Genomic DNA, 50,816 nt, shown 5'->3' with positions numbered 1-50,816 from the left:
CACCCCTCCTCACATCCAGAGTGAACGATCATCACGTCCCGAGGACACGCCCAACATCATTTTGTTAGGGGCTCTTAGGAAGGGGCTAGCGCTTCCTCGGCTCCCGCTGTTCACTAGCTGCGCAAACGCCACCCGGTCGGTCGCCGCTGTCTGTGATCATTCCGCGCATAGTCCGGATCTTCTCGTGCCACGTGTCGGTGGTTGTTGAGCGGCGGGTGTTGTCTCTGCCGCTGCACGATTCCCTAGATCGACACGCTAGCCTCGCTGGCAATCGCCGAGCTGGAGGTAGCTAGTGACCAAGTGGAGCCCGCGCCGGCGCTGGGCTGTGGTCGTCGTAGTGACGGTAGTCGCGGTAGCCGCGGGTGTGGTCACGATCGCCTGGGTCCAGCGCATCGCGTCGCCGTGGCCGGCAATGGCCGGCACTCCGCATGAGATTCCGCTCGGATCGGATGGCTGCCCGGTCATCGAGGAGCGGCATCAGTTCGTCGACGCCCCTGGCCCGCTCGTGCCGCCCGGCGCTACGGAGGTGTTGCTGTGCACCACACCCACGGCGCTGCATGTCCAGCGTCCCGGGGTGGCGGACCCGCCGCATCAGCGGGTGCTGCGTGCCGGTGCCGCCGACTTCGCCGCGCTGCTCAACCAACTACCCAACCACAACGAGGCCTGGCGGCAGTGGCAGCGGCGACACAGCGGATGGTGGCCCGATGCCGCCCCAGAGCCGATCGGCGAGGCCTGCCTCCTAGTCGGATACAGCCACGAGCACTCGTTCGTGCTGCGCTACCCGGACCGGCCACCGGTGCCGCTGATCTACACGTGCGGCGGCCAGGCGGGCGGCCTCACGTCGGGTACTCGGACCCGAATGGACTACACCAAACCACACCTAGTGGACGAGTTCCTGACCCTCTTGCAGCAGCAGTAGCCCATCGGTCGGAACGTACCGCGACTGCTCAGCTCGTACTTCGGTGCTGTACGGCGACCAGGTCGAGACGAGCTCCGACCCCGCTGGGGGGATGCGGACCGGAGTTGTCGGCTGCTGCGGACCCGTATCGGATCATGTCGAAGAGCAGTTGAGCGCCGTCGTCGTTTGACGTTCGGCACCGACCCGAATCAGGTGTTGTGCTGCCTTCTCGCTGCCTCGCTGCTGCCCGATCCCTTGCCTACGTCCGCGCACGTCTGTCACCTCGGTCAAGCGTCCGCGGGCTGTCGTCCCGGTTGCTCACGACTGGTTCCGTTGCTGTCGAGCCCAGTGGCTGCCGTCTGGAGCGCAACTATGGTGGTCGGATGCCGCCGCCCATGGTCTACCTGCTCGTCGGCCTACCTGGTTCGGGGAAGTCAACGTATGCCCGCAAGCTTGAACACGATGGGGTGCTGCGGCTGTCCGTGGATGAGCAGATGATCACGCGCCACGGACGGCTCGGGAAGGACTACCCGATAGAGCAACACCTGGACCTGCTAGGTCCCGTTGTGGACGGGGTTCGGCGGCAGCTCATCACGGCGGTTAAGACCGGCCGTTCGGTCGTTCTCGATCACGGACTCGGGCGACGCAGTGAGCGTGACGAGTACAAGCAACTCGTAACAAGCCTCGGTGCGACGTGGCGCCTGTTGCACTTCCATGTCGATCGAGATGAGCTGCTACGGCGGCTGGCAGCCCGCAACGAAGACGCTGAGTACGGCGTGATCGACCCGGAAGTCCTGGACTGGATCGCCACGACGTCGGAGGAACCGCACGACGAGGGCGAGGAGATCTTCCGGCCCGCTGACCTCGATGATCCGGTACGACTGCCAGCCCAAGCCAGACGGAAAGCATGAGGGTGAGTTGAAGCGGAACTTAGACGGGCGCTCGCGTGACCTGCGGCGACCCGGTCGGCTGGCTGGTCGCGCCGTATCTTGGGCTTACGCTGTTAGTGGCTGGTTGCCGACGTTTCACGCTGTCTTGTGCCCCGTGTGTGCCCCGGAAGGCTTTTTGGCCCCCAATCGGCCGAGCCATCGACGCGCATTCTCCAAGCCCACTTCGTTGTCGGCTGCGCTCGTGATTCCGGTCAGATCGTCGTCAACAATGCGGCGGGCGAAGTAGTCAGCCTGCACCGCCCCGCGAAATCGCAGCATGGCCAGCAAGCCGTGTTTTACCTCGGCGCGCGTCATCGTCTTGCTCTCTAGGTATGCCTCTACCAGGTAGTCGGCGTTATCGATACCTCCGACATACATCACTGCCGACGCGAGGTCGTACAACAGCGGACCGCTCATCGCGATACTCCAGTCGATCAGTCCGCACTCTCCCGTCATGCGGTCGAGCCGGAATGCCTCTGGAGCCGGATCGGTGTGTAACAGACCCCACGACAAAGACCCGAGTTCAAGCGCCTCGTACTCCGCCAGGGCGGCCGCGACTGAGGGTTGGACCCAAGGACGGACTGCCAGATGTGGTGCCTGTGCATCGACCCAGTGAAACCGGTCGGCATCGTTGATCTGCACGCTTCTTAGTGCTGCGTGCACACGTGCCAGGGTTGCCCCGATCAGCCGTTGCTCGTCCGGGCTCCTGCCGAGCAGCCCGCTCCCTGGGACCCAGTTCAACAACCCGAGCGGCACTCCGTCGACATCGGCGAGGAGGCTTCCGTTCCTCGTCACTACCGGGGTGCCCGCCGGAACGCCTGCCATCTCGACATGAACCGCGACCTCAAGGCCGCCCATGAAGGACCGCCGCGATCCCGGCGCAACCGCCTTAGCTACCCACCGCTCGCCGCCCTCGGAGACGAACCACGTCGCCGAGTTCATTCCGCCGTTGTGCACCTGAACCGCCGCGTCCGCCAGTCCCCAATGGGCCGCGAGACACGCACGCAGCTTCCCGTTACCGATCAACAGCAAGAGTCAAACACCATCCACCGCAACTGGCTACGAACTTATGACCTCACCGCGTGCGCACCTCGCCATCCTCACTGCCTGCCATCGACCCGCCCTCCTGGGGAGCGGGCCGCCGCCCGGCCCGCCACGTCAAGCGGACCTTGACGCAGGTTCGGACGCTGGCGGGTCGGGCGGTGGTCTGCTCGGCTTGCCCGGGTCGATGGCAGGCGGGATGGCCTACCGCAACGACCCACGGACCGTGACCCGCCGGCGCAGCCCCGGTCATCCTGGAGCCGGAGCGCCCCCGCCGGAGGCGCCCTAACCGCAACCCCGCCACCGCCGCCAGCTCGCCGACGAGGCCGGCGTGCGCTTTCCTACGCCGGGCGGGCTCGTGGCCGCGCGGCCCGGCCGGCTGCCGGCCCACCACCACCCGGTCAATGCTGCTGTCGTTCTGCGGCGGCCCTCCGGGCTCTCCCGCTCTCCGCGCCAGCCGCCGGGCGTCAGGCGTGACGGCCGCAGAGCGACAGCGGCAGCGGCCGGCGCGCGCCCAGGCGGCGGCGCGTGCGGCCCGTTGCGGGCCGCCTTGAAGACGTACAGAAACTTTGAACAACTCCGCCGGCAAGCCGCCGGCAAGCCGCCTGTCCCGTGACGGGACAAATTGGTTGCCGGCGCGTTGGTGAGAACTTTCTGTACGTCTTCAAGGCGGCCCTTGACGGGCCGCACGCGCGCAACTCCGTTTGTTCCGGCAGCGTCCGACCGTGCGTCAAGGCCCGCTTGACGTGCGGGGCCGGGCCGGCTCGGCCCCGGCCTGCTGGCTACCTCCCGCCGGCATCGGCCGGGCCGGCCGCACCCTCGCGTGCGTGATTCAGCCGGAGGCAGCGACGGGATCGGACGATGCTCGACAGGGCAGATTCACTGAAGCTCGCAGCCACGGAGCGTCACGGAGGCCACGTAGGTTTCCGAAGCTCGATCGCCGGTTACCGGAAAGTCATATTCGGCGCGGTACGGCTTCGTCCTGCCAGCGGTAGAGGTCGCGCAGCAGGGAAATCTCGGCGCCGTGATGGATCAGCTCCCTGTTGACGTGCAGGACGATGCCCTCCATGGGAAACCGCTCGGGACCCACCGTGGGCGGATTCTCCAGGTCAGCGTCCGAGAGCTCGCGGACCCCCGCGTTCCATCTCCCATACATCTCATCGAGCTGTTTTAGCGCCTCGTCAGCGGTCCCCGCGTAGGCAAATGTCTGGGAGCCGACGTCCTGGCCGCCGAAGTGCCATCCGACCCGATAGCCTAGGCAGGAGACGATGATGTGCGCCAGCCGCCAGGCAATCGTGGTCACCGGCGCCGGCGCCGGCGCCGGCGCCGGGTCAGGGGACGCGGAGTCCATCGTCCATTCCCCCGAACCTGCCGACATCGGTGCGGCCGACGTGCCACGTGGGCGGATGCTCCAGCAGCCGCGCACCGGCTCCCAGAAGTACTCCTCATCGGCAAGACCGTGCAGCCGCGGCCGCAGGTTCTTGTGCCAGTGCCGGTCCAGCTGGTCCGCGAGTCGCTGGCTTCTTGTCATTTCCGCACACTACATACAACGGAGACCTGGCTGCGGCCCTCGCGGACGCCGTCGCCGGTCGTGGGCCGCGAGAGCGTACCGCACCGGGAGGTGACGCTGGGGGCTGATGTGCCCTTCGGGCCGCGCCGCCGCGAGCGGCTGTTTGACATTAACAACCCGTTCCTTCACACCGAAAGAGGTCAGCCCTTTCTATCGACGGTGACGAGTGCGTTACCACTTCCCTCGCCACCACACCGCTAGCATCCCCACGAGCCCTACGAGGACGACACATCCCAGCCCAGCGCAGAGTATGAGGGTCGCGCCGGCAAATGCTCCACTGTCCACGGCCGGACTCTAGCTTGCGGGCAGGATCATGCCCGATCCGTGCCCGATGCAGCGGTCAACAGGGGTACGACTCGATACGGCACAGGCCCGTCAACTGACGTTGCGTAGCCGTTGGCCGGGTCAGGTGGTCACCGGTGGTGTAGATCAACCTGACTTCCAAACTGGCGGTGCGATTGCGGCGCGCAGCACTTGGGTTCAGGCAAGGTCGCGTGCCGTCCCGGCCACTGCTGACCGGAACCCAGGCGGAAGGGTCGACGCGACGACGGCCGCCGCCTCCCGTGCGTTGACTCCTTCGGCCACTAAGGTCCCGCCAGGAGTGACTACCCGAAAGCGGTTTCCATAGGTGGGCTCGATATGCGGCACATCGGCAGAGTATGGGTAGCCGGTGCAACGGCTGAAGCGCAGCGTGTTGAGGCTCAGGAACGGGAACAACCCCCGCAGTACCGGTTGACCTGCGGCCGCTTGGACGGCCGGTCGCACCAGATCCGGCGCGCTGTCAAGAAGCAGACGCCATTTGACCTCGACCGCCGTCCCGCGTTCATGTGCGAGAGCAAGCTCCCCCACGTTCATGAACGGGTAACGCTCCCGAACCTCCGCCAGCATCGCGCCGCCACACCAGAAGGCCAGCAGCCCCGCTGTCACCCCCAGGTTCCCAGTTGCACCTCCGGACAGGCACACCCCCTTGCTCCACAGCTGGCTGCTGAACGCCCGTACCTCCGACGCCATGACAACACTGGCGATTCGATCAGCTCTTGCCACGCGCGCACCGACGTTGATCCAACCAGCCTGCTCCGTTGTTAGGCCGTCGAGATCCAAGCCGTCCCGCTCCGCCAGAGCGTGGAGAGCTGCGGCAAGGCTGCCGAACGCGGCGACGTCCGGATAGATCTGTTCGGGTACCGGTGCTGGCATGCGCAACATCTTCTCCCAGGGCTGGCTGTGCAGCCATTGGTACAGCCAAGCCGACCGACGCAGGCCGGGGGAGAGCCGCACCGGCCGACGAGCCGTGCAGGTCAGCGACGATGGCCGACGCGGGCCGACAGACCGCGCGATCTTTGCAAGGCAAGGGTTAGGGGTTCGAGTCCCCTGGGCTCCACCAGCACTTTTCCTTGGTTGATCTCGATTCCGAGTACAGCCATTCGTACAGCCAACCGGTCACGCCGTCTCCTCCTCGCCCAGCACTCGATCGATGGCCGAGGCTGCCTGACGAGCCCGCGCGGGCAGGACGTGGCCGTAGGTGTCGGCCGTCATCCGGATCGTGGAGTGCCCGAGCAGCTCCATCACCGTGCGCAGCTCCTCGCCCTGGTCGAGCAGGAACGTGGCGAAGGCGTGCTACGTGTTCGTGTGCCTGGTGGAGAAGGCCCCGAGCCCTTACCCGGGGTCCGAGGCGCTCGCTACGTGACGAACTTCTATGTCACCCCAGAGCAGCGCAACCGCGGCCTGGGCAAGGCCCTCCTTGATGAGGTGAACCGCTATGCGCGCGCTCACCACCTGGACACGTTGATCGTGTGGCCATCCGAGCTGAGTGCTCCCCTATACCGGCGCAGCGGCTTCGATGGACCGGGCGAGTTCCTCGAACAGCCCGTGGCGCCCGTGCCAGAACCCACCTCGCTTTTGGCCTCGGTGGACAGGGCGGAGCAGTAAGCGGCCCGCAGATCGTGCCGGGGTGCCAAGCGTCTGGTGGGCCGCCACTGGCAAGCATGTCCTGTGACGGGAAACCCGGCCGATCGGCCGATCGGTAGCAGTTGCCGAATTGGGCTCTATCAGATCAAGGCGCCGCGCAAGCGCGGCGCACCGGGCGGGCTGCGGTGCGCTGCTGGCGGCCTCCGGCCGGCATCGCGCGCCGCAGCCCGCCGCACCAAACGACGCTGTCCAAGTGCCCGAGGCCGGCAGCTGTGGCGCCGCTACCGTGAGGCCCATGACAACCTTTGAGGCGGGCGCAACGGCCATTGACATCCTGCTCGCTGGCGCCGCTGTCGCCTTGGTCGGGTGCGCTGCCTGGGTGGTTTTCCACAGCCGGCGCGCGTCTACGATTCGGCTGTTCGGGCGGACCTTGCATCACCCCCGGCTGTGGGCCGCAGGGGCAGCATGCATGGGCTTTTACGCTCTCCTGGGGCTAGGAAACCTCACGGAGGTCACGCCCAGCACTTGGCGTACTCCGAGCCGGTGGACCGGCGCCGTGCTGTTACTGGCCGCATTGACCCTCATGGTCACCTACTCGGTCCTTGAATACCGCGCCAGGCGTCGGAATGGTCGTGAGCAGCAAGTTGGGCCGTGACGAGCGCCAGCGGGGCCGCCGACGTCGATGTCAGGGCGCTCGGCTGCCGCGCCGCTCTAGTGGGCCGTGTACTCGGCGAGCACGGCCGCGAGGTGGCGCTCGCCGACGATGAGTATCCGGTCGGTGCACTCCCGGCGTACGGTGCCCACCCATCGTTCAGCGAAGGCGTTCGCCCGGGGTGCCTGCGGTGGGGTCTTGATCACGTCGATGCCTTCGGCGGTGAACACGGCATCGAAGACCGCGGTGAATTTCGTGTCGCGGTCGCGGAGCAGGAACCGCAGCCTTGCCGTGCGTTGGTCGAGGTCCATCAGTAGATTTCGTGCCTGCTGGGCCACCCAGGCGCCGGTCGGATGAGCGGTCACCCCGACGACGTGGACTTGGCGGGTGGCGATCTCGACGAGAAACAGCACGTAGATCCGCTTGAGCAACACTGTGTCGACAGTGAAGAAATCGCAGGCCAGGATCGTGTGGACCTGGGTGGTCAGGAACTGCCGCCAGGTCGGTCCGGACTGTCGCGGTGCCGGGTCGACCCCGGCCTGGTTGAGGATCTTCCACACCGTGCTGGCCGCCACCGGGTAGCCCAGGCCGACCAGTTCACCCTGGATGCGGCGGTGCCCCCACGACGGGTTCTCCGCCGCGAGTCGCAGCACCAGGTCGCGGACCTGCTTGTCGACCGGTGGCCGGCCCGGCCGGGCATGCGGGTACGTCCATCGTCGGGCAACCAGTTCACGGTGCCACCGCAACAGGGTCGCCGGGGTGACGAAGAACGCTGACCAGCGCGGGCGGGGCAGCAGCCGCGACAGCACCGCGAGCACCACCCGGTCGCCGGTTCGAGGTCGGGGTGGGTCACCTGTCGGCGCAGCACCGCCACCTGATGGCGGAGCACCAGGATCTCCACATCCTTGGCCCCATCGTCACGGGCGATCTGGGACAACATCCGCAGGACCTGGCGAAGCAGCAGGTACACCAACGACGCGCTCATGCCGACGAGCATGACGGCTGCGCAGGGCTCGAGCTCGCACAGAACCGCACTTCAGACGGCCGAACCGAGTATTCGAGCCCCACACGGCGGCGGCGTAGCCCTTGCGGACGTAACACCCGGTGTCGGCACCGGCCGGTCTCGACACTCAGCGCGGCGGTACGGGGCCGGTCGAGTCGCGTACCACCAGGGCGTGCCCGGTCGCCCGGCGCCGGGGGCGGGTCGAGGGGGGCTTGAGCGCGAGGGTGAGCGCCATCCGCCCCATGTCGGTCATCGGCAGCCGGACGGTGGTGAGGCTGGGTGCGAGGTCGGCGGCGACGGAGATGTCGTCGAAGCCGACGACCGACATCCGCTCGGGCACGGGGACGCGGTGCGCGCGGAGCGTCGACAGCACCCCGATCGCCATCGCGTCGTTGAGCGCGATGATCGCGGTCGTCTCCGGGTGGTCGCGCAGGATCTGCTCAGCGGCCACCCGACCGCCGTCCCGGGTGAAATCGGAGTGGACGACGGGGAGGCTGTCGAGGGAGAGCCCGCGCTGTCGCAGGGCGGACGAGACCCCGGCGAGCCGGTCGGCGACCGTGGTGAGTCCCGCCGTGCCGGCGGCGACCGCGATGCGCCGGTGCCCGAGCTCCAGCAGGTGCTCGGCGAGCGCCCGGCCGCCGGCCTCGTTGTCGGGCCGCACGGCGTCGACGCCGAGCGCGTGCCGGCCGATGACGGCGACCCGGCCGCCGAGGCTCTGGAACTCCGACAGCTCGGCCCGCGCCTCGGCCTCCACCCGGGGGTCGTCGTAGCCGGACCCGGCGATCAGGATGATCCCCACCCGCTGCGCGATGAGGTGGCGCAGCTGCCGCAGCTCGGCTTCGGGGTCGCGGCCGGAGTGGCAGATCTGCACCAGCAGCCCCTCCTCGGCGGCGACCTGGATGACCCCACCGGCGATCTCCGAGAAGTACGGGTCGTCGACCTGGTGGACCACCAACCCCACAGTGGAGCTGGCGCCGCCGGCAAGGGTGCGGGCGTACGGGTTGGCGACGTACCCGAGCTCCCGCGAGACCTGCCGGACGCGACTGGCTACCTCTTCGCTGACGCCGTCCCGGCCGGAGAGAGCGCGGGACGCGGTCGCCAGCGAGACCCCGGCGCGCTCGGCCACGTCGACGAGGCGCAGTCTCGGGCCAGGCTTGGGCATTCGGCAACTCCCCAGAAACATCCATGTCATCTGACTATTGCTAGTGACGCGTAACACAGCCTAGTCTACGAAAGCGCTTCCGTAAGCGCTTCCGTCCCGGCAAAGGAGCGTCACGGGATGACAACCCGTTTCAGGCGAATGCAGTGGATGACAGCCCTCGGCGCGACGATGACGCTTGCGCTGGGGGCCTGCAGTGGCGACGGCGGCGGCGGATCGGCCGCCCCCGATGAACCGATTGTGATCGGGATCTCCCTCCCGCTGACCGGAGACTTCTCCGAGCCGGGCAAGGGTGTCCAGCGCGGTTACGAGGCCTGGGCCAAGATCATCAACGACAAGGGCGGCCTGCTGGGCCGCAAGGTCGAGCTGAAGATTCTCGACGACCAGTCCAACGCGGACCGCGTGGTCGCCGACTACGAGCAGCTCATCGGCAAGGACCAGGTCGACTTGGTGGTGGGTCCGTTCTCGACCCGCCTCGTCGTGCCCGCAGGCCGCGTGGCCGAGGAGTACGGCATGCTCTTCGTCGAGCCCGCGGGCGCGGCGAAGCAGGTCTTCGAGCAGGGCTTCAAGAACCTGTTCTACGCCGCCCCGGCGGTGGCCAACGACCACTACAACCACCTGGCCGAGTACCTCCTCGCGTTGCCCGCGGACCAGCGGCCCAAGACCGCGGCGTACGCGGCCATGGACGACCCGTTCGCGCAGGGCACAGCGTACGGGCTGAAGGAGAAGCTCGAGGCGGCCGGCATCCGCACGGTCGTCAACGAGGTCTACCCGCCGAACACCACCGACTTCGGCAGCATCGCCGCGAAGATCGCGGCCTCGAAGGCCGACATCCTGGTGGGCGGCTCGCAGTACCAGGACGGCGTCAACCTGATCGTCGCCCTCCAGCAGCTCAAGTACCAGCCGAAGCTCGCCGCATTCTCCACCGCGCCGACGAACCCCGAGTTCGCCAAGGCCATCGGCAACAAGACCGAGGGGATCCTTTCCCCGACCGGCTACACCCAGAAGGCGCCGTACCCGAGCAACAAGGAGTTCGTCGAGAAGTACACGGCGCAGTTCGGCTCGCCGCCGGAGGAGGACGAGGCCAACGCGTACACGACCGGCCAGGTCGTTGCGGCGGCGGTCACCGCCGCCGGCTGCGCCGAGCAGGGGGACTGCCAAAAGAGGCTGGTCGACTGGGTACGCAAGAACACCGTGGAAACGGTGGTCGGCCCGCTCTCCTGGGACGAGACGGGCAAGCCCAAGGGCGCACACATGATCCAGCAGTGGGTGGGCGGCCAGATCCAGATCGTGCTGCCGGCCGACGCCAAGGAGACCGAGTTCGTCTACCCGAAGCCGGCCTGGTAGCCAGATGCCATCCGGTGCCCTGCTCTTCCAGAGCATCATCCTGGGTCTGCTGCTGGGAGGGCTCTACGCCCTCCTGGCGGCGGGCCTGACCCTCTACTTCGGAATTATGCGAGTCGTGATGATCGCCCACTCGGCGTTCCTCATCCTCGCCGCCTACCTCGCCTGGTGGTCCCACTCCCGGCTGGGCGTCGACCCGCTGCTGTCGATGATCGTCACCGTGCCGCTCTTCTTCGGCTTCGGGGTGACGCTGCAACGGCTGCTCCTGGCCCGACTGCGCCCGGTCACCCTGACCATGATGTCGGTGCTGTTGACGTTCGCGATAGCGGTTCTCATCGAGGGGCTGCTCGGGTACGTGTTCAGCGGCACCCAGCGGCGCATCCAGCTCGGCTACGGCGCGGCGAGTTTCGGGCTCTTCGGGGCCCGCATCGCGGTCGTCAAGCTGATCGCGTTCGGCCTCGCCGCCGTCGCCCTGCTCACCCTCTACCTGCTGATGAAGAAGACGACGTTCGGCTGGGCGCTGCGGGCGACCATCCAGCACCGCGACGCCGCCCGGCTCATCGGCATCGAGACCGAGCGGGTCGCCGGGTACGGCTTCGGGATCGGCCTCGCCACCGCCGCGGTGGGCGGCACCGCCCTGGCCCTCGACACCACCATCTACCCCTCGCTGCACTGGCACTGGATCGGCCCGCTGATGGCCATCATCGTGGTGGGCGGGCTCGGCAGCGTACCCGGGGCCGCCATGGCCGCCATGGTGCTCGGCCTGATGCAGAGCCTGCTGCAGATTCCACTGGGTACGACCTGGGCGCAGACGATCTTCTACCTCGCCCTGTTCGCGACCCTGGCGTTCCGGCCACAAGGATTCTTCGGAGGTCGCCTTGCCCAGCGCTTCTGAACCGACCACGGCGCCGGCGGCGAGAACAGCGGCAACAGCGACGGCGGCGGCGCGCCGGCCCATCGGCCGGATCGTCCAGGCGGTCGCGGTCCTCGTGCTCGCCGCCGCGGTGCTGTCCTTCCCGTCCCTGGCGCCCAACCCGTACATCCTGTCGGCGGGCATCGTGGTGCTCAACTACGCGGTGCTCTCCACGTCGTGGAACTTCGTCGGCGGGTTCACCGGCTACATCTCCCTCGGTCACGGGGCGCTGGCCGGGCTGGGCGGCTATTGCACCGCCCTGCTGGTCACGAAGGCCGGGCTGCCGAGCTTCGTGGCCCTGGTGGTCGCGGCACTGCTGGTGGCCGCGCTCGCCGTGCCGATCGCCTTCGCGGCGCTGCGGGTGCGTGGCGCCTCGTTCGTGATCGTGTCGATCGCGCTGGTGCTGATCCTGCTGCTGGTCTTCCAGAGCTGGGCTTCGGTCACCGGTGGGTCGCGCGGGCTGGTGGTCCCGCGGCCGTTCCCCGGGCTGCTGCGCCCGGAGCACCACCGGGTCTTCTACTTCCTCTTCGCCGGTCTGCTCGGACTCGCGCTGCTGGTCTGGTGGCTCATCGACCGCTCGCGGTTCGGCCTCGGGCTCAAGGCGATCCGGGAGGACGAGGACAAGGCGGAGGCGCTGGGCACGCCGACGTTCGCGTACAAGCTCGTGGTCTTCGTGGTCTCGGCGGGGTTCACCGCCCTGGCCGGTGGGCTCTACGCGCTCTGGTTCGGCGACCTCGACCCGGTCTTCCAGTTCTCCATCCTCACCGGCTCCTACATGGTGCTGATGGCGCTGCTCGGCGGCGTCCGGCACCTGTTCGGCCCGCTGGTCGGCGCACTCGTGGTCGGGACCGCGCTGGAGTACTTCAAGGTGGAGTTCGGCAACACGCCGCTGCACCTGGTCGCGACCGGCCTGCTGCTCGCCCTGGTCGTGCTCTTCATGCCCGACGGCGTCCTGCCGGCGATCGGCGGGCTGCTCAACCGGATGCTCCGGCCGGCGCAGAGCTCCATCCGCGAGGTCACGGCCGGGCAGCTCCGCGACCAGCGGGCGGCGGGTGCAGGTACGCCGGCGGGAGCGCGGGAGCCGGTCGACGCGGCGGCGGCCACCACGGGGGGTCGCCCGGAGCCCACCAAGGAGCGGGCATGAGCGAGCGCTGCGAGCGAATCATCAGGCACAGTGCGGTGGAGCCTCATGCCGTCGCCGACCGCAGGGAGGTGACGGCATGAGCGAGGTACGCAGCCTGGCGACCGCGGGCCTGACCAAGGCGTTCGGCGGTGTGGTGGCGCTCGACGGTGCCACCGTCGAGTTCCGGCACGGCCAGGTCAACGCGCTGATCGGGCCCAACGGGTCGGGCAAGACGACGTTCTTCAACTGCGTCACCGGGATGATCCGTCCGGACAGCGGGCAGACGACCTACCGGGGGCGGGACATCACCCGTAAGGCGCCGCACGCCATCGTCCGCGCCGGCGTGGGGCGTACCTTCCAGCTGTGCCGGGTGTTCCCCCGGATGTCGGCGCTGGACAACGTGCTCGCCGCGGTCCGCCCGGCCGGCCTGACCGGCCAGCTGCGCGGCGCTCGCGCCCGGGCGGAGGTCGACCGGGCCCGGGGCTGGCTCACCCGCCTCGGCATCGAGCACCTGGCCGACGTGGAGGCCCGCAACATGTCGTGGGGCCAGCAGAAGCTGCTGGAACTCGCCGGCGTGCTGATGAGCGACCCGGAGACCGTACTGCTCGACGAGCCGGCCGGCGGCGTCAACCCGGCGCTGCTGGACCGGATCGGCTCCCTGGTCCGCGAGCTCAACGCCGAGGGAAGGACCTTCGTGATCGTCGAGCACAACATGGACCTGGTGATGAGTGTCAGTGACCACATCGTGGTGTTCGACCGCGGCCGCCCGATCGCCGAGGGCCCGCCGTCGCTCATCCGCTCCGACGAACGCGTGCTGGGGGCCTACCTTGGCGTCTGAAATCGAACTCGTCGACATCCAGGCCGGCTACGGGCGCGCGGCGCCGGTGCTGCGCGGCCTGACCGTCTCGGTGCCGGCCGGCCAGATCGTCTGCCTCGTCGGGCCCAACGGCGCCGGCAAGTCGACCGTCCTCAAGGTCGCCAGCGGGCTGCTCAAGCCGCGTTCCGGGCGGATCCTCGTCGGGGGCGTGGACGTGACCGGTCAGGGCCCGCAGCGGATGCTCGCCTCGGGGGTCGCGCACGTCCTGCAGGGGCACAGCGTCTTCCGCGAGATGACGGTGGCCGAGAACGTGCTTCTGGGCGGTTACACCCTGAAAGACAAGGCGCTCATCGCCGAACGGACGGCCTTCGTCAAGGAGGTCTTCCCCGTCGTCGCGCAGCGCTGGAACTCCCTGGCCGGGCTGCTCTCCGGCGGCCAGCAGAAGCAGGTGGAGTTCGCCCGGTCGCTCATGGTCAACCCCAAGGTCGTGCTCCTCGACGAACCGTCCATGGGCCTGGACCCGAAGGCCACCACCACGGTCTTCGAACAGGTCGTGCGGATGCGCGACGCCGGCACGGCGGTGCTGCTGGTGGAGCAGAACGCCCGGCGGGCGCTCGAGACGGCAGACCTCGGCTGCGTGCTCGACCTCGGGCGCGTGCACATCTCCGGGCCGGCGGCACAGCTGCTGGCCGACCCCCAACTCGGCGAGCTCTACCTCGGCGGCCGGCCCGCCGAGCCACCGGTCTCGCCCAAGCGGTAACACCCTCAGGTACAGCGGCACAACCAGGCAGTTCGAATGCACGCACGTAAGCGCTTCCGAAAGCGGTTGCGTCCCCCCGCTCGCAACGCGAAATGAGGTGTACGCGATGACCACAGCCAGACGGGCCGTCGTCGCCACCGCCGCCCTGCTGGCGGCCGGTGTGCTGGCGGGCGCCGGGGCACCCCCGGCGCAGGCGGACCGGAACCACCCGCGCGACGTCCACCCGCACCTGCGATCGAACCTGGTCGCCTTCTACGACTTCGACCACCCTGTGGAGGGCGACGCCGCGCTCGAGCGCGACCAGGGCCGCTCCGGCACCGAGATCGAGCTCGTCAACGGCGGCCCCGACATGCGGGTGGCCGAGCACGCCTACCCGGGCAGCGGCAACGCGTTGCAGACCCGGCAGGTCAACCCAGCCGCGGCCGGCAACGACGACTGGAAGGCCGGCATCTGGTCGGCGAGCGGCGTACGTACCCTGCGCGCGTTCAGCGGGGTCGAGGGCACCACGGTGATGGGCTGGTTCAAGCGGGAGATGGACGGCCCGGCGCTGAACTCCACCACCGGCAACCCGGCTGACCGGTTCAACGCGATCGGGCTGGCCGGCGTGCTGACCGGCGACTCCGACGGCCACGGCGTCCGAGCGCTGCTCGAACTGATCGACGTCAACGGGGAACTGCGCCTGGTCGCGCTCGGCCGGCGCCTCGACGGCGGCAATTCGCAGACCTTCGCCGCGAGCGAGGACTGGCGCACCCTGCTGCCGAAGGGGGAGTGGGTGCACCTCGCCGCCACCTTCGACTTCACCACCGGCGCCATGGCCCTCTACCGCAACGGCCAGCCGGTGGACGGCTTCTACACCCGTACCGACGACCTGTGGCTCGTGTCGGGGCCCGGCCCGCACGTGACCACCGCCTCCGACCCCCGGGGCATCAAGATCGGCGGGAGCTTCCCGCAGGACACGCTGGAGCGGAACCCGTGCGACTGCCGCATGGACGCCCTGATGTTCCTCGACAGCGTCGCCTCGGCGACCGACGTCGAGAAGCAATACCGCTACATGGCTCGCTGACCACCCTCGGCACCGTCCCCACCGAGAAGGAGACCCGCGTGCGCAGTATCGGCAACATCCGCAGATCCGCGCTGACGGCCGGACTCACGGTCGCCACCCTCGTCCTGTCCACCCTGGTGTCCGGCCCCGCGCGGGCCGCCGACCCGGTCTTAGACCCGGTCCGCGAGATGCCCACCCAGTCCCGGCTCGGGCTGGTCCTCTCCGAGTACGTCAGCTTCCCCCAGTCGTTCCCCAACCCGGCCCCGGTCGACCAGCGGCTCATGCGGACCGCCCGGATCAACACCATCATGGAGTTGCCCGACGGCTCCGGCCGCCGCGCCGTACCCGACCTCAACGGCAACTTGTACCTCGTCAAGGATGGCGTGCCGCACGTTTACCTCGACGTGGCCGCGACCTTCGCGCCACAGTTCTTCTCCGGCCGCGGGCTCGGGCAGGGCTTCGGCTACGTGGCGTTCCACCCGGAGTTCGGCACCAACGGCCGGTTCTACACCATCCACACGGAACAGGCCTCGCTAACGACCAAGGTGCCGGACTACGCCCAGACGAACGTCCTCTTTCACGGTGTCATCACCGAGTGGACGGCCACCGACCCGGCCGCCGACACGTTCGGCGGCAGCCGGCGCGAGGTGCTGCGGATCGGCTTCGGCGGCCAGGTCCACGGCATTCAGGAGATCAACTTCAACCCCACGGCGAAGCCCGGCCAGAGCGACTACGGGCTGCTCCACCTCGCCGTCGGCGACGGCGGTCTCGGCGTCCGCAACACCGACCCGCAGAACCTGGCCATGCCGCACGGCAAGCTGCTGCGGATCGACCCGCACGGCACCAACTCCGCCAACGGGAAGTACGGCATCCCGGCCGACAACCCGTTCGTCGGCCAGGCCGGCGCGCTCGGCGAGATCTACGCGGTGGGCTTCCGCGACCCGCACCGGTTCAGCTGGGACCCGGCCACCGGCCGGATGTTCCTCGGCCACATCGGCGAGCACGCCATTGAGGCGATCTACGAGGTGCGCGCCGGCGACAACTTCGGTTGGAGCGAGCGGGAAGGGGCGTTCCGGTTCGACAAGACGGCCACGAACCCCTGCAACAAGCTCTACCCGCTGCCCGCCGACGACGCGCAGTACGGCTACACGTACCCGGTGGCCGCGTACGACCACAACCCGGCACCGGGGTGGAACTGCACCTCGGACGTGGGTGTCGCGGTGGCCGGCGGGTTCGTCTACCGCGGCAACGAGCTGCCCGCGCTGAAGGGCAAGTACGTCTTCGGTGACCTCGTCGACGGTCAGGTCCTCTACACCGAGGCGCACGAGATGCGCCGGGGTGCCGGCCTGGCGCCGATCCACCGGCTGGCCCTGTTCAACGCGGCCGGCAGCCCGGTGCGGATGCAGGACCTCTCCGGCCCGGGCGCGCCGGGCAACCCGGAGCGGGTCGACCTGCGCTTCGGCACCGACGCCGCGGGGGAGCTCTACATCCTCGCCAAGGCCAACGGGAAGATCTGGAAGGTCACCGACACCCAGGAGTTCGCCAGCGGCGACGTCGGCAAGACCAGGCTCCACAAGCCCTCGGGCCCGGACAGCTGGGCGCCGGTGACCCCGTCGAAGTGGCAGTTCGACAAGGACGAGGTGATCCTCGCCGAGGCGGGCGACAGCCGGCCGGGTCCGCGCCGTCCGTTCGAGTACGCGGTCGTGACCGACGGGCCGGAGTGGTCCTCGGCGGAGATCGAGGCGGACGTGCGGTTGGACACGCCGGTGGAGGTCAGCAACCGGGACGTGATCATCGTGTTCGGCTGGCGCTCGGACACGGAGTTCTACTACGCCCACGTCTCCACCGACAACACGATCCTGCCGCACAACGGCATCTTCAAGGTCAACAACGCCGACCGGCAGCGCATCGACTACCAGTGGAACGGGCGGTCCCGCGGCGCCAACCCGGCGGTCACCGACGCCGACTGGCACAAGGTGCGGGTCGTGCACCTGCCGGCCACCGGGGAGATCGCGGTGTACGTCGACGGCCGCAAGGACCCGCTGATGACCGCGAAGGACACCACGTTCGGCTCCGGGCGGGTCGGGTTCGGCTCGTTCGACAACGTCGGCCGGCTGCGTCACCTGACGGTGACCGGCGCGCCGGCCTGAGTCCAACCCGGCGGGGGCGGCGGCAACGTCGCCGTCCCCGCCGGCGGTCCCCGGGGAGACCGGGACGAGGTTTGCGGCACCCGGAGGAGTCGGGTGCCGGAGGAAGCGCCTACCTGGAGGGTGAGACGATGACGGCACGTGTCCCGATCGGGATCGTCATGAACGGCGTGACCGGGCGGATGGGCTACCGGCAGCACCTGGTCCGGTCCCTGCTGGCGATCCGTGCGCAGGGCGGCGTACCGTTGGGCGGCGGCGGCTGGCTCTGGCCGGAGCTCGTCCTGGTGGGGCGCAACGAGGCCAAGCTGCGCGACGTCGCGGCCCGGCACGGGCTGACCGACTGGACCACCGACCTCACCGCCGCGCTGGCCCGCCCGGACGTCTCGATCTACTTCGACGCCCAGGTCACCAGCGAGCGGGAGAAGGCGATCGGCCTGGCCATCGAGGCGGGCAAGCACATCTACACCGAGAAGCCGATCGCCACCACCCTCTCCGGCGCGGTCGATCTGGCCCGGGCCGCCGACGCGGCTGGCGTGCGGCACGGCGTCGTGCAGGACAAGCTCTTCCTGCCCGGCCTGCGCAAGCTCGACCGGCTGGTGCGGGGCGGGTTCTTCGGCCGCATCCTGTCGGTGCGCGGCGAGTTCGGCTACTGGGTCTTCGAGGGAGACTGGCAGGAGGCCCAGCGCCCGAGCTGGAACTACCGGGCCGCCGACGGCGGCGGCATCGTGGTCGACATGTTCCCGCACTGGCACTACGTGCTGGAGCAGATCTTCGCCCCGGTGCGGGCGGTCACCGCGCACGTCACGACCCACATCCCGCGACGCTGGGACGAGGACGGCCAGCCCTACGAGGCGACCGCCGACGACGCCGCGTACGGCATCTTCGAACTCGACGGCGGCATCGTGGCGCAGATCAACTCGTCCTGGGCCGTCCGGGTCAACCGGGACGAGCTGGTCGAGTTCCAGGTCGACGGCACCGAGGGCAGCGCGGTCGCCGGGCTGCGCGGCTGCCGCGTACAGCACCGGGCCACGACCCCGAAGCCGGTCTGGAACCCCGACCTGCCGTCCAGCGACGACTTCCGGGCCCAGTGGCAGGAGGTGCCGGACAACGAGGTGTACGACAACGGGTTCAAGGCGCAGTGGGAGATGTTCCTGCGGCACGTCGCCGAGGACGCCCCGTACACCTGGGACCTGTGGTCCGGCGCGCGCGGCGTGCAGCTGGCCGAGCTGGGCCTGCGGTCGGCGCGCGAGGGCCGGCGCCTCGAGGTGGCGGAGCTGTCCTCGTGAGCACCACCGTCACCCTGCCCGACGGGCCCCTCGCCCTCTCCGGCGCCGGGCGCGAGCACGCCGCGCCCGGCGCCCGCTTCACCAGCCGGATCGCGTACGCCGCCGCGCACGTCGTCGCCGACCCGGGGGCGGAGAACGTGCCGGGTGCGCCCGCCGCCGTGGACTGGGATGCGACGCTCGCGTTCCGCCGGCACCTCTGGTCGTACGGGTTCGGTGTGGCCGAGGCCATGGACACCGCCCAGCGGGGCATGGGTCTGGATTACCCGACCGCGCGCGAGCTGGTGCGACGTTCGGCGCGTGCGGCTCGGGCCGAGGGCGGCGCGATCTGCGCGGGCGTCGCCACCGACCAGCTGCCGGCGGGTCCGGCCACCCTCGACGAGATCCGCAAGGCGTACGCCGAACAACTCGCCGACGCGCAGGACGCCGGGGCCCGGCCGGTGCTCATGTGCAGCCGGCACCTGGCCGCGGCGGCCCGCTCGGCCGAGGAGTACCTCGACGTCTACGGCCGGCTGCTCGACGAGGCGGGCGGCCCGGTCGTGCTGCACTGGTTGGGCCCTGCGTTCGACCCGGCCCTCGCCAGCTACTGGGGCGACCCCGATCCCGCGCGGGCCGCCGACACGGTGGCCGCGCTGATCGGCGCGCACACCGGCAAGGTCGACGGCATCAAGCTGTCGCTGCTCGACGAGGACTTCGAGGTCGCGCTGCGCCGGCGGCTGCCGCCCGGGGTGCGGCTCTACACCGGCGACGACTTCAACTACCCGGCCCTGATCCGCGGCGACGGCGAGGGCCACTCCGACGCGCTGCTCGGCGTGCTGGCCGCCATCGCGCCGCCGGCCGCGGCGGCGCTGCGCGCGCTCGACGCCGGCGACCTGGCGACGTACGAGGAGATCCTCGCGCCCACGCTGCCGCTGGCCCGGCACCTGTTCGGCGCACCGACGTTCTACTACAAGACCGGCATCGTGTTCCTGGCCTGGCTCGCCGGCCACCAGGACCACTTCACCATGGTCGGCGGCCTCCAGTCCGGACGGTCGCCGGTGCACCTGGCCCGGCTGATCCGGCTCGCCGACGCGGCCGGGCTGCTGCCCGACGCCGAGCTGGCCGCGCACCGGGCGCGGTCGTTCATGACCACCGTGGGGGTGACGCAGTGAAGCGGTTCGCGCTGAACTCGGCCACCACGAAGCGGTGGCCGCTGCCGGAACTCGTCGCGGGCTGCGTCGACGCCGGGGTCTCCGGGGTGGGGCTGTGGCGCGAGGACCTGGCCGCGTACGGCATCGAGCAGGCCGCGGCGCGCGTGCGCGACGCCGGCCTCACCGTCACCTCGCTGTGCCGGGGCGGGTTCTTCGACGCCCCCGGGTGGTTCGACGAGAACCGGCGGGCGATCGACGAGGCGGCGGCGGTCGGCGCGCCGGTGCTGGTGCTGGTCTCCGGGGGGCTGCCGGCCGACAGCCGGGACCTCGACGTCGCCCGGGCGCACGTCGGCGAGGCGCTCGGGGCGCTCGTGCCGCACGCCCTCGCCGCGGGCGTACGACTCGCCGTCGAGCCGCTGCATCCGATGTTCTGCTCCGACCGGTGCGTGGTCGCGAGCCTCGGCCAGGCCCTCGACCTGGCCGACCCGTACCCGCCGGAGGCGGTCGGCGTCGTCGTCGACACCTACCACCTCTGGTGGGACGACCAGGTGTGGGCGCAGATCGCTCGGGCCGGGCGGGAGAACCGGATCGCCTGCTTCCAGGTGGCCGACTGGGTGACGCCGCTGCCGGCCGGGGTGTTGCTCGGCCGGGGGTTGCCCGGCACCGGCTGCGTCGAGCTGCGCCGCTTCCGGGAGGCCGTGGACGCCGCCGGGTACGCCGGCCCGATCGAGGTGGAGGTCTTCGCCGAGGAGGTGTGGTCGCGTCCGGGCCGCGAGGTGCTGGACGAGGCGGTCGCCGGCTACCTCGCCCACGTGGCCTGAGCGCCGCCGATCGGCGCGGCGCCGCCCCGGCCGTCACGCATCCATTGATACAGGGCTGCGGTGGCGGTACCGCCACCAGGGCACGCGCCTCGCACCTTTCAAACAACGCTAGGGCAGGTTGGCGGTGAGTTCTTCGCGCCACTGCGCGAAGCGTTTGCGCATCTCGCAGATGTGGGCGGGGTCGGCGTTGTAGGCGGCGAAACGCCGGTCCGGGTAGCGCTCCAACATTCCGAACAGGTCCGCCAGGACGCGCCGGTCGAACCCCGCGTCGGACTGTTCGGCCAGCTCGCACAGCCGCGTCCGGGTGTAGCGACCGGTAATGAGGGCCGCGTCGATGTCCAGGAAGTCCCGAGGCTCGGCTCGCGTGTACAGGGCGGACATCTTGCCCGCGACGACGTCGTCGGCGTGCAGCACTGGCCCGACGTCCATCATCACCGGCGGCAACGCGCGCCAGTTGGCCGCCAGCTCGACCTTGTACGGATGCTCAGGTTGAGCGGGATCGGTGACCGCGAGCCGGGCGAAGGTGTCGAACCGCTGCGTCACCTCGACGGATTACCCGCCGTCGCGGTAGCCGTAGACGACGGCGTCCACTGCTGCGGCGAACTCGCCACGTCGCTCCCACGCCGTGAACAGGTCGATGTCCTTGCTCGGCCGGTCCAGGATGCCGTGGGCCTGAACGGCGTAGCCGCTGGCCAACGCGAACCCGTAGCGGGCAGCGACCCGCAGTCCGATCTCCGCCAGGCGGAGGTGAACTTGATCCACTCCTACCCGGCCAGCGCCTGGGGCGGCGTGGTCAGCTCGGGAAAGCGTGCCTGCCACAACGCCCGCAGCCGGGCCGGGAGCCACAAGCTTGGCCACAAGCGGCGCACAGTCGGGCCGTGCAACCACCGGCACAGGTCCGCGACCGAATCAGCCTGAAGTTGGAGTGCGACGGTCCCGGCTGGCCCCGTGTCCTGCTGAGTGAGTTCGCTCCCGCGCTCGGGGAGCGGGGTATTGCGGAGGTGGAGCGACTGGTCGCCGAGCGGGCACTCACCGCCGACCGGCAGTCGTGGACCGGTGCGTTCGCGGTGCGTGACCTGCGCGAGCAGCTCGCCGAGGTGTCGGGCGACGTCGACCGGTATGTCACCGTGCTGGCCGAGCACCTGGCCAGTGCCGTGCAGTACCAACGGATCGCCGAGGCGCTACGTGCCGCTGGGCGCCGGGACGATGCGGTCGACTGGGCCCGGCGGGGCGTGGCCGCCAACGAGGGCTCGCCGTACATGGACCGGCTCCGTGACGTCCTGGTCGACATGCTCGTCGCCGCCGGTGACACGCAGGGTGCTGTGCGGGTCCGGCGGGAGGAGTTCGCCCGGCATCCCACCGCCATGGCGTACCGATCGCTGGTCGACACAGTGGCGGTGGTCGGTGGGGACGATCCAAAGGGGTGGGCCGTGGGGGTGCTGCGCGAGCGGGTCGCCCAGCAGCCGGCGTGCGCCTCGGAGCTGGTCGATGTGCTGTTGGCGGTGGGCCGTGACGACGAGGCCTGGCACGAAGCCCTGCACCATCGGCGGTCGATCGGTGGGGCGCAGTGGCAGACTCTGCTCGAGCGACGGGCCGTGACGTATCCGGCGGAGGTGATCCAGCCGTACCGGGACCTACGTCGAGCAGGCGATCCTCAACTCGGCCGACAAGCGGCGCTACCGGCGGGCCGTCGCCCTACTACCGGCGCTGGGGGCGGTGTACCAGGCGACCGGAGAACCCGCAGCGTTCCCGCGGTACCTGGCGGAACTGCGCATCGAGCACAAACGCCGACCGACGTTTCTCAAGACACTCGACGCCGCTGGGCTGTAGCTCCCGGCCTTCCGATCTCGTCCACGGAGCGGAATGCCACACCATTGCGGCGGTCCCGTACCCGTAGATAAACAAGCCGGCAGCTTCACGGCCTGTGGGGTACCAAACTGGGTCAAGGTCGCTGAACTGGGTGAACGCGATGCCTTGCATCGTGGGCGATGATCGTGATCGTAGGATTTCGTCCGCTGTATCTCGTGTTCTGCCGGGTCGCCGGTTGGCTGATCCTGTTCACCCGGACACCGTCGGCCAAGGAGGTGGAGATCCTTGTCCTGCGCCACGAGAACGCGGTCCTGCGACGGCAGCATCCGAGGCCACGACTGGACTGGGCGGACCGAGCTGTCCTCGCGGCCTTGATCCGGCACCTGCCCCGGGTGTTGCGGGCGCGCCGGCTCGTCACTCTGCGGTGAGGCGGCGGTGACGGAATGGTCGCATCGGCACTCCCATCGAGGGATGGAGGGAAATCAGTAAAAAGACTTTCCTGATTGATGAAGCTAAGCCGATCACCTTCTGCGGTCAAGAGCTGACTTGGCACGCTCGTCCGGGCGTGACCGTCACACTCCCGCGGTGTCGACGTCGCGGTCACCGGCGCCGCCCGGTGCGTACGGATCTACTGCACTCAGCGGGCGTTGACCCGGTACGGCTACGCCCTATTCGAGCTCGGCGTCTTCGGCCGCTGGCGGCCGTACCCAGCCACATGGGGGATTGTGAGGGCGTTACCGGGTGGTAACGATGTCATGTCATGGACTCAGCCTTGACCCTGATCGGACTGCCCATCGCCCTCGGCATCATCATGCTCGGCCTGGGTCTCGGACTGACCATCGAGGACTTTCGCCGGGTAGCTCAACACCCGAAGGCCGCCGCCATCGCGCTGGTGTGCCAGGTGCTGGTGCTGCCGGCGCTCTGCTTCGGCCTAGTTCTCGCCTTCAACCTACCGCCGGAACTGGCCGTCGGGATGATGCTGCTGGCCGCTTCCCCCGGCGGCACGACGGCCAACCTCTACAGCCACCTGTTCGGCGGGCACGTGGCCCTGAACATCACCCTGACCGCCATCAACTCAGTGCTCGCCCTGTTCTCCCTGCCGATCGTGGTCAACCTGTCGGCGGGGCACTTCCTGGCCGACGGGAGGAGCGTCGGCCTACAGTTCGACAAGGTGCTGCAGGTGTTCGCCATCGTGCTCATCCCGGTCGCGATCGGCATGCTGATCCGGGCCCGGGTGCCCCGCGTCGCCGAACGCCTGAACCGCCCGGTACGGACCTTGTCCATCGTCGTGCTCGTCGCGGTGATCGCCGGCGCCGTGCTTGGCGAACGCGAGAACATTGCCGACTATTTCGTCTCGGTCGGCCTGGCCGTGCTCGCGTTCAACCTGCTGAGCCTCGCGATCGGATACGGATTGCCTCGGTTGGCCGGGGTCGATCGGAGCGCCGCGACGGCGGCCGGGTTCGAGATCGGCATCCACAACAGCACCCTGGCCATCACGATCGCGCTCAACCCGGCACTGCTCAACAGCACCCAGATGGCGATCCCGGGGGCCGTCTACGGCATCGTCATGTTCTTCACCGCGGCGGCCTTCGGCTACCTCGTGACCCGCGTCGGCACCCGGTCCGCCACCACCTGAGGCGGGTCCGCCACAACCTGAGGCACTGACTGACCGGTGTCCGCTCGTGGCGACCTCTTCGGCGAGCCCGAAGAGGTCACCAAACAGCTAGAGTTGTGTGAGCTTCAAGGTCTGGCCGATCGTCATCGGTGGTGGGGCACTGGTCCGTGTGGCCCCTCGGACACAAACCATTACCAGCGGATCGCGACGACGATCACCTCGGGCGGGAAACGGAACCCAGCGAACGCCGACTTCGGCGGCGACCAGGAACCACGACGCGATAGCTTCACCGGTCAAGCCTGCCTCGCCCCCTGTCCGCAGGCAACGCAACACCCCCATCGAGATCGGTCAGGTCGGCGACGTCGCCGCGACCCAGTGGCTTCGCCAATTGCCGGCCAGCATCGACGGGTGGGCGGGCGGGAAGCCCGCCGCTGAGAGGAAACTCGGATCACGCAGGAACGGGCCGATCGCGGCGAGCGCGGCACCGATCGACTCGTACTCGATGCGCTTCTGAATCTCGCTCACCACCCAGGCCTGCTCGTCGGCGGTCGTGTCGTCCGCGTTCCACCAGTCCTCGAGCAGTGATGCGAACCGCTGCGCGTCGACCAAGGCGAGTTGGGCGAGGGCATGGGCTCGCGACCACTCGAACCTGTCCGCCGTCACGATCGCAGCCAGATCGTCGGCGTTCAGGTACTGCTGCACGAAGTCGCGATCCCGGGCCATCGCCGAAACCCAGGCACAGCGCAGCCCAAACGGCTTGTAGATGCTCTTGACGTACCGGTTGGACCATCCGCCCTCGCACACATCCTCGCCGTTCAGGTCGCAGTGTGTCGGTCGCAGCCGGCAGAGGAGCCATCCGATGGCGGGCTTCCGCTCGGTCCACGGATAGGTCGCCGACTCACGTTTGTAGAGCGTCAGGTACTCGCTCTTGTCGCTTTCGGGCGTCGGCATGATGACCGAACCGGTTGGTGCGAATGTGTCCTCGACGCCGACACCACCGCTCACCCGGCCGGTGCGCCGGACTCTGAGCCACAACTTGAGCTCGTTCGCCGCGGCGACCCGGGCTTCGGGATGGTCAGAACCGCCGATGCGGCTCAGGAGCGCCGTCACATGCTCGTCGAACCTGTCTCCGGTCAACGGAGCCTCGGCCGGTATGCGGCATGCCTCGAGGAGTTGGCGGGCGTCGGCCCAGTAGTGCTTCCAGGTGGCCAGATGCCGGACGGCGAACTCTGGGCGTGCGGCGCAGATGGCGTATGTGTCGTTCCGGAGTGACCCCCACTTCGGGTCGTCGATGTCGAAGTCGTCGACGTTCGCCACCGCGGCCGTCAGTTCCGCGCCCCGATCGAAGGCCGGTCCCTGCTCGTCGGCGACGATCGCCACTGCACCAAGCAACGCGGCCCGTTCGTTGGAGATGATCGAGACGTCGTGCAAGAGGTACTTCGTGTCGTGCTCCCAGAACCGAGCCGACAGCGTCGCCTTCAGCAGGTTCAGGTCTTGTGCCGCGTGCAGGGCGATGAGGTGGTCGGCCACCAGTCGGTGGACGAACTGAAGCCGTCGGGGTCCGCCGATCAGCAGGTTGCTGTAGTCCTCGAGCTGGTAGGCCAGGTCCCGGTCGCCGCCCAGCGCCTCGACGAACTGCCGATGCGTGAACGGTCCGGGGCTGCGGCCCTTGCCGAGGTTCCAGGCCGCGACTCCGGCCGCGTCGAGCAGGTCGTCGACGACGCGCTCGGGGTTCTGCAGACCCCGGTCCCGCCAGCTCCCCTCGCACAGCGTCCGGGTGATGACTGGAACCAGCGAACTCGTGCTCGACCAGGATGTGGCCTCGGACCACGTTCGTTCGGTGTCGCTTGCCGCAGCCATCGCCGCCAGATTGATCAGAAGCAGATTGTCGTCGAGATGCCCCCGCTCGATCCGCTTGACAACCGTTGGCGCGTCAGCGGCTCCGACCCGGTCGGCGACGATGCTGCGGATCTGCTCGGCATCCGGCCGGGCCAGGCTGATCGCCGTGACGTCGAGTGGCGACTCCAACGGCCCCGGGCGCCCGGCCAGCACGAAGTTGCCGACCCGCTCATGACGCCAGCGCACGAGACATTGCAGGAACACGCGCCTGCGGCCGGTGCTCTCCCGGGTTCCATCAGTCTCGTCGATCCCGTCGATCAGCAGCTGAACGCCCCCCGACGCCACGTCGGCGAGCAGCGCGTCCCGCAGCTCCAGGCTGTCCGGCGCTACCGCGTTGACCACGGCCCGCTCGAAGTCCTCGGAGCTTGGCAGGCTCGGTAGTTGGACGGCGATGTCCCACCAGTGCATCCAGACCGGAATCACGGTTGCGGCGCTAGCCAGTTCCACGGTTGCCACGGCCAGCGCCACCGTCTTCCCGGTGCCGGCGTGGCCGGTCACCGACAGCGGTCCCCGGCCCGTGGTAATCCACTCGGCGACGGAGGAGCCGTCGGACAGCAGTACCCGCACCGGCTGGGACGGCAGTAAAGGGTGTGTGTCGATCACCCGGCGAGCCCGGGTCGCGGCGAGCGCACGGACCGCGTCCTCGGACGAGACGTGCCCGATCATCCGCTGCATCGGTGCGGCGGCCGCGGTGCCCTGGAGCGCGGCAAGACGGTTGTCCCAGCCGTTTATCCGGGCTCCGAGCAGCCGAAGATGGTCTGCCAGCTTGTCGACCTGCGTACGGTTGCGTTCCGCGTCGAACTGCACCGCCAGGTAGGCCAGCGCTCCACCGCGGAGGCGGTTGGCCTCGACATCGGCGACGAACTCCGAGAGCCATTGCCGAGCCAGCGTCTCGTCGTCGATGGTGACGCCGAGCTCCTCCTCGAGGGAGTCCAGCGGGCTGGTCGGCCCCCACGTCGCATCGAGACCCTCGACATCGCTGCGCATGAGCGCGATCTGAGCGATCATAATCGCCCCGATCTGCAGCAACATCGGCTGTCCGGGGTCGAATGTGGGGGAGGCCTGCCGCACATCGGCCTGGTGCAGGAGAACGTCGATGGCCCGATCGTTCGCCGGGCTGCCCGGGTCCAGGCCGACGGCCACCTGCAGCGCCCGTCGTAGCGACTCGGTCAGGGAGCCGCTGAGCTCCTTCTCGTACGGGTCGCCGCGGAAGAGACGCCGTCCGAAATCCCAGGCGCTGTCCTCGGCACGGCGGCGAATTTGGTCGGCGAGGAACCCGGCAATGGCGATGGAGATCGGGTCGGCCATGCCGGCAATTCTTCCACCCGACGTCGAGATCCTCAGGGCAGCAACTTCGCCGCCAGACGGTTCAGGTGGGTGCTGGGGGCGCCGAACAGCTGAGTGGACGCGAATGCGTTGCGCAGGTAGGGGTGGGCGTCGTGCTCCCGGGTGATGACCAGGCCGCCGTGCATCTGCACCATCTCGCCGACTATTGCCTGGAGGGCCTCGGAGCAGCACTGTGTTCGAAGTGCTAGCGCGGGCCTGACGCGCCCCGACATTCAGTTCGCCACGATGCGCGACCTTGTTCGCATCCTATGACTCGGTTCCGCTGGGTGAGGCGGCGGTGATCCGACCTCGGGGAGCAGTTCGGGAGCGTCAGGGACCGACTGGCTTAAGCCCGGACTGGTCACGACGAATCCGGTAGACCCGGCACCACATGACCGACCGCCTGCGGAACCGGCATCGGCGAAGGCGACCGGTGGCAGCGGGGTTCGAGACCCGGATCGGGGGAGCGGGTTGGGAGCATCAGGGTGCCCTGAACGGCCTTGAACCGCGCCCAACGGCACCGAACGGCGCTCAACTGCACCCACGCCCACCTGCAGCTTCATGTTTCTGCAGGTCAGAGTCGGTGCAGCGTCCTGTTTCACACCGAAGAGGTCACTGGTTCGATCCCAGTATCGCCCACCGTGAATATAGGCAGGTAGAAAGCCCGTCACCGGTTCGGCCGGTAACCGGCTTTCGCCCTTCTGCCCCTTAAATTGGGAGCAGGTTGGGAGGACGGCGTCAGGCTGCGGTGTCCGACCGCGCTGAGCCGCCCGGCCAAGGTACTGGATTACCGGTCCATCCGGGCCGGTCGGATACTGGAGAAGCCGGTCGCACGTCGCAGGGTTCGACTCGGTCTACCTGACGACGGCTTCCGTGACGGGGGTTAACCGCAGATCGCGTACCGCCTCCTGCGCCTGGGTGCGAGGCGTGCCGCAGCCGGTCGCCGGCAGGCCGGGACGGCTCCATCGGCCTGCGCGTCAAGGAGCAGCAGGTTCGGCACCCAGGGCATCTCCAGAGTGCAAGCTTCAACCGTGAGGCTCTCGTCGGGCAAACGCAGCGCGAGCAGTGCGGTCAGATCGGTGGCCCGGCTCTCGGTGACGACCATGTCCTGACCGGCGTCAGCACGCCGCTTGACATCGAGCTGGCAGTAAACCGCCGCCGTCGCCGCGAAGCCGGTATCCAAGCGCGGCAGGGTCAAGGCATCCGGAGCATGCCCGGCGAACTCCATCGGCGCCGTGCTGTGCTGCCCCACACTCATCGGTGACCCCGGCGGTTGCAGCTCGCCGAGGATGCGGGCGCGTTGTTCGGCGTACTCCGCCGTACCGCCTGAGCCAGTGACCTGGGTGATCGGTAGTGCGTGATGGGTTGAAAAGTCAACTTCAGTCAATCGGTCGACGCCTGCTGCGGGTAGCCCCGCAAGGTGTTGTGCGGGATCATGTTCCTGCTCTACACCGCGATCCCGTGGGAGTACCTGCCCAGGAGCTGGGCTTCGGCTCAGGGATGACCTGTTGGCGCCGGTTGCGGGACTGGAAAGACGCCGGGGTATGGCAACAGCTGCATGCGGTGCTGCTGGGCAAGCTGCGGGCCGCCGGGCAGTTGGACATGTCCCAGGCGGTGATCGACGGCTCCCACGTGTGGGCGCTCAAGGACGGCCCAAAGCCGGTCCGAGCCCGGTCGACCGCTGCAAGCCAGGCTCGAAACACCACGTCATCACCGACGCGGGCGGCATCCCCCTCGCCGTCAGCCCAGCTCATGCCCCTGGTCAACATGGTCCCCCGAATCAAGGGCATCCGCGGCCGCCCCGGCAGCGACCCGAGCGTCTCTACGCCGACCGGGGCTACGACTACGACTGCTACCGCCGTGAGTTGCGGGCCAAGGGCATCACACCCGGTCATCGCCCGACGCGGCATCGACCACGGCTCCAGCCTTGGCACCCGACGGGTGGGTCGTCGAGCAGACCATCGCCCTGCTGCACTGGTTCCGCCGCCTACGCATCCGCTGGGAGATCCGCGACGACATCCACCAAGCCTTCCTCACCCTCGCCTGCGCCATCAACTGCTGGCGCCGACTCCAACACTCAAAGAGTTAAGGAGCCGTTACCAGCCTGAGTCGGGGTGCCCTCGCTGCGGCCGGTCGATCAATACGTGTAGGACGGCGAAGTCGGCCGCGCCGTGGAACAGCGGGTTCGCCGAGCACTCCTGGCAGCTGCACGACCAAGTCGACCACAAGGGCTTCGGCCTGCAACCGATGCCGAGGGCGGCACGTGTTAACAGCGCCTCCCGGCCAGTGGCCGGGATCGACATGGGGAGGGATCGTGCAATTGACTACGCCGCCGCGCCTCGACGAGCCACCGCCGCCAGGCGCCGGGCGGGAATCACTCGAGATCGACTTCGATGAGTTCTACCAGGCCCACTTCCGGAGGATAACGGTGCAACTATGCGCGTACACCGGCGACCTCGGGCAGGCCCAGGACCTGGTACAGGAGGCCTTCTGCCGGGCGTTTTCCCGGTGGCAGAAGATCGTCCGGTACGACGACCCGGCCGCCTGGGTCCGCAAGGTCGCCTGGAATCTGGCCACCAGCCGGTGGCGGCGGATGCGTACCGCCCAGCTCTTCCTGCGTCGTCAGCGCGAAGAGCACGTGCCCGGGCCCAGCCCGGATCGGGTCGCAATGGAGGCCGCACTTGCGGTCCTGCCCGCCAACCAGCGCCGGGCCGTCGTCCTGCACCACCTCGCCGATATGCCCGTCTCGGAGATCGCTCGTCAGGAGGGCGTGGCGGAAGGAACCGTCAAGTCCTGGTTGCACCGCGGCCGCACGGCGTTGGCCGCCCACCTGACCGAACGCAAGGAGGAGAAGAGCCGTGACTAACGAGGACACCTTCCTGGACACCCAATTCGCCGCCTACCGCAACGAGCTGATGGCCGACGTCACGCCGGCCGGCTCCCACGCCGTACGCACGACGGTGCGCCGCCGCCGCAAGGTCGCGGTCACGGCCGGAGCGGCGGTCGCCCTCGTCCTCATCGCAGGCCCGGCGGCCGGGTACGCCGCCCTCGGCCGTGGTCCGGCGCCGCCAGCGCCGGCCACCTCGACCGAGCCAACGCCGGGCACCACCCAGGCACCGTCGGTAAGCCCATCGGCGAGCGCTACGTCCAAGGCGCAGGCGGCCCCGGACGGGCGAATCAGCCGGGCTCAACTGCTCGCCGCGACGGTCGACCTGCCGGCATGGGCGAGCGACGCGCCCTGCGCGGACGCCGGCGCCCGGCTGTCCGACAAGGGCGTCCAGGACGGAGACAACTGGCTGACCACGGTCAAGTACGGGGACGTCGACCGGGACGGCGCCCAGGAGACCATAGCGATCATCCGGTGCGTCTACCTGCAGACGGGACAGTCCCAGGTTGTGGCGTTCGACCGGAACGACAGCGGGAATATCGTCACGCTCGGCCGGGTCGTCGCGACCGACCGGATCGTGGGCGCCCCCACGGCAGAGAAGATCGGCTGGATCTCCGGGATCGATCCGCGCGCCGATGGGAGCGTCCGGGTCAAGGTGGGCGACAGCGCACCGGGCGGCGGCGAATCGGCGGAGACAATCCAGTGGCAGTGGCGGAAGTACGAGTGGACCGGCGAGAGGTTCGAGCAGACCGGCGGCCCGACCACCTTCCCTGCCGCGAAGCAGGCTGACCTGCGGGTCACCGCCACGGACGTTACGTTCGGCGAGCCGACCGCCGACGGTACGCGGCACGGCAACACCACCGTCACGATCCACAACGCGGGACCCGCCGACGTGGACTACGCCTTCCTGTGGCTGAACTTCGGAGACAGTGACGTGCGCCAGGAGCGCGCGGGTTGGTCGGGCTGCCTGGAGGTGGGCCGCAACGACATCAAGCCCACCAAAATCACCTGCCTGCTAGGCAAGATGCGGGCCGGCGAGACGAAGACGCTGGTGCTCGGCCTCTTCCACCCAGGGCAGCTCGGCACCGTGTCGGGCACCGCTCAGGTGATGCGCCTGAACACCGAGCGCGACCCCGTGGACGACGCCAAGCAGACCGACAACGTGGTCACGTTCGCCCTTCGGTGAGCGGTTGCCTTCGACCACCGCTGACCGGTTAGAAAGGGCCCCCTCCTGTGCGGAAAGCGATAGGAGGGGGTCCTTCCGTTGTTTACGAGCTGCCGACGCGCCACCACCGCCCACACCTGCTTGCCCACCTCGGCCTCACCGCCGCCTACCTCACCGGCCCCCCGGCACGGCGCCGACGACCTGCTGTGGAAACGCATCGGCCACCAGCTGCCGTGGGTGGCCGCGTAAGGAAACGTGTACCCACTGGCTACGCCACACCACCCTCACCTGCGGTAGAACGCCACGTCGGCTACGGCCTCGCCCCCGCGTACGCCGGGACCGGCCGCCGCGGACCTGCCACCTCCATCACAGCCGATGAACAGAGTGCCCATGTTGGTCTGCGTCCAAGCTGTGCCCAGCGGCCGCCACAAGATTTTTAGTTGTCGCCACAAGCCGACGATGATCACGTGGCGGCCGTTCCCGTGCCTGCATACACGCCGAACAGCCCAAACCAGCCTGGCTGCATCACCGGCCATCTACATAACGAATCCATAGCGGCCACCGCGCTAGCGGGTGGCCTTGTCACGAATGGGCCGCACGTGCTGGAAGGCGACCAGCAGGGCGGTGACAAGGCCAGCCACCAGCAGGACCCTTATCACGTTGAACAGCACAATGTCGCCCGTGGAGTGGGGCGGGAAGATGTCCTTGACGAGCCAGCCGACGCCCATCCCCAGCCCCAGGCAGGCGTGCATCGCGGCCCGCAGGCGTGGAAAGGGCTGCGGGCGGCCGAAGATCCGGGGCACCGCCGTGCCGCCACGGCTCCTGGCGAGCAGTACGGCGGCGACGGCCAGGTTGGCCGCGGCGACCACGACGGCCAAGACCAGGTCCACGGATCCCATGGGCCACACGCTATCGCACGGATTCCCGCGGCCAGGGGCAGCTGAAGTTGAACTCCTCGTAGTGGATCGATGCGGCCGGCACGCCAATCCGGCGGAAGGCGCGGGACAGCGTCCACGTCATGTGCGACGGGCCAGCCGCTACCGCCGACGCGGGACCGTTCGTCCATCAATCGGCATCTACATAACGCAACCGGACTGTCGTACTGATGCTGATTGTGGAGCGCCCCTCTGAACGGCAGCCGCTGCCGCCCTTGTGGTGCCTGGCGAGGTGATCCAATCCCGATACCCGCGCATAGTGCCAATTATGTCCGTACCCCTAGCCTGTGGCCAGCCGGCCCGGCCGGAGACTCTCGACCCCAAGTAAACCAATACGGAGGCCGGGAACCGCGCAATGAGCGCCCTCCCCGCCTCCGCATTGAGCAGAGCGTCTTTAGTTCAGAGCAGGCCCCCCAGGAGCTCGCCGTCCGCGCTGGCGTACGCGTCGCTGTGTACACCGACGTCACCCGTGACGCTGTCGAGGCCGTGCACGGTGCCGCCGAGGTCGCCGGTCACGTCGCTGACCAGGCCGGTGGCGCCGTACGCCGTGCCGCCGAGGTCGCCGGTCACGTCGCTGACCAGGCCGGTGGCGCCGTACGCCGTGCCGCCGAGGTCGCCGGTCACGTCGCTGACCAGGCCGGTGGCGCCGTACGCCGTGCCGCCGAGGTCGCCGGTCACGTCGCTGACCAGGCCGGTGGCGCCGTACGCCGTGCCGCCGAGGTCGCCGGTCACGTCGCTGACCAGGCCGGTGGCGCCGTACGCCGTGCCGCCGAGGTCGCCGGTCACGTCGCTGACCAGGCCGGTGGCGCCGTACGCCGTGCCGCCGAGGTCGCCGGTCACGCCGCTGACGCCGAGTCCGCCGGCGGTGCTGTCGAGGGTGCCGCCCAGGTGGCCGGTCACGCCGCTGACGCCGAGTCCGCCGAGGGTGCTGGTCGCGCCGCTGAGCCCAAGTCCGTCGACGGTGGTGGCCGCGCTGACGCCGAGGCTGTCTTCGGAAAGCAAGGAGGTGATGCCCTGTACAGGAACGTAGTCGGAGACGAGCGGAACGATGTCCTGCACGTCGGCCGGGGTCACGTCGTTGAGGCCGGCGTTGTCCAGCGCCCCTTGCGGGTCCGCCTCGTACGCCGCTCGGGCGTCGACGTTCGTGAGCAGGCCGAATACGAAGTCCTGCAGGCTCTGCGGCGACACCAATCCAGCGGCTGCGCCCATCTCGGCGGTCGACCCCGCGCTGGCGGTGGAGTCCACGTTGATGGTCGCGCTCGTATCGGCGGTTGCCTCCGTGTTGCCGGTCCAGTCGGCAGCAGAGGTCGGGTTCACGTCGGCGGTCGAATTTGTGCTGGCGCTTGCACTCATGTTGCCGGTCTCCTCGATAGGTGTTGTTAGGACGTGTCAGACAACATCGCCCGGACCCGGGATCGACCGTAGGGCGTAGCGGCGGTATCGGACATCGGGGTTGCACCCCAGCCTTATTCGGCCGGGTTAGGGCATGGGTGGCGGTTGGCGTTAGGGGATTAGGGGCTCTTGCGACGAAATGCCGAGGGGTAGCGCCTGGATTAGGGCCGACAGCGGCTCGGCTTCCCATGACACTGGCGCTCGCCTGTCTGACGGGCGGCCCCGGGGCGATCGGCTGACAGACGATGACAGCCCGGAGGCCTTGCTACGAGGCCGTTGCGCCATGCCGGCTCATGGAAACCGCTTCGTGGCATCCGCTGGTAGCTCCGCCACTGGCCCGATGCGGCACGCAGGGGTGAGCCTGTAAGCCCTGAGGGCTCGGCCCATCGGTCTGACCCGCCGTCCGCGCGGCCGATGCACCGGCTGTTCTTACCGAACGGCTGCTTGCTGCTCTACACCAGCCGCTGCTTCATCTGGTCCCACGGGAGAGGGCTGCCGTCGTGCGCGGCAGCCGTGCGTGGATCTCGGCGACGTCGGAGCGGCACTCCCTCACGGTGACCATGTCTCGGTACAGGAAGGCGACGGTCGGATGCCGTCGGTGACTCGTTTACCGGTACCTGTGGGCCGGTTCGCGCCGGTTGCCGCGGTCGACTCGACGCAAGAGGTGCCGCGTATGCCTGGGTCGTTGACGTGCTGGTGATCGGCGGCGGGCTGGCGTTTGGCCGATGGTTGTTGCGCTTCAGCCGTCGGCGTCGATGTCCATTGGGAGGGGCTACTACCTCCGGCACGACGCAGGCATGACTCAATCCCCAGAGGGAGCTTCCATGCGTATCCGTCCACCGCTGGCCGTCGGGGCGGCCTTCGCCCTGGTCCTGACACTTAGTCCATCGGTCGCTTCGGCCGTAGTCGATGTTGGGTCATCCGGTGTCGAGCGGCTCGATGTCCGCCGTACGTCGGACCCGGTGCGGCCCACCGATGCCCAACTCGCCGCGGTACGCGAGTTGAGCGCCGTCGCGGGCGCCGGTACCCGGGTCAGCTGGGACCGGCGGTTCGGTACGCCTCGGACGATCCGCAAGGACGGAGGCTGGCTCACCGGCCCGCGCTCCGGGAATGCGATCGCGGTGGCTCGGTCCTTCATTGACGCCAACCGCGACGCGTTCGGCCTCACGGCGGTGGACGTCGCGTCGCTGACCGTCGTGCGGGACCACGAACTCGTCGGCACCGGCACGCACGTGGTGAACTTCGCGCAGACGTACGCCGGCTTGCCGGCGGTGCGCGGCGGGCGCCTCGGCGTGGCCGTGACCAGCGACGGGAAGGTCCTCTCCTACGCCGGCAACTCCGCCCGCGGCGGGGCTCTCAACGCAGTGCACAAGCTGTCCGCCGGCCAGGCAGTAGAGGGGGTGGCCGGCAAGCTCGCCTCTGGGGTGGCCTACACGGCGCAGCCGACCGGGCACCGTGCCGGCTTCGAGGTCTTCGCCAAGGGCCCCTTCGCCGGTGAGTCCTACGTGCAGAAGGCGGCGTTCCCCACCCGCGACGGCGCCCGACCCGCCTACCGCGTCCTGTTCATCAAGGGCCTCGACGAGGCGTGGGACACGGTCGTGGACGCGGCGACCGGGGAGACGCTGTACCAGGCGTCCCTGGTGGCGCGCGACGCCGAAGGTACCGTCTACGAGAACTACCCCGGAGCGCCGGCCGGCGGGGCCCCGGTCATCAAGTCGTTCGGGCCGACCGCCCAGTCGCCGTCGGGATACGTCGACCCCACCGGCCTGGCGGGTATCGCCGGGCCGACGACCTTCGGCAACAACGCCAACACGTACGCGAACTACTCGAACTTCCTGGTCCCCGCCGACCAGGGGCCGCGCCCGGTGAGCCCCACCGCCCAGTTCAACTACGCCTACGCCGCCAACTGGGCGCGCAGCAACGGGCAGACGCTGCCGCCGAGCTACGTCCAGGACCTCGACTCGGCGGCGACGAACTTGTTCTGGCACCACAACCGCATCCACGATGAGTTTCGGGCGCTGGGCTTCACCGAGTCCGGTGGCAACTTCCAGGCCAACAACGGCGCCAGCGGCGGTCAGGGCGGCGATCCGGTCCTCGGGCTGGTGCACGCCGGCGCGGCCAGCGGCGGTGCACCCACCTACACCGGGCGGGACAACGCCTACATGCTCACGTTGCCCGACGGCATCCCGGCGTGGAGCGGCATGTTCCTGTGGGAGCCGATCAACGACACCTTCGAGGGACCGTACTCGGACGGCAACTTCGACGCGTCAGTCATCGAGCACGAGTACGCGCACGGGTTGTCGAATCGGTACGTCAGCGGTGAGGACAACGCCCTCAACACCCACCAGTCCGGCTCCATGGGTGAGGGCTGGGGCGACTGGTACGCGCTGAACTACCTCTACGGCAAGAAACTCGCCACCACCGCAGTGGTCGGCCAGCACGCCACCGGCAACACCACACGCGGCATCCGCAACTGGAGCTACGACCAGAACCCCACCGGCTACGGCGACATCGGATACGACCTCGGCGGCGCCGAGGTCCACTCCGACGGCGAGATCTGGACGGCCACCCTGTGGGACCTGCGCAAGGCCCTCGTCGCCCGCTACGGCGAGGCGGCCGGTGGTGAGATGGCCGCGCGGCTGGTCACCGACGCGATGCCGCTGTCCCCGGCGGACCCGTCGTTCATCGACATGCGTGACGCCATCCGCACCGCGCTGGACAACCGCTACCACAGCAGGTCCGACTACGCCGCCCTGGTGGACACGGTCTACGGTGCCTTCGCCAAGCGGGGTCTGGGCCTGCACGCCGCCACCGACGGCGGCGACGACACCGACCCCACCCCGTCCTACGAGCACGTCAACCCGGCCCGTAACGGCACCCTGACCGGCACCGTCGTCAACGCCGCCACCGGCAAGCCGGTCCCCGGCGCCCGGATCATCCTCGGCGTGTTCGAAGCGCGGGTCACTCCGCTGCGGACCTCGTCCACCGACGGCGGGTTCTCCGCGCCGGTGTCCGCCGGCACCTACCCGGTGACCATCGCGGCCGAGGGTTTCGGCGCCCGCACCTTCCCGAGCGTGAAGGTCACCGCCGGTCAGACCTCGGCGTTGCGGTTCGCGCTGGCACCCAACCTGGCGTCCGCCGCCAACGGCGCCACCGTCGTCTCGGCCACCACGACCGGCGCCGGACGGCTGATCGACGACACCGAGGCCAGCAGTTGGAAGGCCACCCGGGGCGCCGGCAACGCCGTGATCAAACTGGCCGCGCCGGCGCAGATCTCGTCGGTCCAGGTCAGCGCCTTCACCACCTCCCGATTCGAAGGGCTGCGCGGGTTCACCCTGCAGACCTCCACCGACGGAACGAACTGGCAGACCGCCCTGACCCGGGCGGACGCGTTCGGCTACCAGACGCCGCGCCCCACCGCGCCCGACCTGCACTACAAGCAGTTCACCCTGTCGAAGCCGGTGCAGGCCCAGTACGTGCGGTTCTGGACCGACAGCGCGCTCGGCGAGACCAAGACGGACGTGCAGAGCGCCGAACTGCAGGTCTTTTCGAAGACCGCCACCGGGGTCGAGCCGCTGCCGCCGTCCCCGCCGGACGAACCGGTGACCGACACCGGGATGATCGTCGCGGGCAACCCGTCCACCGGCACGGCCGACGACGCCACCGGCGTGACGGCCACCGCATTCAAGACGGCCTGTGCCGTGCCCGTTGCACCGGCGCAGGGCGCGGACGGCTGGGTCACCAAGCTGCCCGACAGCTTCGGCGACGGCGCCCACGAGGCGCACGTGCACAGCGACACCGCCACCCCGTACGACTTCGACCTGTACTTCTACGACGAGTCATGCACCCTGCTCGGCTCGGCGGCCTCCTCGGCTGCCGACGAGACCGGCACGATCCCGAGCGGAACCCGATACGTACTCACCCAGCTGTGGCTGGGCGCCGCGGTCCCGTTCACCCTCACCGCAACCGACACCAAATGAACTGACCACACCTCCGCCAGACCCCCGGGGGTACGGGATGGTGGCCGCCGGACAGCCGGCCGCCACCATCCCTCCGGGCGGTCAGCGACAGAGGGCCCAGGCGAGCTTGCGCGCCGTTCCGCGCTGCCGCTTCCCGAAGGGGGCTGGATGCCGTGACACCAACGCGTACGAGGTGGGCCGGGCCCGCACACGCCGGCGCCCTCGTCTTACTGGCGGTGCTGTCCGGGGCGGTGCCCCCGACGGCGGCTGCGTCAAGTGCCGCGGGAAGTGGATCACCGAATGCGGAGGCGCTGAGAGCAAACTGTGCCGCGTACCCGGGTGGAGCGACGACCTGCTCGGCGCAGGTTCCCAGCTTCGACGGCGCACCCCTCGACGTGGATGTCACGCGGCCCATGCCCGGCACCGGCGACACCCATCCGTTGATCGTGCTGCTGCACGGCTTCGGCAACGACAAGCACGAATGGGAGTCCACCTCCGACGTCGCCGACGGGGCGGACAAGTACCACTGGAACAACCACTGGTTTGCCAGACACGGCTACTACGTGCTCACCTACACCGCCCGCGGCTTCCGCGACAACGGCCCGAGGGCCAGCTACCAGCCGTCAACGCCGGCCGGGGCCGCGCCGACGTGCCTGCCGCCCGGCGGGTCGGCCTGTCCGCCCACCGGCACCATCCGGGTGAAGAACAAGGACGTCGAGATCCGCGACACCCAGTGGCTGGCCGCCCTGACCGCTCTTGCCTACCCAGACATCAACCGGAACCAGGTCGCGGTCAGCGGCGGCTCCTACGGCGGCGGAGAGAGCTGGCTGCAGGCCGCCGCACAGGCCGGCAGCGAGTACTGGAGCGACCTGCCCGGCCTGCCACGCTTGCGTCTGCAGGTTGCCGTGCCCAAGTATCCGTGGACCGATCTGGCCTACGCGCTGATGCCCAACGGCCACCCCGGCGGACCTTCCCTAGCGCCGGTCGGCGAGCCGTACCAGGGCAACGACCTGTATTCGTCCTCGCAGGGGGCACCCGACACCCTCGGCATCGGCAACCCGATCGGCGTCGCCAAGACCAGCTACGTCGGTGGGCTCTACAGTCTCGGCACCACCAACGGCGTCTTCGACGAGGGTTCCCCGAGCCCACAGAGCAACGGACCCGAACCGTTCACCGCGTGGCTCGCCAGGGTCGACGCAGGGGAGCCCTACACCGCGCCGGGCCCCGTGGACGACCCGATGATGGGCCAGCTCAGAACGGCATTCAGCGGCTGGCACTCCGCGTACTACCAGCCCGGCTGGCGCATCGGCCGCGACGCAGGCCGCATGCCGGCGATCTTCTCCGTCTCCGGCTGGACCGATGACCTCTTTCCACCGGTGGAGTCGTTCCGCATGTTCACCTACCTCAAGAGCCTCGACCGCGACTGGCCGGTCGCCGTCGCGGTGGGCGACGTGGGCCACTCCCGGGCGCAGAACCCGCCGGGCGCGTGGCAGGCGATCAACGAACAGGCGTGGAGGTTCCTGCAGGCGAACATTGCCGGCAGTCGGCCCGCGCGTACCTCGGTGACCAGCTACCCCACCCGCTGCGCGGGTGCTACGACCGCCGCGGACGCGATCACCGCGCCCAACCCGGTCGGCCTCGCCAACGGCAAGCTCACGGTCGACTACAAAGGCTCTGTCTCCCTGGCGCCCATCTCAGGCGCCACCGACCCGGACGCAGCCGTAACCGACGCCGTCGCCGGCGGCAACATCACCCCCACCGGTGCGGGCTGCCGTACGTCCACCCGACTGATCGCCTCGCCAGCCGATGGCTACACCGCAGTCTCACCACCGCTGCCGACGGAACAAACCCTCGTCGGGATCGGCCACGTTCAGGCCCGGTACGCCGCCACGCCGGGCGCCACGGCAGTGCTGGCCGCACGAGTGTGGGACGTGCCGCCCGACGGCGCCGCAGTGCTGGTCAGCCGAGGCGTATACCGGTTCGACTTCACCGGCTACGACGCACGCAGCGGCATGGTCCAGGTGCCGTTGTACGGCAACCACTGGACGTTCCCCACCGGTCACCGAATCCGACTGGACCTGGCACAGGTCGACCAGCCGACCTACCGGCCACCGAACACGGCGGTCGCCGCGACGCTCGACCTGTCAGCCACCCGCCTCGAGTTGCCGGTCCGGCAGGTCTCCAACACCTCCCTTCGGTGAGCGAGGCCGGCCGCCCAAGATCAACAGGGCGGCGTCAGCCTTCGGCGGCAGGGGCCGGAACCATCCTCCGGGGGCCGGGGAGGGGTCGTCGAGCGCCGAGCACCACGTCGGCGCTCGCGGAGGCCGGCGCCGACGTGGTGCTCGGCGAGGTGTCCTGCCCCTGCCGCGGGATGCTCGGATCACGCATCCGTCATATATGAGCTGATACAAGGAGCGTTGTTAGCCTGCGAGCGTGACTGACGACGCTGCGGCATCTGATCCGGGTCATCCGGTGCCGGGGCATGTCGGGGCGGGACACCCTCGTCTGCCTCACCCGCCAACTCCCGGTCGTGACCACCGTCGCCGACCTGATCGTCGCCGCCGCCGCAGCCTGCGGATCGCCGTTGCCTGTGCCGACCCCGACGCGACCGCGCACGCCTTTCGCAAGCCCATCGGCGGGAGTTCTTCGATGTGTGTTTCCTCCGTGACGCGCTGGCACGCGAGGTCACCGATCAGGTCAAGGGCAAGGAGTCGCAAGATGGAACCGTGCTACGTAAAGGCTCTTCTTTTGTGTGCAAGTACGGGACGTCTTCTGAAGTACTGTCTCCCGATCTCGAAATCTGTGCCGGTCGGACTTAGTTGCAAGCCGAACGATCTGGGCGGCGGTGAGGGTGGATTACCTCCGCTGTGCGAATCGTGCCGCCGGTTGGCTCTAGATCCCGAGCGATTGCAGGACAAGGTGGCGGAAAGCGCCTCGAAGGGTTGGGCAGATCATCAGCGTGTGGGAGCGGTGGTTATCAGTTGCTGACGGACCATGCGTAGCAGCCCAAGCACCGGCTGGCTGCACAAGCCGGTGTCAAAGCGCACCGTCAGCTGCCCAGCGCCTGCCGCTGACCACACCATCCGCGGCTTGACACCACAGATCTGATGGCGGTTGTCACCTGCGCGGGGCCTACGGACCGTTGATCGAGCGGGCTCGGCGTTGCGATACCGTCAAGACGCCCACACCGGCGTCGAGCAGTCCGCGTCTGCCGGCTGGCGATGGTCCGTAGGGCGCCCGACGAATCCAGGGAGACACCGATGCCGGAGCCCGAGCCCGTTCAAGGCGCCCACCTCGAGGATGCGGACACGCCAACCATGGCCGAGACCGAGACCGAGACCGAGACCGAGACCGAGACCGAGACCGACGGTCCTGCCGTTTACGCAAATCGGGCTGCCCGACGCGCGAAGGGCAAGGTTGCCTCGCCTCAACCGTATGGAAAGGGTCAGCGCTTCGGCGGCCGAGGCTCGGTCCAGAGCCCGCGCCAGTGGGGCAACCGTCGCAGCGGCTGATCCGTTGGTGGAGCCTTCGCCGGCACATGGCTCCCGTTGCCCATGGCGCGTGAGCCGCGTCAGCCTCTGTTTGCGGCCTGCGCACCGGGCCACATGGAGGCAAGCGGCGAGGGCGCAGTGGCTGACCGGGCGGTACGGCGCCGCCGGGCCGGCTCCCGCGCAAACCGCTTGTGCGCCGCGCGAGGGAATGAGAGAGCTGTAACGCTGGCATCCGGCGTAGCGCTTGATCGTAAGGTCAGCTAGCTGTCCGCACCTGCGCTTTCCGAGGAGGCCAGCCACCGTGGCCGAGAGATCGACCGCTCGTTCCGCCGATGGAGCTGCCCAAGATCACGACAACCCGGCGAGTCTCATAGACAGCTGGATCGGTCGACGGTCGCGGCTGGAAGCAAGCGAATCCGACTCGTCGTACGTGCAGCAGGGAGCAGCCGCCCCGCAGTGGCGCGAGGACGTGTCGGACCAGTATCAGGAGTCGCGCCAGCCCGAGAACACCGGCGAGCACCAGGGGCGACCCGCAAGGCAGCGGGCATACCCGCAGTACGGGGATGAGTACGAGCAGTGCGCCGGAGCCCGCTCCCAACATGAGCATCCCCAGCGGCGGTCCGGCCCACTCGCCTACCAGTACGCCGAGCACGACCAGGCCTATCGGGGGGAATGCCGGGCCCAGGAACCGTACGGACCGACCGATGCCAGCTCGGTCCACGAGGACGCGTACGCCGCGCAGCAGGAGAGGTATGCCCACGAGACGGGCAACGCCCACGAGGATTACTACCCGCACGCTGATTCCGCCTGCCGCAGTGAGTACCGCCGTGAGGAGTCCGACGCGCTAGGCCTCGAGGCGGGCGAGGGCGGGCGGCCCCGAAGGACGTACAACCGGGAGCTTGGTGCCGGCTTACGGCCAGCCAGCCGGCGGCGGCGCTGGCTGATCCCGGTCGGCGCGCTCGCGGTGGGGGCGCTGCTCGCCGCTCTGGCGCTCACGTGGGAGTCGGGTCGAACGCCCGAAAGCGGGCTGCCGGTGTCGGCGGCCACCACCGCGCCGGATCCGTTTGAGGAGCCGGTCACCCCGGGGGAGATACCGTCGATGTCGCCAAGTTCCGCGGCACCGGGCGGCTCCTCCGCACCGCCCAGCGCCACACCGTCGGCTAGGCCTTCCGTCACGCCCAGCGCCACACCGTCTGTCACGCCTTCCGCCACGCCAACCCCTACCGCGGCCACGCCGACGCAGACCCGGAGCCCGAACCCGGTCCTGCTCGGCCCATCGAGCAGCCGCGGGGTGGCGAACATGGCCCAGCGGTACTGCGATCGGTACACCGGGGGCTCAGCGGATCCCCGCAACGACGGCCGTTGGCAGTGTACGAGGCTTCTCTCCGCGTCCATCGTCGACATGGACGTCGCCTGCCGCGACACGTTCGAATCCGGCGCCTACGCACAGACATCGAATTCCGGCGACCCCTACGCCTGGCGGTGCTACCGCTGATCCCCCGCTGAGGTAACGCGGCGAGCCGGTCGACACCAGCGGTGCTCCGTCGTCTGGCTGACCGAGCCCCCCTTCGCACCGAGTGGGGGGCTGCCGGTGACGATGCACGTGCGGCCGTGGCTGACAACCCGGCAGTGACGTGACTGGCGCCCCGGCTGGTAGTGATCACGTGATGGTGCCCAGGCCACCGACGACTGGTCCCCGCTCCACGGCCTACGGCCGGTCCCCGCCGGAACCGGCTGCATCCAGCAGCAGCCAACCCCACCCGCTCGCGCTGGTTGGCTCCGGCATGCCTGACCCGGTCGCCAGGGTGGGAGCGACTGGTGGTTTTCCTGCTCCCTGGTCTGGGTAGGGTTTGCGCAGCTCGCACCCCCTCTGCGTGATTGGACCACTGGGAGAACAGGTATGACGACGGCCGAGCTGCCCACGCCTGTCACGGATAAGGTCTGAGACAATCAACAGGCCCGCACACGCGGCCTGAACTGCTCAACCCCGCGAGTCAACCAAACCCGGGGCAGTCCCGAGATTGTTGACGGGTTGTGGGAGCGGATCGCGCCGCTGATCCCGGCCCGTAGCCGCCGGTTCCGCTACCCCGGGCGGTTGGCTCGTGACGACCGGGCGGCCCTCGCGGGGATCTTGTTCGTGTTGCGGACCGGGATCCCGTGGCAGCAGCTGCCGACCTCGGCGTTCGGGGTGTCCGGGTCGACGTGCTGGCGGCGGCTTGCCCGCTGGCATGAGCAGGGCGTGTGGCAGCGTCTGCATGAGGTGCTCCTGGCCGAACTGCGTGCCGCCGGGGCCTTGGACCTGGCCTACGCAGTGGTCGACGCCTCCCACGTGCGTGCGCTCAAAGGGGGGACCATGTCGGGCCGAGCCCCGTCGATCGCGGCCGGCCCGGCAGCAAGCACCACCTGATCACCGACACCGCCGGCACGCCCCTGGCGGTGACTCTGACGGTGGGAACCGCAACGACGTCACCCAGCTCATTCCCCTGATCGACGCCATCCCGCCCATCCGCGGCCGCCACGGCCGACCGCTCCGACGGCCCCGCAAGATCTACGCCGACCGCGGCTACGACCACGACAAGTACCGTCGCCTCGTCCGCGCCCGTGGGATCACCCCGGTCATCGCCCGCCGCGGCACCGACCACGGCTCCGGACTCGACCAACGGCGCTGGGTCGTTGAACGCAGCTTCGCCTGGCTACACGCCTTTCAAACGACTCCGCACCCGCTACGAACGTCGCGCCGACATCCACCAAGCCCTGCTCAGCCTGGCCTGCGCGGCCATCTGCCCCGGAGACTCCACAACTCAAACTGAAACGATCTCTTAGCGGTCCTAACAAAGTCGCACGACGTGTCGGTACGTGATGATGCAGGTGGCGAGGGTGAGGAAGGCTTCGTGGATGTCGTCGCGGCGTTCCCATCGGATGCGTAGCCGTTTCATGCCGTGGTACCAGGCGATTGTGCGCTCGACGACCCATCTGATGGTGCTCAGTCCGGAGCCGTGGGGTTGGCCGCGGCGGGCGATGCGTGGGCGGGTGCCCTTGACTCGCACGGCTTTGCGGTACTTGTCGTGGTCGTAGGCGCGGTCGGCGTACAGGTCGTCAGGGCGCTGGCGTGGCCGGCCGCGGCGTCCGCGCACCGGTGGGACCTTGTCGATCAGCGGAGTAGTTGGGTGACGTCGTGGCGGTTGCCGCCGGTCAACGCCACGGCGAGGGGGATGCCGGCGCCCTCGGTCATGAGGTGGTGCTTCGAGCCTGGGCGGTTGCGATCGACCGGGCTCGGCCCGCTTTTGGGCCACGTCTGGGCCGCCCGGACGTGCGAGGAGTCGATGACCGCCCGCGACCAGTCCAACTTCCCGGCAGCCTGCAGTTCGGCCAGCAGCAGCTCGTGCAGTCGCTGCCACACTCCAGCGCGGTTCCATTCCTCCAGGCGCCGCCAGCAGGTCATTCCCGATCCGAACCCCAGTTCTTTGGGGCAGGAACTCCCACTGGATGCCGGTGTGCAGCGCGAACAGGATCCCGCACAGGACCTTGCGGTCCGGGATCCGCCGACGCCCCGGAACCGCGGGTTGCGCTCGGGCTTGGGCAGCAACGGCTCGATGCGCTGCCACAGCCCGTCCGGCACGATCCACGGCGGCTGCTCACCACGCCTCACGGCCGAACACTGTAGATCACCCCTCACAAGGGATGAAAGCCCCTAGGTCATTTTGTTAGGACCTCTTAATCTTGACCACACGCGGCCTTTGTGGAGTACCTGGCGAAGCCACGCCTTGAAGCTCGTCGTTGCGCTTGGGTAGGGCTTCGCAGGTGGCGACCGTACCGCCGGTGTCGTGTGGGTCAAGCAGGAGGTGTAGCAGGACCTCGGCGACCGTGGGGCGGTCTGGGCCTGAGTGCCCGGTCGGCCACCACATCATGCCGAAGGTCCTGAGCAGCTGCCCGAAGGATCTGCGGTCTCGTTTTCGACCGGCTTGCCGCCGCCGATCGGCATGTCGATTGACGAGAAACCGTCAGGCGGTTGCCTCTGGCGCGTCCTTCCAAACGGCATTGAATCTCCTCAGGGGTCCTGCGTCTGGATGGTCCCGGCCGCTGACCACCTCGTGCTGTCGTTGACCGCCCGCGGGTTGACGACCAGGGAGATCGCGGCGCACTTCGACGACGTCTACGGGGCGAAGGTCAGCAAGTCTCTGGCCACGCCGCCGTGATGGCGTCGGGCAGACCCTTGAGGCCGTTTGGGGCTTGGCGGCAGCGACGATCCTGCCTGGGTCGATGACGAGGATGGTGTGGGCGATGGCGACGGCGGCCTTTTTGCTGCTGGTTTTGCCGAAGCGTCGGTGCAGGCGGCGGTAGCGGGCGCCGAGTCGGGTGCTGGTGCGGGAGGTGGCATAGGCGGCTTCGACTTGGAGGTCGAGTACCGAGACGTGTCCGGCGCGCGTCTCGACACCGATACTGCCTACGTCGGGAGTGTGCCGGCTGGCGACACGGTGCGCGGTGAGGAGTCAACGTTCCTGAACGCCTCGCCCGGTTCTGGCACCATCACCTGCAAGATCGTCAAGGTGTCCTGACGCCAAATACAACGAAGCGGCCCGCCCGCCGAGCCGGCGGTGTCGACACGACCTGACGCTCGTCGGCGGCGCGGGGCGGCCGGTGCGGGCGGGCCCGCAGTATGAAGAACCCCTTCAGCTCCTGACCGCGCACTTCCGGCCGGCGACGCCCTCGTTGGATGCGACCGCCGGCCGGGGCCTTGAGCCGTCTGAGGCGGGGACGAGGCGGCGTCGCCGGCTTGCTTGCGCCAACTGCCGCCGGCGTCGACGGCGACGGGCGGCCGGGGCGATTGCCGTCGGGTCGTGGTCGAAGGGCCGAACCGGCGGTGCGGGGACCAAAAACTTTTGGTGGTTTCCTACAAATGACGGGTGGGTGGTTCGGTGATAGCGCCATGGCGCTCTCGGCCGGCAGGCGGAAGGGTAACCACTGCCGGGAGGCGTCGTCTCTCGCGGCGCGCACGCCATGGGTCTACCAAAAGGGGTCAATCGGGTGTTCAACCGTGTCGCCATCGTCAACCGTGGTGAGGCTGCCATGCGGCTCATCCACGCTGTCCGAGAGTTGGCTGCGGAGACCGGCGTCCCGATCGAGACCGTCGCCCTGTACACCGACGTCGACCGCACCGCGACCTTCGTGCGTGCGGCGGACATCGCCTACGATCTCGGTCCGGCGTCCGCCCGCCCGTACCTCAATCTGGTGGCGCTGGAGCGCGCGCTGACGGAGACCGGGGCCGACGCCGCGTGGGTCGGCTGGGGTTTCGTCGCCGAGGATCCGGCGTTCGCGGAGCTGTGCGAGAAGATCGGGGTCACCTTCGTCGGGCCGAGCGCGGAGGCCATGCGCCAGCTCGGCGACAAGATCGGCGCGAAGCTGATCGCCGAGGAGGTCGGTGTGCCGGTCGCGCCGTGGAGCCGCGGTGCCGTCGAGACTGTGGATGCCGCCCGGGCGGCAGCGGCCGAGATCGGCTACCCACTGATGCTGAAGGCGACTGCGGGCGGTGGCGGGCGCGGCATCCGCGTGATCAGGAACGAGGACGAGCTCGCGGACGCGTACGAGCGCACCAGTCAGGAGGCGGCGCGGGCGTTCGGCAGCGGCGTCGTGTTCCTGGAGCGACTGGTTACCGGGGCCCGGCACGTCGAGGTCCAGGTGATCGCCGACGGGCAGGGCACCGCGTGGGCGCTCGGTGTCCGTGACTGCTCGGTGCAGCGACGCAACCAGAAGGTCATCGAGGAGTCGGCGTCGCCGGTGCTCAGCCCGGCGCAGGCAGCCGAGCTCAAGGCGTCGGCCGAACGGCTGGCCGTGGCGGTCGGTTACCGGGGCGCGGCGACCGTCGAGTTCCTGTACCACCCCGGCGACGGGGTGTTCGCGTTCCTCGAGGTCAACACCCGCCTGCAGGTCGAGCACCCGATCACCGAGTTGACCACCGGGTTCGATCTCGTCAAGGCGCAGCTGCACGTCGCCTCCGGTGGGCGACTCGACGGCGAGCCGCCGGCGGAGCGCGGGCACGCCATCGAGGCCCGGCTGAACGCCGAGGACCCCGACCGCGACTTCGCGCCGTCGCCGGGTCGTATCGCGCGGCTGGACCTGCCCACCGGCCCGGGGATCCGGGTGGACACCGGCGTCAGCGAGGGTGACACCATCCCGGCCAACTTCGACTCGATGATCGCCAAGATCATCGCGTACGGCCGCGACCGCCACGAGGCGCTCGGCAAGCTGCGCCGGGCGATGGCGAACACAACGGTGATCATCGAGGGTGGGGCGACGAACAAGAGCTTCGTCCTCGACCTGCTCGACCAGCCCGAGGTGATCGACGCCAGCGCGGACACCGGCTGGATCGACCGCGTCCGAGGCGAGGGCAGGCTCCGCGCGCACCGGCACTCCGCAGTCGCGCTGGCCGCTGCCGCCATCGAGGCGTACGAGGAGGAGGAGCGCGTCGAGCGGCAGCGGCTGCTGTCGACGGCGTCCGGCGGGCGCCCGCAGGTGCAGCACCGCAGCGGCCGGCCGCTCGACCTCAAACTGCGCGGCGTCACCTACCGCATGCGCGTGGCGCGGGTCGGCGCGCACCGGTTCCGCGTCGGCATCGAAGCGGGCTCCGCCGTACGCACCGCCGACGTCGAGCTCGACCGCTTCGACCGGCACACCGGCCACATCGTCGTCAACGGCTCCCGGTACCGCCTGCTCACCGGCACCCACGGGCCCACCCACCTGGTCGAGGTGGACGGCGTGACGCACCGGGTCAGCCGCGACGAGGGCGGCGTCGTCCGTTCCCCCATGCCCGCGCTGGTCGTCGCCACGCCACTGGAGGCCGGCGACGAGGTCGAGGCGGGCGCGCCGGTGCTGGTGCTCGAAGCCATGAAGATGGAGACGGTGCTGCGGGCGCCGTTCCGGGCGCGGCTGAAGGATTGCGCCGTCTCCGTGGGCAGCCAGGTGGAGGCCGGTGCGCCGCTGCTGCGGCTGGAGCCACTCACCGACGGGGCCGCCGAGACCGCGAGCGGCCCGGCCGCCGTTCCCGTCGAGCTGGACCTGCCCGCCGCGTCCGAGGACGTGCCGGCGTACCGGCGCAGCAGGCGCGGCCAGGAGGACCTGCGCGGCCTATTGCTCGGCTTCGACGTCGACCCGCACGACGACCGTCGAGTGCTCGACGATTACCTCACCGCGCGGCGGGCGGCCACCGAGGACGGTCACCGGCCCCTGGCCCAGGAGCTCGACCTGGTCACCGTGTTCGCCGACCTCACCGAGCTCAGCCGCAACCGGCCGACGGGCGAGGACGGCGACGGCCACGTCTACAGCCCCCGCGAATACTTCCACACATACCTGCAGAGCCTCGACATCGAACGGGCCGGCCTGCCCGCTTCGTTCCAGGCCAGGCTCGCCAAGGCGCTCGGGCACTACGGGGTCACCGACCTGGAGCGCTCTCCCGAGCTCGAAGCCGCCGTGTTCCGGATCTTCCTCGCCCAGCAACGAGCGTCCGCCGACGCCACGGTCGTCGCGACGCTGCTGCGCGCGTGGCTGCGGGAGCCACCGCCGGACGAGACGCTGCGCGAGCCCGCCGGCCTCGCGCTGGAGCGGCTGGTGGCCGCGACGCAGGTCCGCTTCCCGGTGGTCGCCGACCTCGCCCGCGGCGTGGTGTTCGCCTGGTTCGCCCAGCCGCTGCTGCGCCGCAACCGCGCCCGCGTTTACGCCCAGGTCCGGGGCCACCTTCGTCACCTGGACGCGCACCCGGACGTGCCGGACCGCGCCGAGCGCATCGCGGAGATGGTACGCAGCACCGAGCCGCTGGTCCGGCTGCTCGGCCAGCGGCTCGTGCGCGACCACCTCGACAACACGGTCATGCTGGAGGTGCTGACCCGGCGGTACTACGGCAACAAGGCGCTCACCAGCGTGCGTGCCCGCGAGGTCGCCGGCTGCCGGTTCGTGGTCGCCGAGCGCGCGGACTCCACCGTGGTCTCCACCGCGGTGAGCTTCGACGCGCTAAGCAGGGCGCTGCGCGGGCTCGCCGAGCTGGCCAGCGACGAGGACGCCGTCGACGCCGACATCTACCTCGGCTGGGAGGACCAGCCGGAGGACTTCGACGCGATGGCTGCCGCGCTGCTCGAGGTCATCACCGCGCACCCGCTGCCGCGGGTCCGCCGGCTCACCACCACCGTCGCGGGTCGCGGCGGCGCGGTGATGCACCACCACTTCACCTTCCGCCCGTCGGGTACGGGGATCACCGAGGACCGGCTGATCCGCGGCCTGCACCCGTACATCGCGCAGCGGATGCAGCTGGAGCGGTTGCACAAGTTCGACCTGACCCGGCTGTCGTCGTCGGACGAGGAGGTCTACCTCTTCCAGTGCGTGGCGCGGGAGAACCCGTCCGACGAGCGCCTCGTCGCGTTCGCCCAGGTGCGGGACCTGACCGAGCTGCGCGAACAGGACGGTCGGCTGGTCGCGCTGCCGACCACCGAGGACGCCATCGCCGCCTGCCTCGACTCGATCCGCCGCGCCCAGTCGCGGCGACCGTCGAAGACGCGCTTCACCACCAACCGGATTGTGGTCTACGTCTGGCCGCCGAGTGAACTCACCCGCGAGGAGATGGAGATGATCGCCGGGCGCGTGCGCCCGACGACCGCGGGCGCCGGGCTGGAGGAGATCCTGTTCATCGCGCGGCAGCGCGACCGCCGGACCGGCGAGCTGACCAAGATCGCCGTACGGATCTCCTTCGACGCCGCGGGCGGCGCCGAGCTGACCGTCGGCGAACCGCCGATCGAGCCCGTCGAGCCGCTCGACGAGTACCGGCTGAAGGTGCTGCGCGCGAGCAGCCGCAACACGGTGTACCCGTACGAGCTGACCGGCCTGCTCGGGGACTTCGTCGAGCACGACCTCGACAACCACCACGCGCTGGTGCCGGTGGACCGGCCGAGGGGGCGCAACAGCGCCGCCATCGTCGCCGGGGTGGTCACCACGCCGACCGCGCGGCATCCGCAGGGTGTCGCCCGGGTCGTGCTGCTCGGCGACCCGACGAAGTCGCTGGGCGCCCTGTCGGAGCCGGAGTGCCGGCGCGTGATCGCCGCGCTGAACCTGGCGGAGCGGATGCGGTTGCCGTTGGAGTGGTGGGCGCTGTCCGCCGGGGCCCGGATCTCCATGACCTCGGGCACCGAGAACATGGACTGGGTGGCCGCGGCGCTCAAGCGGATCGTCGAGTTCACCCAGGCCGGCGGTGAGATCAACATCGTCGTCGCGGGCATCAACGTGGGCGCGCAGCCGTACTGGAACGCCGAGGCGACGATGCTCATGCACACCCGGGGCGTCCTCGTGATGACGCCGGACTCGGCGATGGTGCTCACCGGCAAGCAGTCGCTCGACTTCTCCGGTGGGGTGTCCGCCGAGGACAACTTCGGCATCGGCGGCTACGACCGGGTGATGGGACCGAACGGGCAGGCGCAGTACTGGGCGCCGAACCTGACCGCCGCGCGGGACGTGCTGATGTCGCACTACGACCACACGTACGTCGCGCCCGGCGAGAAGGCGCCGCGACGGGCGAGCACCACCGACCCCGTGGACCGCGACATCTCCACCTTCCCGCACGACGTGCCGGGCAGCGCCTTCGGCACCGTCGGCGAGATCTTCTCCGCAGAGGCCAACCCGGAACGCAAGAAGCCGTTCGACATCCGGACCGTGATGCGGGCGCTCTCCGACCAGGACCACCCGGTGCTGGAGCGCTGGGCGGGCATGGCCGACGCGGAGACCGCGGTGGTGCAGGACGTACACCTCGGCGGCATCCCCGTGTGC

The 50,816-nt window shown here is 69.4% G+C and carries 35 protein-coding genes and 6 pseudogenes (1 of these 41 running past the window's edge); 27 read left to right on the top strand and 14 right to left on the bottom strand.

Annotated elements, in window-relative coordinates:
* Positions 1-292 precede the first annotated feature (292 nt).
* Together ACTMS9_RS28735 and ACTMS9_RS28730 are read left to right on the top strand one after the other, a co-directional pair.
* On the top strand, positions 293-919 hold the full coding sequence (locus tag ACTMS9_RS28735; RefSeq protein ID WP_441166469.1) for a hypothetical protein: 627 nt from the start codon (positions 293-295) through the stop codon (positions 917-919).
* 362 nt (positions 920-1,281) lie between these two features.
* Entirely contained in the window at positions 1,282-1,809 is a 528-nt protein-coding gene (locus tag ACTMS9_RS28730) for an AAA family ATPase (protein WP_441166468.1), read from the top strand.
* Positions 1,810-1,923: 114 nt separating this feature from the next.
* On the opposite strand, the gene ACTMS9_RS28725 is transcribed toward ACTMS9_RS28730, so the two are convergent.
* From ACTMS9_RS28725 to ACTMS9_RS28710, 4 genes and pseudogenes are all read right to left on the bottom strand, one after another.
* On the bottom strand, positions 1,924-2,859 hold the full coding sequence (locus tag ACTMS9_RS28725) for a phosphotransferase enzyme family protein (protein ID WP_441166467.1): 936 nt from the start codon (positions 2,857-2,859) through the stop codon (positions 1,924-1,926).
* 964 nt (positions 2,860-3,823) lie between these two features.
* Positions 3,824-4,399 (bottom strand): DinB family protein, encoded by a 576-nt coding sequence (locus ACTMS9_RS28720; RefSeq protein WP_441166466.1) that lies wholly within the window; start codon positions 4,397-4,399, stop codon positions 3,824-3,826.
* Positions 4,400-4,918: 519 nt separating this feature from the next.
* Positions 4,919-5,632, bottom strand: coding sequence for a DUF6193 family natural product biosynthesis protein (locus ACTMS9_RS28715; protein WP_441166465.1), 714 nt, complete (start codon positions 5,630-5,632; stop codon positions 4,919-4,921).
* Between the two features lie 243 nt (positions 5,633-5,875).
* Positions 5,876-6,040, bottom strand: a pseudogene (locus ACTMS9_RS28710) (site-specific integrase); the annotation flags it as partial.
* Here ACTMS9_RS28710 and ACTMS9_RS28705 point away from each other — a divergent pair.
* Positions 5,984-6,364, top strand: a complete 381-nt coding sequence (locus tag ACTMS9_RS28705) for a GNAT family N-acetyltransferase (protein ID WP_441166464.1) — start codon at positions 5,984-5,986, stop codon at positions 6,362-6,364. The pseudogene ACTMS9_RS28710 and the gene ACTMS9_RS28705 sit on opposite strands and share 57 nt — an antisense overlap.
* Positions 6,365-7,054: 690 nt before the next feature.
* On the opposite strand, the gene ACTMS9_RS28700 is transcribed toward ACTMS9_RS28705, so the two are convergent.
* Together ACTMS9_RS28700 and ACTMS9_RS28695 are read right to left on the bottom strand one after the other, a co-directional pair.
* A complete protein-coding gene (locus ACTMS9_RS28700; protein WP_441166463.1) occupies positions 7,055-7,804 on the bottom strand; it encodes a helix-turn-helix domain-containing protein in 750 nt (249 codons plus the stop codon).
* A 321-nt stretch (positions 7,805-8,125) separates the two neighbouring features.
* On the bottom strand, positions 8,126-9,160 hold the full coding sequence (locus ACTMS9_RS28695; RefSeq protein ID WP_377606397.1) for a LacI family DNA-binding transcriptional regulator: 1,035 nt from the start codon (positions 9,158-9,160) through the stop codon (positions 8,126-8,128).
* 237 nt (positions 9,161-9,397) lie between these two features.
* On the opposite strand from ACTMS9_RS28695, the gene ACTMS9_RS28690 reads away from it, so the two are divergent.
* The 10 genes from ACTMS9_RS28690 (at position 9,398) to ACTMS9_RS28645 (ending at position 20,537) form a co-directional block, all read left to right on the top strand.
* Positions 9,398-10,504 (top strand): amino acid ABC transporter substrate-binding protein, encoded by a 1,107-nt coding sequence (locus tag ACTMS9_RS28690; RefSeq protein ID WP_441149409.1) that lies wholly within the window; start codon positions 9,398-9,400, stop codon positions 10,502-10,504.
* A 4-nt stretch (positions 10,505-10,508) separates the two neighbouring features.
* On the top strand, positions 10,509-11,396 hold the full coding sequence (locus ACTMS9_RS28685; protein ID WP_441149410.1) for a branched-chain amino acid ABC transporter permease: 888 nt from the start codon (positions 10,509-10,511) through the stop codon (positions 11,394-11,396).
* Positions 11,380-12,558: a branched-chain amino acid ABC transporter permease gene (locus tag ACTMS9_RS28680; RefSeq protein WP_441166462.1), complete on the top strand. Its 1,179-nt coding sequence runs from the start codon at positions 11,380-11,382 to the stop codon at positions 12,556-12,558. The genes ACTMS9_RS28685 and ACTMS9_RS28680 overlap by 17 nt, the downstream gene beginning before the upstream one ends.
* A 76-nt stretch (positions 12,559-12,634) precedes the next feature.
* Positions 12,635-13,375: an ABC transporter ATP-binding protein gene (locus ACTMS9_RS28675; RefSeq protein WP_357915437.1), complete on the top strand. Its 741-nt coding sequence runs from the start codon at positions 12,635-12,637 to the stop codon at positions 13,373-13,375.
* Positions 13,365-14,114, top strand: coding sequence for an ABC transporter ATP-binding protein (locus ACTMS9_RS28670; RefSeq protein ID WP_280838590.1), 750 nt, complete (start codon positions 13,365-13,367; stop codon positions 14,112-14,114). The genes ACTMS9_RS28675 and ACTMS9_RS28670 overlap by 11 nt, the downstream gene beginning before the upstream one ends.
* Positions 14,115-14,220: 106 nt before the next feature.
* Positions 14,221-15,177: a LamG-like jellyroll fold domain-containing protein gene (locus tag ACTMS9_RS28665; protein WP_441166461.1), complete on the top strand. Its 957-nt coding sequence runs from the start codon at positions 14,221-14,223 to the stop codon at positions 15,175-15,177.
* Between the two features lie 38 nt (positions 15,178-15,215).
* Positions 15,216-17,306 carry a PQQ-dependent sugar dehydrogenase gene (locus ACTMS9_RS28660; protein WP_441166460.1) on the top strand — a complete coding sequence of 697 codons (2,091 nt, stop codon included), beginning with the start codon at positions 15,216-15,218 and terminating at the stop codon, positions 17,304-17,306.
* 128 nt (positions 17,307-17,434) lie between these two features.
* On the top strand, positions 17,435-18,589 hold the full coding sequence (locus ACTMS9_RS28655) for a Gfo/Idh/MocA family protein (protein WP_280838593.1): 1,155 nt from the start codon (positions 17,435-17,437) through the stop codon (positions 18,587-18,589).
* The gene (locus ACTMS9_RS28650; protein WP_441149415.1) at positions 18,586-19,737 is read left to right on the top strand and encodes a dihydrodipicolinate synthase family protein; all 1,152 of its coding nucleotides are present in this window, start codon (positions 18,586-18,588) and stop codon (positions 19,735-19,737) included. The genes ACTMS9_RS28655 and ACTMS9_RS28650 overlap by 4 nt, the downstream gene beginning before the upstream one ends.
* The gene (locus tag ACTMS9_RS28645) at positions 19,734-20,537 is read left to right on the top strand and encodes a sugar phosphate isomerase/epimerase family protein (RefSeq protein ID WP_280838595.1); all 804 of its coding nucleotides are present in this window, start codon (positions 19,734-19,736) and stop codon (positions 20,535-20,537) included. The genes ACTMS9_RS28650 and ACTMS9_RS28645 overlap by 4 nt, the downstream gene beginning before the upstream one ends.
* Positions 20,538-20,645: 108 nt before the next feature.
* On the opposite strand, the pseudogene ACTMS9_RS28640 reads toward ACTMS9_RS28645, so the two are convergent.
* Positions 20,646-21,299 (bottom strand): annotated as a pseudogene (locus ACTMS9_RS28640) (nucleotidyl transferase AbiEii/AbiGii toxin family protein).
* Between the two features lie 116 nt (positions 21,300-21,415).
* Here ACTMS9_RS28640 and ACTMS9_RS28635 point away from each other — a divergent pair.
* The 3 genes and pseudogenes from ACTMS9_RS28635 (at position 21,416) to ACTMS9_RS28625 (ending at position 23,982) form a co-directional block, all read left to right on the top strand.
* The gene (locus tag ACTMS9_RS28635) at positions 21,416-22,438 is read left to right on the top strand and encodes a hypothetical protein (protein ID WP_441166459.1); all 1,023 of its coding nucleotides are present in this window, start codon (positions 21,416-21,418) and stop codon (positions 22,436-22,438) included.
* An 87-nt stretch (positions 22,439-22,525) separates the two neighbouring features.
* A pseudogene (locus ACTMS9_RS28630) lies at positions 22,526-22,765 on the top strand (hypothetical protein); the annotation flags it as partial.
* A gap of 341 nt (positions 22,766-23,106) precedes the next feature.
* Positions 23,107-23,982 carry a bile acid:sodium symporter family protein gene (locus tag ACTMS9_RS28625; RefSeq protein WP_441149417.1) on the top strand — a complete coding sequence of 292 codons (876 nt, stop codon included), beginning with the start codon at positions 23,107-23,109 and terminating at the stop codon, positions 23,980-23,982.
* A gap of 327 nt (positions 23,983-24,309) precedes the next feature.
* Here the strand turns inward: ACTMS9_RS28625 and ACTMS9_RS28620 are convergent, their stop codons facing one another.
* The 3 genes from ACTMS9_RS28620 to ACTMS9_RS28610 all read right to left on the bottom strand — a co-directional run bounded on the left by ACTMS9_RS28620 (position 24,310) and on the right by ACTMS9_RS28610 (position 28,573).
* Positions 24,310-27,168: a hypothetical protein gene (locus ACTMS9_RS28620; RefSeq protein WP_441166458.1), complete on the bottom strand. Its 2,859-nt coding sequence runs from the start codon at positions 27,166-27,168 to the stop codon at positions 24,310-24,312.
* Positions 27,169-27,200: 32 nt separating this feature from the next.
* On the bottom strand, positions 27,201-27,419 hold the full coding sequence (locus ACTMS9_RS28615) for an acyl-CoA dehydrogenase family protein (protein ID WP_441149419.1): 219 nt from the start codon (positions 27,417-27,419) through the stop codon (positions 27,201-27,203).
* A 650-nt stretch (positions 27,420-28,069) separates the two neighbouring features.
* Positions 28,070-28,573: a hypothetical protein gene (locus ACTMS9_RS28610; RefSeq protein WP_441149420.1), complete on the bottom strand. Its 504-nt coding sequence runs from the start codon at positions 28,571-28,573 to the stop codon at positions 28,070-28,072.
* Positions 28,574-28,600: 27 nt separating this feature from the next.
* Here ACTMS9_RS28610 and ACTMS9_RS28605 point away from each other — a divergent pair.
* The 3 genes and pseudogenes from ACTMS9_RS28605 to ACTMS9_RS28595 form a co-directional block, all read left to right on the top strand.
* Positions 28,601-29,275: pseudogene (locus tag ACTMS9_RS28605) on the top strand (IS5 family transposase); the annotation flags it as partial.
* A gap of 225 nt (positions 29,276-29,500) precedes the next feature.
* Complete coding sequence (locus ACTMS9_RS28600) at positions 29,501-30,052, top strand: SigE family RNA polymerase sigma factor (RefSeq protein WP_441149421.1); 552 nt, start codon at positions 29,501-29,503, stop codon at positions 30,050-30,052.
* Positions 30,053-30,101: 49 nt separating this feature from the next.
* On the top strand, positions 30,102-31,259 hold the full coding sequence (locus ACTMS9_RS28595) for a hypothetical protein (protein ID WP_441166457.1): 1,158 nt from the start codon (positions 30,102-30,104) through the stop codon (positions 31,257-31,259).
* A gap of 545 nt (positions 31,260-31,804) precedes the next feature.
* Here the strand turns inward: ACTMS9_RS28595 and ACTMS9_RS28590 are convergent.
* Positions 31,805-32,137: a hypothetical protein gene (locus tag ACTMS9_RS28590; protein ID WP_441149423.1), complete on the bottom strand. Its 333-nt coding sequence runs from the start codon at positions 32,135-32,137 to the stop codon at positions 31,805-31,807.
* 435 nt (positions 32,138-32,572) lie between these two features.
* A complete protein-coding gene (locus ACTMS9_RS28585; protein WP_441166456.1) occupies positions 32,573-33,526 on the bottom strand; it encodes an IniB N-terminal domain-containing protein in 954 nt (317 codons plus the stop codon).
* 1,001 nt (positions 33,527-34,527) lie between these two features.
* Between ACTMS9_RS28585 and ACTMS9_RS28580 the strand changes: the two genes are divergently transcribed.
* The 5 genes and pseudogenes from ACTMS9_RS28580 to ACTMS9_RS28560 all read left to right on the top strand — a co-directional run bounded on the left by ACTMS9_RS28580 (position 34,528) and on the right by ACTMS9_RS28560 (position 43,838).
* Entirely contained in the window at positions 34,528-37,545 is a 3,018-nt protein-coding gene (locus ACTMS9_RS28580) for a M36 family metallopeptidase (RefSeq protein ID WP_441166455.1), read from the top strand.
* A 392-nt stretch (positions 37,546-37,937) separates the two neighbouring features.
* Positions 37,938-39,725 (top strand): CocE/NonD family hydrolase C-terminal non-catalytic domain-containing protein, encoded by a 1,788-nt coding sequence (locus tag ACTMS9_RS28575; protein WP_441149426.1) that lies wholly within the window; start codon positions 37,938-37,940, stop codon positions 39,723-39,725.
* A gap of 1,059 nt (positions 39,726-40,784) precedes the next feature.
* Positions 40,785-41,036, top strand: a complete 252-nt coding sequence (locus ACTMS9_RS28570) for a hypothetical protein (RefSeq protein ID WP_441166454.1) — start codon at positions 40,785-40,787, stop codon at positions 41,034-41,036.
* 280 nt (positions 41,037-41,316) lie between these two features.
* Positions 41,317-42,510 (top strand): SPOR domain-containing protein, encoded by a 1,194-nt coding sequence (locus tag ACTMS9_RS28565; protein ID WP_441149430.1) that lies wholly within the window; start codon positions 41,317-41,319, stop codon positions 42,508-42,510.
* 477 nt (positions 42,511-42,987) lie between these two features.
* Positions 42,988-43,838 (top strand): annotated as a pseudogene (locus tag ACTMS9_RS28560) (IS5 family transposase).
* A 5-nt stretch (positions 43,839-43,843) separates the two neighbouring features.
* On the opposite strand, the gene ACTMS9_RS28555 reads toward ACTMS9_RS28560, so the two are convergent.
* Both ACTMS9_RS28555 and ACTMS9_RS28550 read right to left on the bottom strand, forming a co-directional pair.
* Entirely contained in the window at positions 43,844-44,149 is a 306-nt protein-coding gene (locus tag ACTMS9_RS28555) for a transposase (protein ID WP_441166453.1), read from the bottom strand.
* 17 nt (positions 44,150-44,166) lie between these two features.
* Positions 44,167-44,664 (bottom strand): transposase, encoded by a 498-nt coding sequence (locus tag ACTMS9_RS28550; protein WP_441166452.1) that lies wholly within the window; start codon positions 44,662-44,664, stop codon positions 44,167-44,169.
* Positions 44,665-45,097: 433 nt separating this feature from the next.
* Between ACTMS9_RS28550 and ACTMS9_RS28545 the strand changes: the two are divergent.
* The 3 genes and pseudogenes from ACTMS9_RS28545 to ACTMS9_RS28535 all read left to right on the top strand — a co-directional run.
* Positions 45,098-45,190: pseudogene (locus ACTMS9_RS28545) on the top strand (transposase); the annotation flags it as partial.
* A 48-nt stretch (positions 45,191-45,238) separates the two neighbouring features.
* Positions 45,239-45,571, top strand: coding sequence for a hypothetical protein (locus ACTMS9_RS28540; RefSeq protein WP_441166451.1), 333 nt, complete (start codon positions 45,239-45,241; stop codon positions 45,569-45,571).
* A 469-nt stretch (positions 45,572-46,040) separates the two neighbouring features.
* Positions 46,041-50,816: the 5' portion of an ATP-binding protein gene (locus tag ACTMS9_RS28535; RefSeq protein ID WP_441166450.1), read on the top strand. 681 nt of this gene lie beyond the right edge of the window; only the first 4,776 of its 5,457 coding nucleotides appear in the window; the start codon lies at positions 46,041-46,043; its stop codon lies off the right edge, out of view.

It is taken from the genome of Micromonospora sp. L31, from assembly GCF_052068075.1.
Lineage (GTDB): Bacteria > Actinomycetota > Actinomycetes > Mycobacteriales > Micromonosporaceae > Micromonospora > Micromonospora purpureochromogenes.
This window is presented reverse-complemented; position numbering and strand designations above follow the sequence as displayed.

What these genes read in the sequence shown, in the direction of transcription:
- ACTMS9_RS28730 (WP_441166468.1), top strand. Translation starts at nt 1,282, where the DNA reads ATGCCGCCGCCCATGGTCTACCTGCTCGTCGGCCTACCTGGTTCGGGG.
- ACTMS9_RS28720 (WP_441166466.1), bottom strand. Translation starts at nt 4,399, where the DNA reads ATGACAAGAAGCCAGCGACTCGCGGACCAGCTGGACCGGCACTGGCAC.
- ACTMS9_RS28715 (WP_441166465.1), bottom strand. Translation starts at nt 5,632, where the DNA reads ATGCCAGCACCGGTACCCGAACAGATCTATCCGGACGTCGCCGCGTTC.
- ACTMS9_RS28695 (WP_377606397.1), bottom strand. Translation starts at nt 9,160, where the DNA reads ATGCCCAAGCCTGGCCCGAGACTGCGCCTCGTCGACGTGGCCGAGCGC.
- ACTMS9_RS28685 (WP_441149410.1), top strand. Translation starts at nt 10,509, where the DNA reads ATGCCATCCGGTGCCCTGCTCTTCCAGAGCATCATCCTGGGTCTGCTG.
- ACTMS9_RS28675 (WP_357915437.1), top strand. Translation starts at nt 12,635, where the DNA reads ATGAGCGAGGTACGCAGCCTGGCGACCGCGGGCCTGACCAAGGCGTTC.
- ACTMS9_RS28665 (WP_441166461.1), top strand. Translation starts at nt 14,221, where the DNA reads ATGACCACAGCCAGACGGGCCGTCGTCGCCACCGCCGCCCTGCTGGCG.
- ACTMS9_RS28655 (WP_280838593.1), top strand. Translation starts at nt 17,435, where the DNA reads ATGACGGCACGTGTCCCGATCGGGATCGTCATGAACGGCGTGACCGGG.
- ACTMS9_RS28625 (WP_441149417.1), top strand. Translation starts at nt 23,107, where the DNA reads ATGGACTCAGCCTTGACCCTGATCGGACTGCCCATCGCCCTCGGCATC.
- ACTMS9_RS28620 (WP_441166458.1), bottom strand. Translation starts at nt 27,168, where the DNA reads ATGGCCGACCCGATCTCCATCGCCATTGCCGGGTTCCTCGCCGACCAA.
- ACTMS9_RS28615 (WP_441149419.1), bottom strand. Translation starts at nt 27,419, where the DNA reads ATGTCGGGGCGCGTCAGGCCCGCGCTAGCACTTCGAACACAGTGCTGC.
- ACTMS9_RS28595 (WP_441166457.1), top strand. Translation starts at nt 30,102, where the DNA reads ATGGCCGACGTCACGCCGGCCGGCTCCCACGCCGTACGCACGACGGTG.
- ACTMS9_RS28590 (WP_441149423.1), bottom strand. Translation starts at nt 32,137, where the DNA reads ATGGGATCCGTGGACCTGGTCTTGGCCGTCGTGGTCGCCGCGGCCAAC.
- ACTMS9_RS28585 (WP_441166456.1), bottom strand. Translation starts at nt 33,526, where the DNA reads ATGAGTGCAAGCGCCAGCACAAATTCGACCGCCGACGTGAACCCGACC.
- ACTMS9_RS28575 (WP_441149426.1), top strand. Translation starts at nt 37,938, where the DNA reads ATGCCCGGCACCGGCGACACCCATCCGTTGATCGTGCTGCTGCACGGC.
- ACTMS9_RS28570 (WP_441166454.1), top strand. Translation starts at nt 40,785, where the DNA reads ATGCCGGAGCCCGAGCCCGTTCAAGGCGCCCACCTCGAGGATGCGGAC.